Below are 57671 nucleotides of genomic sequence, written 5' to 3' on the forward strand. Positions count from 1 at the left end.
TTGCAGCAGCTATTCAAGCGTTTGGAGAGTCGGAAATTAGTCAATTGGAAACATCTGGATCCTTTACCTTAACGGAGGCTCCTTATACAGTTACCTTAGCGGATGTAGAAATAATCGCAGAAGATGTAGCTGGCTGGCAAGTTGCCAACTTAGACAAGCTCACGGTAGCTTTAGATGTTCATATTACACCGACACTAAAAAATGAAGGCCTGGCACGTGAACTTGTGAATCGCATACAAACACTTCGAAAGGAACTTAACTTTGAAGTAACTGATAAGATCAATGTGACGATAAGCAATAGTTCCTTAATTGCCGATGCTATTAAAGATAATTTATCTTATATTAGCACAGAGATCCTAGCCAACTCGTTTAAAGTTGAAAACAACTTAACCGGTGGAGAACGTGTTGAAATAGAAGAGACTGAGCTAAATGTATTAATTGAAAAAGTGTAGTTTTAGAATCTATAACCCGTATTATAGCAAGGTCTTTAGCAAAACCTTGGCAGATTTAGATTCTTGTTAAAAAATTTGAAAAATGGAAAACACAGAAAAGACACGTTACAGCGATGCCGAACTACAAGAGTTTAAAGAAATTATCTTGGAAAAACTTCGAGTAGCGAAAGAAGAATTAGCCTCTTTGACTAAATCTTTAAGTAACCCAAACAGCAATGGTACAGATGATACGGCGGGTACTTTCAAAACGTTGGAAGATGGTTCGGCTACGCTTGAAAAAGAGCAGATCAATCAATTAGCTGCTCGTCAGAAAAAGTTCATTGACAATTTAGAGGCTGCATTGGTAAGAATAGAAAATAAAACATATGGCGTGTGCAGAGAAACGGGTAAACTAATTCAAAAAGAGCGTTTACGCGCTGTTCCCCACACTACTCTAAGCATGGAAGCCAAATTAAAACAATATTAAAAACAAATCGGCCATTTCTCATTAACGGAGGATCTCATTCTTCTTTAGGGAAATGGCTGATTGATTTTGTGCGAACGAAATAATGAAAGGATATACTAGACCGCTCTTCCTCGTATTAGTTGTTTTATTTTTAGATCAAGTTATCAAATTTTGGGTCAAGCTCAACATGACCTTGGGACAGGAATTTAAAATTGTCGGAAACCGGGCACTCATTCATTTTACTGAAAACAACGGTATGGCTTTCGGTATGGAATTTGGTGGCGAGAGCGGAAAATTAGCATTATCTGTGTTCCGTATATTGGCTGTATTGGGCATTGGATATGGATTGGTTTACATGATTAAACGTAAATATCACCGCGGACTCATTCTTTGTGTATCGTTAATTTTTGCCGGTGCTGTAGGAAATATCATTGACTCTACTTTCTATGGTATGATTTTTAGTGAAAGCACGTGGTATGAAAAAGCGGTTCTGTTTCCTGCTGGAGGTGGATATAGTAGTATTTTCCACGGAAAAGTAGTAGATATGTTTTATTTCCCTCTGTTGCAAGGGACTTTCCCATCATGGTTTCCGTTATGGTCAAATGAAGAATTTATCTTCTTCAGACCGGTTTTTAATTTAGCAGACTCTGCCATTTCAGTAGGCGTAATTATCATACTAATCTTCCAGAAACGTTATTTTAAGGAGGAAGTTCAAGAATCTGCAAGCTATCACAGCGAAGTTATAGAAGAATAAAATTCTAAAAAAATAACCTATTGTAGCATTTTCTTTTACAGTATCGTTTCATACACAAATATAAAACTTATAGCATAAGCAACCTGTTTGGGCCATAGTAATACGTGCAAAGCTCATGCAGGATTCATCACTTTTAAGAAAAAATTATGCAGATGAAAAAAATATTAGCAGCAGTATTGTTAGGAACAATCGCATTATCCGCTTCAGCACAAAATGTTGATACAAGAAGGAAGATAGAAGTTTATGGATCTGCTGAGGAGGAAGTAACCCCGGATATTATTTATGTGTCCATATCCTTAAAAGAGTATTTTAAGGATAATAACAACAAAAATAAGGTAGCAATTGATGAATTGGAAAAGCAGTTGTCAACTGCTGTAAAAAAAGCCGGAATAAAGGAAGAGGATTTCACTATAGAAAACATCTCAAGCTATAATTATATAGATCCCAAGAAGAAGAAAGATCCCGGTTTTTTAGCAAGCAAGCAATACAAAGTGAAAGTAGCTAATTTAAATGCAATCAATTCCATTCTTTCAAGCGTAGATGAAAAAGGAATTCAATCTACCGCTATTGCTGGGTATGACCATAGCAGGATGACCGAAATACGGAATGAGCTACGCATAAAAGCGGTAAAAAATGCGCGGGAGAAAGCAACCGTGTTAGCTCAAGCGTTAGGCGACAGCTTAGGAAAGGCCTTGGAAGTAAACGATAATAATACAGACGCAGGCAGTCCGCAGCCAGCTATGTACAGTGCAATGGCCATGCGCGGAAAAGCGGCAGATTATGCACAGGAGGAATCACTAGATATCGATTTTAAGAAAATTAAGATTAACTATCAATTTCGTGTTGTATTTGAACTAAAGTAATAAACACCGAATTATATTGATGAGCCAAGAGATTTTAAATCATCTCTTGGCTTTTCTTTTTATAAGTCATTTAAAATTCAGGAATGATGTAGTTAAAAACATTTTTAAGGAAAATGAAGTATTATAATAGTACTAAAACTAAACTAAAATGGACAAAAAAATAGCTTCACTTAGTCAATTGAGAAAGGAGGGAAAGCCTATAGAAAAACTTCCATTTTCTATTCGAATCCTATTGGAGAATGTTATACGCAATCATGATGGATTTTCTATTACCGATGAGCATTTAGAAACACTTATTCAGTGGAACCCCGCCGGTACTGACAAAGAGATCCCATTCAAACCTGCACGTGTGTTAATGCAGGATTTTACCGGCGTACCTGCAGTCGTAGATATTGCTTCAATTAGGGCTGAAGTAATACGAAAGGGGAAAGACGGAGATAAAATTAACCCGGCAATCCCGGTCGACCTGGTAATTGATCATTCTGTTCAAGTGGATTATTTCGGTACCGACTATGCTTATGAAAAAAATGTTGACTTAGAATATGAACGAAATGCAGAGCGTTATCAATTACTGAAATGGGCGCAAAAAGGATTAAATAACTTTACAGTAGTTCCTCCAGGAATGGGAATCTGTCATCAGGTAAATCTTGAATACTTGGCCAAGGGCGTTATTGACCGAGACGGCTGGTATTTCCCGGATACCTTGGTAGGCACAGACTCACATACTCCGATGGTCAACGGCATCGGTGTGTTGGGATGGGGTGTCGGTGGTATAGAAGCAGAAGCTGCGATGCTGGGGCAACCGATATATTTCACCTGCCCTCAAGTCATCGGATTAAAACTTACGGGAAAAATACCGGAGGGATGTACAGCTACCGATATGGTATTAGCTATTACCAAGCTGCTCCGAGATTATGGAGTTGTGGGAAAATTCGTAGAAGTGTTTGGAGAAGGCCTCGATAACTTAACGGTTACCGATCGGGCAACCATTTCCAATATGTCGCCCGAGTTCGGTTGTACCGTCACTTATTTCCCCATTGATCACCAGACACTTGATTATATGCAGCGGACAAATCGATCAGAGGACCACATTCGTTTGGTAGCGGATTATTGCAAGGAAAATCTATTATGGCGTACGGGGGAAGAAAAAATTCATTATACCGATATCCTTCATTTGGACCTGAATACTTTAGAACCTACAGTTGCCGGTCCAAAACGACCTCAGGACAAGATTCTGATCAAAGATCTATATCACAAGTTCGGTGCCTTGTTAGAAAAGGAATATAGTCGTACCTACGTTTCTTTCAAAGACAGGGAGGTTAATACCTGGCTGTCGGAAGGTGGATCCAGAACACAGTTCACGCCTACGAAACCCCATCCATCGCCGCAAACTACGATCAAAAGTGACCAACTGAAAACAGTAAGAATAATCGACAATAACCAAGAATATGAACTGAGTGACGGTTCCATCGTAATTGCTGCAATCACTAGCTGCACAAACACCTCCAACCCTGCGGTCATGATTGGTGCCGGCTTAGTCGCTCGAAAGGCCGTTGCTCGCGGCTTACGGACCAAATCATGGGTTAAAACAAGCTTGGCCCCTGGTTCCAAAGTAGTAACGGCTTATTTGGAGCGCTCAGGTTTATTAGAAGATCTTGAAGCCCTGCGATTTCATCACGTAGGCTATGGATGCACATCTTGCATCGGCAACAGTGGTCCGCTACCGCCCCACATTGCAGAAGCAGTTGATCAAGCGGAACTAGTGGTAGCCTCCATTCTAAGTGGCAACCGAAATTTTGAAGCACGCGTTCATCCTCAGGTAAAAATGAATTTCCTTGCTTCACCAATGCTCGTTGTTGTGTATGCACTTATCGGCAGAATCGATGTTGATATTTTAAATGACCCCATCGACACGGACCCGAATGGAGAACCCGTCTATTTAAAAGATATTTGGCCGACGCAAGAGGAAATTAATCAAGTCATTCTATCGTCACTTCAGCAGAGCGATTTTAAGAAAGTGTATGACGTAATCTTCGACGGAAATGAACAATGGCAAAATTTAATTGCACCTACCGGAAGCGATTATCAGTGGGACGAGCATTCTACTTATATACAGGAAGCTCCCTTCTTTAAAAACATTAGTAGCGAGCTTACACCATCAAGCGATATTAAAGAAGCGCGTGTACTGCTATATTTAGGTGATTCTGTAACGACCGATCATATCTCGCCTGCCGGTTCCTTCAAATCAGATACGGCCGCCGGCCAATATCTGGAAAACAAAGGCGTCGAGGTTAAGGATTTCAATTCTTACGGCTCTAGACGTGGTAACCATGAAGTGATGATGCGAGGAACATTTGCCAACGTACGCATCAAAAATAAAATTTCCGATAAAGAAGGTGGCTATACAACCTACTTTGGAACCAATGAAACACTTAACATTTATGATGCTGCCTCGCTTTATCAACGGGATTCTACACCACTTATTATCCTTGCCGGCAAAGAATACGGCAGCGGGTCATCACGGGACTGGGCAGCAAAAGGTACGAACCTACTCGGCGTTAAAGCGGTTATAGCGGAAAGTTTCGAACGCATACACCGCAGTAATCTGGTAGGTATGGGAGTAGCGCCATTGGAGTTTTTACCTGGAGAAAGTGCCGATACGCTGGGTTTAACCGGTAGGGAAACTTTTAATATCACCGGGATAGCCGATGATTTAGTACCGCACAAGCTGCTCGACGTACAAGCAAAAGACGAACAGGGACGAAATTTATCATTTAAAGTTAAAGCTCGATTTGATTCGGCTATTGAAATAGCTTACTACAAAAACGGCGGCATACTCCACTATGTTTTAAGAGATTTTTTAAAAAAATAAAACGAAGAAAGACAAGCATACAAATCTATCTTTCAGACTGTTAGCACGTTTTTGTAAAAATTTTCTCCAATTAAGCACAAAATAATATTAAATTTCATTTTTTATATTATTTTTCTTATATTTATGTTTTATAATCAATAAAGGCCTAAAAATCACGTTACGTGTTTTTACTTTTTATTAAAATCAAGGAGGGACTAGGAAAATGAAGAAATTATTTTTAGTGTTGATGGCAGCGATTTATTCTAACTTAGCATTAGCGAACCAGGTAGGTACGGACGAAGAGTATAGTACACCCAAAACCGTAGCTTATCTTGTTATTGGCGTTATCTTGGTAACAATTATTGCAACCGTGCTTTATAAGCGTCCTAAACGCAAATTTAATGAATAAGTAGTACCCTTGTGCAAGGGTACTACTCTAAAATTGATAGCAATTCATTTTTCCAACTCGATTTCCCGGTTTAAATAGGCAGCTACAATTTCTAATAAGGTGGCACGTTCAGATTCAAAGTATAGTTTCTCTCCCAAAAAATGCACCCGATCCTAAAAAACACCATTCCTATTTAAGATTGTCCTAGAGAACTAGAATTTTTATTAACTTCGCATATGCAAAGGAATGATGCATTAAGCCGCATTGAAGCGCTAACAAAAGAACTGAACGATCACAATTACAAATATTATGTACTCGCACAACCGAGTATATCTGACTTCGATTTTGACCAAAAGTTAGCTGAATTAGCTGCCTTGGAAAAGGACTATCCCGAGTTTTTAGACCCTGATTCACCAACGCAGAAAGTTGGCGGGGATATTACTAAACAATTCAAGACAGTCCGTCATAAGTGGCCTATGCTCTCTTTGAGTAATACCTATAGCGAGAAAGAGCTAAAAGACTTTGATGAACGGATCCGTAAGGTGCTGGGTGACGATTTTGAATATGTATGCGAGCTGAAATTTGACGGCCTATCTATCAGTTTAACTTACGAACAGGGCGTACTTACCAGGGGTGTCACAAGAGGTGACGGTACGCAAGGCGACGAAGTAACCAGCAATATAAAAACGATAAAAAGTGTTCCCAATAAAATTAAATCAGGCCACTTTCCGGATCTTTTTGAGATCAGAGGAGAGGTTTTTATGCATAGAGCGGCCTTTGAACGACTGAATAAGGAACGTCTGGAAAACGACGAAATTCCTTATGCCAATCCGCGTAATTTCGCAGCAGGCACCATCAAGCTGCAGGACTCCTCAGAAGTAGCTAAGCGTCCACTGGATTGCTTTCTTTATTTCTTATATATGGATAACCGCGATCGGTTATTCAAAACACATTGGGAGAGCCTGGAAGCCGTTAAATCGTGGGGCTTTCATGTTAGCGAACATACAAAGCTTTGCCGCACGATCGACGAGGTCTTACAGTTTATTTCCTATTGGGATGATGCTAGGCATAAGCTTTCTTACGATATTGACGGGATAGTGATTAAAGTAAACAGTTATGCACAACAGCACGAGCTCGGCTTTACCGCAAAGTCGCCGCGCTGGGCAATTGCTTATAAATATAAAGCTGAGGAAGTGGAGACCATCCTCAAATCCGTAAGCTATCAAGTAGGACGAACCGGTGCAGTAACACCCGTTGCAAATCTAGAACCCGTACAACTGTCCGGAACAACAGTAAAAAGAGCCACACTTCATAATGCCAATGAAATAACGAGACTCGATCTTCATGAGTTGGATACCGTCATGGTAGAGAAGGGCGGCGAAATTATTCCAAAAATCATTGGTGTAAACAAGGACAAACGCGTTCCTGACACGAAACAGATAGCCTACCCCACACACTGCCCGGTATGCAACACAGTGTTGATCCGCAAAGAGGGCGAAGCCGTACATTATTGTCCCAACGAATTGGGATGCCCTCCTCAAATAGTCGGGAAGATTCAACATTTCATCAGCAGAAAAGCAATGGATATTGAAGGGATGGGAAATGAAACAGTTGAAGTATTGTACAAAAAGGGATTACTGAAACAGATAAGCGATCTTTATCAATTACATCATCATAAAGAAGAACTTGAACAGATTGAACGCTTTGGTGAAAAATCGATCAACAATATGCTTCTTGGTATTCAGAAGTCGAAAGAGCGACCTTTTCAGAAAGTGCTGTTCGGTCTCGGAATCCGTTATGTAGGCGAAACTATTGCCAAGAAATTAGCGAATAGCTTTAAAAACATCGACAACCTCATTCAGGCGAGTGTAGAAGAGATTGCCGCTGTTGACGAAATAGGAGAGCGAATTGCCCAAAGCGTTAAGGAGTATTTCAGCAACACGCTTCACTTACATCAAGTTGAAATCCTAAAAGGCGAGAATCTACAGTTCGCTATTATTGAAGAAGAATTTCAATTGAACAGCAATAAGCTAGCCGACAAGTCTTTCGTGATATCAGGCGTATTCGAACACTATAGTAGAGAAGACCTCGGTAAAATCATTGTTCAAAATGGAGGCAAACTACTAAGCGGTATTAGCGCCAAGCTAAATTACCTCGTAGCCGGAGAAAATATGGGCCCGTCGAAACTCGCCAAAGCACAGAAATTTAATATCCCAATCATTTCAGAAGTGGAGTTAATAAAAATGATTCAGTAGCTTTGCAAAACGTACTTCACATAATGAATATAGAAGAAAGAATAATAAATCAAAACATAAAAAGGAATGAATAGCCTACATGGTGCCGGAGTGGCATTAGTAACCCCATTCAACAGTGATGGGAGTATCGACTTTGAGGGATTAGCTAATTTGATCGAGTATCAAATAGAAGGAGGTATGGACTATCTGGTTAGTATGGGTACAACCGGAGAAGTCGCTACATTGACAAAAGAAGAGAAGAAAAGTATTTTAGACTTCACTGCCGAGAAAGTTGCGGGACGCGTACCTTTGGTAGCCGGTTTCGGAGGAAATAACACCGCTGAATTGGTTGCGCAAATAAAGGACTTCAAAAATCCGGCTTATCAAGCTATTTTATCCGTAAGCCCCTATTATAATAAACCAACTCAAGAAGGAATTTATCAGCATTATAAGGCAATCGCACAAGCTACGGATCTTCCTATTATACTATATAATGTACCCGGCAGAACGGGAAGTATGATAAATGTCGATACCATTATTCGCTTAGCCAATGATTTTGACAATATCATTGGTGTAAAAGAAGCCTCCGCCAACTTTGAGCATTTTACACGTATTATGGCAAACAAGCCGGATAGCTTCTTATTGATTTCAGGCGACGATGCCCTTACCCTTCCCATGATGTCTTTGGGAGCTGTTGGCGTAATCACGGTAGTCGGGAATGCCTTCCCAAAGCAAACTCAGCGGCTAGTGAAATATTGCAATGAGTGGCACTATGAAGAAGCTCGCAAGCTTCATTATGAGCTACTAAACATCGATGACTTATGTTTCATTGAAGGGAACCCTGCAGGTGTCAAAGAGATGCTCCAGGAGCTCGGCGTATGCAAAAATTATGTACGGTTACCTTTAGTAAGTGTAAGTGAAGAAACAAAACGGAAAATTGCGCTGGCCGTTAATGATCTACAAGCTAAAACAAAGCTAGCAGAAGCAAACTAAGCAGTAATAACAATAAAGCTAAAGCTAAGACAATAATAAGAAAGCCTCCTAATATTCGATTAGAAGGCTTTTTTATCATAAAAGCAAGGTCGCGCGATTAGGCCGGCACAACTTGTTGTTCTCTATAGTGACCGTTGTTCAATTTCTCAGCGATTTCCGAGAAAGCGAAAATTGTTCGATTCACATCTTCAAGAGTATGCATTGCCGTCGGAATCAAGCGCAGTTCAATTTGTCCCTTCGGAATTACCGGATAAACAACAATAGAACAAAAAATACCGTAATTTTCTCTTAAGTCCATCGTTAATGCAGTCGCTTCTGATAGGTCGCCTTTCAGAAATACAGGCGTAACCATGGTATTCGTATGGCCTATATCAAATCCGTTATCTCTTAGGCCTTTCTGCAAGGATAAAGCTACTTCCCAAAGTTTTTCCCGAAGCACAGGCTGCCCCTTCAACAATTCTAAACGCTTCTGAAGGCCCACAACCATAGGCATAGGTAAAGATTTCGCAAAGGTCTGAGAACGCATATTATAGCGCAAGAAGGTTACAATTTCCTCATTAGCTGCCACAAAAGCACCAATACCGGCCATTGACTTGGCAAAAGTGCCGAAATAAATATCTACACCATCTACGCAATCCTGAGCCTCATGCGTTCCAGCTCCAGTTGGTCCCATAGTGCCGAAGCCATGGGCATCGTCTACTAACAATCTAAAATTAAACTCACTCTTTAACTCGTTGATCTCCTTTAATTTGCCTTGGGCACCCGACATACCAAATACACCTTCAGTAATAAGAAGAATGGCTCCACCTGTTTGTTCAACTATTTTGGTTGCACGCTCTAATTGCTTTCTACAACTTTCTACATCATTGTGTTGATAGACATATCGCTTGCCCATATGCAATCGAACGCCGTCTATAATGCAAGCATGCGACTCAGCATCATATACAATCACGTCATTTCTATCAACCAAGGCATCGATGATCGACACCATACCCTGATAGCCATAATTCAAAAGAAAAGCATCCTCCTTTCCCACAAAAGCGGCTAGATCTTGTTCCAACACTTCATGTTGATTTGAATTACCGGACATCATCCTTGCGCCCATCGGATAAGCCATACCATATAACTTTGCGGCTTCAGCATCTGTTGCGCGCACTTCCGGATGATTGGCCAAACCGAGATAATTGTTTAGGCTCCAAACAAGATGATCCTTCCCTCTAAATTTCATGTGTGGACCAATCTCACCTTCCAATTTGGGAAAAGAAAAATAACCATGAGACCACTTGTGATGTTGTCCGATTGGACCTAAATTTTTTGATATTTTATCGAATAAATCCAAAGTAAATACGTTTAATTTAATTAATACCTCTCAAAACCACAAATCCAACTTAGGTCTTTCGTAGAAAACGAATTGAAATGTATCCCGTTTACTTGCCTACCCACGGGTTAATCACTACTGTTCAGATTTCCTAAAAGCCACAATACGTGGTTATTAAATTGTTTACAAAGATAAAGTTTCACCTCAGAATTATCAACTTTCTAGTGAACCATATTCGAAATGAGTATAAAAACTTCTCTTTTATGCATTTATTTAAACAAAAAGGCCAGAAGAGTATACCACTCTTTCCGGCCTTTTTTTGATATCGTTTATAACAATTTAATCGACATTGTCATGAAGAAAAGAGTTGTTAGGTCTTATTTCAGTGATTCCATCTTCTGAAGAAAGTGTAAATCTTGAAACCTGTGACTCAGAAGAGTGAGGCACCTGATCTAAAGACCGCTGCTTCCTTCTATAGGCTGGCTCATTCTCTATCTCCTGTAGGCCATTGGTAGAACGCAGCTTCATACTTAAGTCTTTTAGACGTAATATACGCTCCTTTGTTTTTCGAAGTTGCTCCTCAATACTTTCGTCAGATTTATATTCATCAACTTGCTTGCTTACCGGGGTGCTCTCTGCTTTTGGTGCTTCATTAAAATCAACAGATTCCGGCGTTGAGGTGGCCGCTGGATCAGACACCTGTTGATTAGTATTCGCTTCGTTCGTAAAGAGAAATTCACTTTCGGAAACCTTCAATTGATATTCGTCAGCGGGCTTATTTTGCTCCGATACCGGCTCTTCCTCTACCAACGTGTGTCTGATAATCTCCTCTTTCTTCGGTGTTGCCACCTTATTATCAACCGGGTTCTGGCCAGATGGTCGTCCAAAGCCGCTAAATAAATCGGCCTGCGGCATCGCCGTCGGCTGTACCTTTGCCTGCACAGGCTCAGCTGGAGCTTTTTCTACAACCTCTTCTTTAGGCTTGTTAATAATTTGATTTACAGGCCTTACCAAAGGCACTTTCTCCTCCTCTAATGGAATTGCAATCCGTCGGTTGCTTTCCTCCTGTTTACGCTCCTCGGTAGTTTGGAAACCGGTTGCAATAATAGTAACCGACAGATCCTTATCCAAGGACTCGTCTAAACAATTACCCCAGATAATTTCTGCCGTGAAACCGGCTCGCTCCTGGATATAATCCGTAATGACCGAAATTTCGTCCATCGTAACCTCTTGCGTTCCGGAAGAAATATTCAACAAAATATAACGAGCACCCTCAATTTCACTATCCTTTAACAGAGGTGATGCCAAAGCACCTTCCACAGCTTTTTGCGCGCGATCATCGCCACTAGCTTTCGCATTCCCCATAATAGCCACGCCGCTATCATTCATCACCGTCCGAACATCCTTGAAATCGACATTGATATAACCGGGAATGGTGATAATTTCCGCGATACCCTTTGCCGCCGTTGTTAAAATATCATCTGCTTTGGCAAAAGCTGAACTCATCGTGAGATTACCAAAGATTTCCCTTAATCTATCATTGGATATAACCAAATATGAGTCGACATATTTCCGCAACTCGCCAAGCCCCTCTTCCGCTTGACTCCTCCGCCTCTTTCCCTCGAATGCAAAAGGGGTGGTAACAATTGCTACGGTTAAGATACCTAGCTCTTTAGCCGCTTTCGCAATAACAGGACTTGCACCGGTTCCGGTTCCGCCACCCATACCGGCAGTGATGAACAACATTTTGGTATTCACCCCTAGCATGCGTTTTATATCTTCGATACTTTCAATCGCAGAATTTTCACCTACATCAGGATCCGAACCAGCTCCCATCCCCTCTGTTAAACTGGCACCTAATTGTACTTTATTAGGTATAGGACTTAACTCTAATGCTTGTGCATCGGTATTGCAAATTATAAAGTCCACACCGCTAATACCCTGTCTGTACATGTGGTTAACTGCATTGCCACCACCTCCGCCAACACCTATTACCTTTATAATAGATGATTGTTCTTTAAGCATTTCAAATTTCATACGTGTATAATTTGTTCCTTAAAGGCTCTATGAAATGTATTTATTCCCTGCTCCTTTTCAAATCTGTAAAAGTATGCCGCGCCCTTTTCTTCCTGTTCATCTGCAAGTACGCGTACCCATACTGTCTTAATTTACTCTAAATGAGTGGTATCCTGATTTAATATTTACGTAACTTTCGCATTGTAATATTAATACTTTTTCCACAATTGTTTTCCACAATTGTTTATAATGTGGAAAAAAAACCGAGTGTTGAAAACTATTTAATATAGTCTGTATCTTCAATTTTATTATCATCGCTGATATAGCGAATAATCTTATCTAAGAAGCCAAATGTCTTCTTTCCTTCTTCCGCTATACCTTTGACAGCTTGGCTCTTTACCGGGTGCTCCACCTCATTATACTCAGCGGCCTCAATTCCCTTAATTAACAAGCCAATACCCGTTGCATAGAGTGGACTTTTCAGTTCATCATAAGTGTTCTTCGGCAGCACTTCATTTTTCGACAAATGTTCATTTGGCATACCGATACGACATTCCAAACCAGTCACGTATTCCACCAATTGAACTAGGTGTTTTAATTGCGCCCCTCCTCCTGTAATAACGATTCCACCGATAAGTTTACGCTCATATCCGGATGACTTTATTTCATAATAAACATGCTCTATAATTTCTTCCATCCGGGCTTGAATGATATAGGCTAAATTTTTAACCGAAATCTCTTTGTGTTCCCTTCCACGCAACCCCGGCACACAAATTATTTCATTTTCCCGGTTTTCTTCCGCTAATGCGGAACCGAATCTAACTTTTAACAATTCTGCCTGATTACGCAGAACCGAGCATCCTTGTTTGATATCTTCGGTTACAATATTCCCTCCCAAAGGAATAACGGCCGTGTGTCTAATAATACCTTCATGGAAAATCGCTACATCCGTAGTTCCGCCACCAATATCGACTAAAACAACACCTGCGTCCTTCTCTTCAGGGCTAAGCACAGCTTCGGAAGAGGCTAGCGGTTCCAGAATAAGCTCTTGCGCCTCTAAACTAGCATATTCAACACAACGCTTAATATTTCTTACCGCGCTGACATGGCCCGAAATAATATGAAAATTAGCTTCCATACGTCGACCGGCCATACCAATCGGGTCTTTTATACCTGGCTCATTATCAATTGTAAACTCTTGCGGTAGCACATGGATGATCTCCTCCCCCGGAGGAAGCACCAATTTATACATATCCTCTACCAGCTTCTCTATATCTTTCCTACCAATCTCATTATCATCTTTTCTTGTTAGAATACCCCGATGTTGAAGACTTTTGATATGTTGACCAGCAATACCAACATTTACAACTTTGATATCGACATTGGACTGCGCACTTGCTTCTTCGACAGCTTTAACAATACTTGTAACTGTTTTTTGAATATTGGCAACTACTCCACGGCTCACGCCCAGCGATTCTGCTTTACCAATGCCCAATACCTCTATCTTATTATGCTCGCTCCTCCGACCTACTGTTACGCAGATCTTTGTTGTACCAATATCTAGACCAACAACTATAGGAGCGTCCTTCGGATTAGTAGTTCGTTTTTCCATGTCTAATGCGTGTTAATATGCTGTTTATTATTTTTTTCCTTCTGTATAATACTATCTGCCTTCTCGCAAACAATTTGATTTGCAAATTTTAAATTCACGGTCTTGTAAGTTCCCCATCCTGCCTTCGGAATAATTTGCTTATAAAAGACCATTAACCTGTTAAATTTATTCGGCAACGAATCAGCGTTACCCAAAACGATCTTTTGGTTTCCTACTCTAGGCACAATTTCGATATCTTGTTCTTCATTTACATATAGCTGCTCCACCTGACTGTTCCATAACGAGTCCTTTCCTAAAAAATCAGCCACCTTGCATAAATCCTTTACGAGTGTGGAACGAACGGTATCTCTTTTTCCATCAAAACGTTCTGATACATTCCCATTTGCAACTATGATATGCGGTGCGTACAATTTAGATGTGGGAAATTTGACACCTTCTTTATCAATATAAAAATCATTTCCAACATTATTAATGATACGCATGATGGCCTCCCGTTGCTCAATTTTAACATGCACCATGCCGTCCATCTCGGTAAAAACCTTTACACTTTGAATAAAAGGATTTTGCGCTAACTTATTTTCTAACTCGTGTATCGGCACGTTTTTCAAAAGGTGTCCTGTCAGCGGACCTTCGCTTTCTTCGATAATGCCGAATACATCTTCCTGCGAAACAAAAGCCTGCGATCCGGGAACAATAATTTTAACTCCTTTACAGGCTATCTCATTCTTTTTGGTATTAATAAACCCCATCAGCACAAAAAAACCGGCTAAGGCTAACACCCAGGTGAATAAATAAGTCACCCGACGCCAATTGATCTTTTTGATGCTATTAAACATTTGTCAAAACCTCCTTTATTGGATTTACTAACAGATCAATATCACCTGCCCCAACAGTAAGCAGCACTGGCGGCCGTTCCCTTTTTATATAAGCCAACACATCCGATGCCGATTGCTTATACTTATGTGTTAACTGCACTTTACTCAATAACCAATCTGAATTCACTCCCTCGATAGGCTGCTCTCTGGCAGGGTATATATCCATTAATAACAAAACGTCTGCCAAGCCCAGCACCTCCGCAAATTCGTCGACGAAATCACGTGTACGTGTAAATAAATGGGGCTGAAAAACGCAGGTAATTTCCTTGTCACCATACAGTTCTTTCATAGCAGACAAACAAGCCCTCAACTCTTCCGGATGATGCGCATAATCGTCCACGTAAACCTGGTCTTCGCGATTTACAATGTATTCGAAACGACGCTTAACTCCTTTAAAGGAAGCAAGTGATCCGCTAATCGCCTCGTCGTCAATACCCAACAGCTTGGCAACGGTGATTGCTGCAACGGCGTTCTCAATATTATGTTTGCCAGCAATACCTAGCTTAATATCAAAAATGGATTTATTGTAACCCAGATAATCAAAATAAAAGCATTTATTCCTTATTTGGATATTTGTTGCGTATACGTCCGCCCTTTTTTCAACTGCATAACGAATATCTGTTGGCAAGTGCAAACCTTCCTTAATAATACGTTTGCCATCTTTGGCTACTTGATTTACAAAAAGCCGGAAAGATTCTAACATATGTTCTGAATCGCCATATATATCAAGATGATCAGGATCAGTCGCCGTCACCACCGCAATATTGGGATGCAGCGTAAGGAATGACCTGTCAAATTCGTCCGCCTCTACTACGAATAAATCAGAATCCGCAAGCAGTAAATTTGTATTATAATTAGCTGCAATCCCACCCAAAAATGCAGAACAAGGGCGCCCGCTACTTGTTAAAATATGCGCAATCATACTACTTGTCGTCGTTTTTCCATGGGTGCCCGCCACAGCTATCGTAAAATGCGACTCACTTATCTTTCCCAAGATTTCAGATCGTTTATACAAGCGATAGCCCAGCCGTTGAAAAAAAGCTACCAAATCCAAATCTTTTGGAACAGCAGGTGTATAAATCACTAAACTGCCCTCTCGATCTTCAACAAACGGTGGCGCAATCAGGTCTATGTTATCGCTATAAAAAACATTGATTCCTTCACTTGTCAATTGCCTTGTCAAAGAAGTTTCGGTCTTGTCATAGCCATAAACACGCATTCCTTTATGATGGAAGTAACGGGCGAGCGCACTCATACCGATACCGCCTATACCTATCAGGAACACTTGTTTTATCGCTGTCAATACCGTATTTTCCATTTGTCAACCTTTACGTGCCCGTTATTTGTTAAGTTTAATAAGTTCTAAAACCTCTTTCGCGATTACTTCATCAGCATCCACTTTTGCCAAATTTTTTATATTTGCTGATAAAACTTTACATTCTTCCTTATCCTTTATTAACGCAATCACTTCGTCCATTAATGTTTCCTGTGCCTTCAAATCTTCCACCATAATCGCTGCATTTTTCTTGATCAATGCCAGCGCATTTTTTGTTTGGTGATCTTCAGCGACATTTGGCGACGGCACCAGGATTGCCGGTTTTCCAACAGCACATAATTCAGCAATTGTGCCGGCCCCCGCCCGCGCAACGATTACGTCAGCTGCCGCATAAGCTAAGTCCATGCGGTGGAGAAAGGGCTTCAAACAAACATCCTCCAACCCATCGTCTTTGAGCACATCTTGCATTTTTTCATAATAGTAGCTTCCACACTGCCATATAATCTGCAAATTAGCCTTACGCATTTTTTGCAGACCGTTCAGTATACTTTCGTTTAGCGTTCGAGCACCCAAACTGCCGCCTGTTAGTAAAATCGTCTTCTTATCGTGATCTAAGCCCAACAATTCTTTCGCCTCAAACTCCTTCCCTACAATATCAACGGCATCACGTCGAATGGGGTTTCCCGTAATCAGCAATTTATCTTTGGGGAAAAAGCGATCCATCCCGTCAAAAGCCACACATATCTTTGATGCTTTCGCTCCTAATTTCTTGTTTGTTATGCCCGCATATGAATTTTGCTCTTGTATTAGATATGGAATATTCAGTCGACCGGCAGCATGCAATAAAGGTCCCGAGGCATAACCGCCCACACCGACGACTACATCCGGGCGGAAATTTCGGATAATAGCTCTTGCCCGCTGTATACTTTTCCACAATTTAAAAGGTAGGAGTATATTTTTAAGCAGCGACTGCCTATTGATACCTTGGATATCCAAACCGATAATCTTATAGCCAGCGGCAGGCACCTTATCCATCTCCATTCTCCCATTAGCACCAACGAATAGAATTTCAATAGACGGCTCCAGACGTCGCAACGCATTAGCAATGGCGATGGCAGGGAAAATATGTCCTCCTGTTCCTCCTCCACTAATAATCACACGTTTTGTCTTGCTTTCCATACCTTTTAAGTTTATGCCATTGCCGGAATTTCACCAACAATCACTTTGTCATTTGCCTTTTTACCCCTAGTTTCCTTTTCCTTTCCTTTTGACTTAAGTTCTTCAATATTTCGGCTTACACTCAAAATAATTCCGAATGCCACACTGGTAAACAAAATCGACGTCCCCCCCATACTCACCAAGGGTAAAGGCACACCTGTTACCGGCCCAAGCCCCACGGCCACAGCCATATTTCCAAAGGCTTGGATCGTTAAACTAAAACCTAAGCCCGCAGCCAATAAGGCGCCGAAGGCTTTCGGGCTCTGCGTAACGATACGTATACATCTATACATAAATACTAGATATAAAGCTGCCAAAACGACGCCTCCTACGGCACCATATTCTTCTATGATTATAGCAAAAATGAAATCAGAATAAGGGTGAGGTAACATATTACGCTGTGTACTATTTCCGGGGCCTTTACCAAACAGGCCACCGGTCGCAATTGCAATCTTGGCCTGATTAGCCTGAAACTCCTTATCCGGATCGGGTTCACCTTTGCCTAAAAACGTTTCTACACGGGATATATAGGTTTGTCGACGAGGGCCTAAGAGCACAACTAATGTAAGCAAGAAAACACCCGCTACGCTTACATAAGCTATTTGCTTAATACTGATGCGTCCGATAATAAGTAATAAAATACTCACCGCAAAGAGCATAATGGCCGTAGACATGTTTGCAATAGCAATCAGAATGATAACAATGCAAACTGACCCCATTATAGGCATAAATGCTCTCTTTACGTCTTTTATATTTTCCTGCTTTCGAGTTAACATCCTAGCCAAAAAGGTTATAAGCGCCAATTTAGCCATGTCGGATGTTTGGAACGTTTGGTTAATAACCGGAATGGTAACCCACCTGTTGGCATCATTCACTGATTCGGTAAACAATAGGGTATACAAAAGAAGCGGGATGGTAATGATCATCAAAATTTTTGAGATTCCCGCATAATACCTATAATCCAAAAGATGGGAAAAATACATCAGGATAAGGCCCGCAAAAATAAGCGTAAAATGTTTGATCAAGTATGTTTCAGTTCCTCGCCCCTCTTTATAAGCCAAAGTTCCTGTAGAGCTATAAACGGCCAATAAAGACCAAACGGATAATAATATGACTATTATCCAAATCCATTTGTCTCCTTTCAGTTTATTGAATATACGCTCCATAATTCGTTATTATAAAATAAATCAATTTATTCAAAGCTCACGCACAGCCGCTTTAAACTGATCGCCCCGGTCCTCATAATTTTTGAACAGGTCGAAACTGGCGCAAGCAGGTGACAACAACACCGTATCCCCTTTTTGTGCAATATGATAAGCAATCTGAACGGCCTCACTCATTGTTTGGGTATTCACAATTACATCCGTATCAGCTTCGAAAGCGTTATGAATATTACGATTATCTTTACCTAGGCAAACAATACCGCGCACTTTACTTTGCACCAATTCACGAAGCATACTATAGTCATTGCCCTTATCTACCCCTCCCATAATCAATACAATTTTCCCTGGTAAGCTCTCCAATGCGTACCATACAGAGTTTACGTTCGTTGCTTTTGAGTCGTTTATAAATTCTATCCCGGAAATTTTGGTTACATGCTCCAAACGATGCGGAATATTCACAAAGTCGCCCATACTCTCCCGAATCGACTCGTTCCGTAACTCCCAAACCTTGGCAACAATTCCAGAAGCCATATTATTGTAAACATTGTGTTTTCCCTGTAATGCTAAATCGTTAATAGACATGATAAATCTTTCCTGGTTAGGTAATGTTATTACTATTTCTTTTTCTTCATTCAAATAAGCCCCATATTGCACCTCTTCTGTCAAGCTAAAAGGATACATTGTTGCGTTAATTTCTTTCGCGGTCAGCGCTTTATTTGTTTCCGGATCATCTTTACAATAGATAAAGATGTCGTTCCCGCGTTGATTTCTAGTAATTCTAAATTTAGAATTAACATAGTTTTCCATTTTGTAATCGTAGCGGTCCAAATGATCGGGCGTTATATTCAACAGCACTGCAATATCAGCTCGAAAATCGTACATATCATCCAACATGAAGCTGCTAATTTCGAGCACATATACCTCATATTGTTCCGTAGCGACCTGTAGGGCGAAACTTTTCCCGATATTTCCCGCTAAGCCAACGTTGATACCCGCTTTTTGGAGGATATGGTACGTAAGCATCGTGGTTGTCGATTTGCCATTTGAGCCAGTGATACAAACGGTCTTCGCATCCGTATAACGTGCCGCAAATTCGATTTCTCCTATCACAGGAATCCTTTGTTTCCTTAAGGCTTGTACAATCCCTGCTTTTTCGGGTATGCCCGGGCTTTTAATGACTAAATCAGCGACTAGAATTTTATCGATCGAATGCCCCTTTTCTTCAAATGGAATGCGATGATGTTTTAGCTGACTCTTATATATCTCTTTGATTTCGCCTCCATCCGACACAAACACGTCAAAGCTCTGTTTCATTCCTAAAACAGCTGCACCAAAACCACTTTCCCCTGCTCCCAGAATTACTAGCAGTGGTTTCTTTTGACGTGTATGATGACTCCTATGCTCCATCTCGTTATTATCTCACTTTTAACGTTACAATTGTAATAACAGCTAATATGATTCCGACAATCCAGAATCGAGTAACGATCTTCGATTCATGATAGCCCTTCTTTTGGTAGTGATGATGTAACGGAGACATTAAGAAGATTCTTCTTCCTTCTCCGAATTTCTTTTTTGTATATTTAAAATACGATACCTGCATAATGACTGATACAAGTTCAATGAGGAAGATGCCACATAATACAGGTATGAGTAATTCTTTACGAATCATGATGGCAAAAGCAGCGATAACGCCACCAATAGCCAAGCTCCCGGTATCACCCATGAAGACTTGAGCAGGATAGGAATTATACCATAAAAACCCGACACAAGCCCCAACAAAGGCGCCCGCAAACACTACTAGCTCACCGGAATTGGGGATATACATGATATTTAAATAATCGGCAAAAATGCTATTACCCGACACGTAGGCCAAAATGGCTAATGTTGCACCTATGATAGCGGATGTACCTGTTGCCAAACCATCAATGCCGTCCGTAATATTAGCACCATTTGACACAGCGGTAATGATAAATACGACGAAAGCTAAAAAAACAAAAAAGCATATTTTCCATCCGGAACGCCAAAAACGCTTAATACCTTTCCATAATCAAACTCGTTATTCTTATAAAAAGGAATATTTGTTTTTGTAGATTTAACTTCTACGTTGTAATAGCTTTTCGTACCATCAAAGTTTTGCTGCATTTCAATATTCTCACCTTTTATTGGGCCATTCACTTTCTGTCTTGTCACAATAGACGGATGATCATGCATTGTCCAGGCAATAATAATTCCCAATCCTACCTGTCCAACCACCTTAAATTTTCCGGCGAGTCCCTCTTTATTCTTTCTAAATACTTTGATATAATCATCTATGAAACCAACGGTTCCCATCCAGACCGTAGCAATGATCATTAGAATAATATAAACGTTCTCTAACTTAGCAAACAGCAGCGTAGGTAAAAGAATACCGGCGATGATAATTAGCCCACCCATTGTAGGCGTACCTTGCTTCTGCGTCTCGCCTTCCAACCCTAAGCTTCTCACCGTTTCACCAACCTGTTTTTTCCGTAGCAGACCGATAAGCCGACCACCATAAACAGTAGTAATAATAAGGGACAATATAACGGTCATACCAAAGCGAAAGGAGATATACTGGAATACCCCGGCACCAGGTAAATTAAAATGATCATGTAAATATGTAAATAAATAATACAGCATCCCCTTTGGTATATTGTTTATTATTAGTCGTTTACCTCTTTAAAAAGATCCTTTAATATTGCTTTATCGTCAAAAGGTCTTTTTTCCCCCATAACTTCCTGATATTTTTCATGTCCCTTGCCCGCTATGAGAACAATGTCACCTGGTTGTGCAAGATGAACAGCTGCTTTGATGGCTTCATAGCGATCCGTGATGGAAAACACATGTCTTTTCTTATCGGCAGGTATCCCAGCTTCCATTTCGCGAATAATCTGTTGCGGATCTTCGCTTCTTGGGTTATCTGAGGTTAAAATCACCTTATCACTTAGGTTTGCGGCTACCGCCGCCATTTCGGGTCGCTTCGTCTTATCCCTATCTCCGCCGCACCCTAATACAGCTATTATTTGTTCCTTATTTTTTCGCAAATCTACAATCGTTCGCAAGACATTTTCCACCGCGTCAGGCGTATGCGCATAATCCACGATACCAATAACACCGTTACCCGAAACCAGCGTATCGAATCTACCTTCTGCTCCGGTTAATCTGCTTAAAATCGTTAACACTCGGGTCGTATCCTGTTCCAAAAGAATGGCAACACTATACACTGCCAACAAATTATAAGCATTGAACGCACCAACTAAACGTATCCATACTTCACGTGTATCGATTTGCATTAGCATACCATTGAAATGGCTTTCCACAATCCTCCCTTTAAAGTCGGCAATATTCTTTAAACCGTATGTCTTTTTGTAAGCGTCGGTATTCTGGAGCATGACGCTTCCATTTTTATCATCTATATTCACCAAGGCAAAAGCCGACTTAGGCAGCATATCGAAAAAAGCCTTTTTCGCTTTTAGATAGGCATCAAAAGTTTTGTGAAAATCCAAATGGTCATGCGTTAAGTTGGTAAAAACACCACCAACAAAGGACAAACCTGTAATTCGATGCTGTGCAACCGCATGCGAGCTAACCTCCATGAAGCAATAATCACAACCACTGTTTACCATCTCACATAAAAGCTCATTTAAGCTTATCGGATCAGGTGTGGTATGGGTTGATTCAATGACGCGCTCGTTCACCTTATTTTGTACAGTCGAAATAAGGCCAACTCTAAATCCGAGTTCAATAAATAATTTATATAGTAACGTCGCAACCGTCGTTTTTCCGTTCGTGCCGGTTACGCCCACTAACTTCAATTTGGCGGATGGGTTATCATAAAAGTTAGCAGCTATCAACCCTAGTGCAAAGCCTGCATTCTCAACTTGTATATAGGTAATGTGCCCACTAAGGTCTTGAGGTAGCTGCTCGCATACCACTATCTTAGCTCCCAGGGCAACTGCTTTATCTATGAATACATGACCATCGGTAAGAGTTCCCCTGACAGCAACGAAAAGATCACCATCTACCACCTGGCGGGAATCAAAACGTACCGCATGAACAGTCACATCCATGCTACCTATAACCTGTTTTATAGATACACCATTCAATATTTTCGATAGCGAAATCATTCTAACTCAATTGTAATAAATCCACCTTTATTTACCAGCTCTCCGGGGTTAACAGATTGCTTAACTACTCTACCTTTTCCCTTTACAAAGGTCTTTACTCCTATATTGCCTAATAGATACATGGCATCTTTAAGCCCCATCCCTTTCAAATCAGGGATTTTATCTTCCGGTAGATGATCATCCGATAACAACACTTTCGCCGTATCTTGTTTCAGGTGTTGTGTCGACTTTAACCCTAAAGCACCGAATACATATTGACTATCCTTCTGAAAGCCATATTTAATCGGCGGAGCAGCTGGTACGGAAGCCATTTGCAATTTCTTAAAATCATGATACATCCGACTGTCTCCTGCGTATACCTTTTCTGCAATTTCCTTAAAAACAGGCGCGGCAATCGTGGTTGCGTAGTACCCTCCCTTCCTTGGATTTTGTACAACGACAATCATCGAATATTTTGGGTTATCTGCCGGGAAATATCCTGCAAAAGACCCTTGATACCTTCTTTTGGTTTTATATCCGGCGGCTCCATCTGCCATTTGGGCTGTTCCGGTTTTACCCGCCATCTTAAAAAGAGAATTTTTTAGCTGTTTAGCGGTTCCTTCTTCAACGACCCCTTCCAACATTCCCCTCATTTTAGCAATCGTTTGGTCTGAAGCAATCTTCTCATTGATCACTCTTGCCTCAAACTTCTCTACAGTATTGCCTAAGCGCCGAATCTCTTTTACAAAAAGTGGGGCGATCATTTTACCATTATTTGCGACCGCATTGTATAACGTAAGCATTTGTAATGGCGTTATCTTTAGTTCATATCCATAAGCCATTTGAGGGAGCGTTAACCCGCTCCACGATCTGCTTTTAGGCGTTTTTATCAAAGGTTGCCCTTCTCCCGGTATTTGTAACCCGAGCGGCTCATTTAGATGCATTGCATAGAGTCTATCTGTAAAAGCAGACGGATTATCTTTATAATATTTATAGATTAATTTGGTGACCGCGGTATTAGATGAAACTTCAAAGGCGCGCTTTACTGAAATCTTGCCATCTCCTTTATGCGAATCCCGAATCGTATGCCTATAGACTCTAAATGTTCCATCTTCCGTATCTACAATATCGCTGGTATCAATCTTACCATCTTCAATCGCCGCCATGTAAGAGGCCAATTTAAACGTTGATCCGGGCTCAGAACTTTGCGCAATGGCATAGTTGAACTTTTCCTTATAAACACCTTCTTCCACCCTTGTGAAATTCGCTACAGCGCGCACCTCCCCAGTTGCTACTTCCATTAAAATCACACAGCCATTATCTGCGTCGCTGGCAATCAACTGTTTTTCGAGCGCCTTTTGTGCAATATCTTGCATATTGATATCAATAGTAGATATGATATCAGCTCCATCGGTTGGAGCTACTTCCGTATCCTCGTTGATAGGCATCCAGCTTCCGCCGGCAATTCGTTGTACCAGCCTGCTCCCACTAACGCCGTCCATATACTCAGCGTAGGCCCCCTCTAAACCAACGGGCTGCACGTTATCATTTTTATAACCTATTGTTCGGGCCGCCAAGGTTTTGAAAGGCAAAATCCTTTTGTTTTTTTGCTCCGCGATAAGCCCTCCTTTGTATTTCCCCAATTTAAATATGGGAAAAGAACGCACGGCTTTCATTTCCTGAAAGCTCACGTTTCTCTTCACCAAAAAATAACGGTTCTTATCCTTTCTGGCTTTACGCAATAAACGTCGATACTGTTCAACCGATTTATCCTGAAAGAAAGATGCCAAACGCGCAGCTAATGAATCAACTTTAGAATAAAAGACATCGTCTTCCAGAATACCTGGCGCCATCATATCCATGCGTACATCATATTCCGGTACCGATGTGGCAAGCAGACTTCCATCTACTGAAAAAATATTCCCTCTAGTGGCTTCTATGGTTTGATAGCGGGTAGACAAACTATCTGCCATTGCCTGCCAATGCGCTCCCTGTACAACCTGAAGGCTGAACATTTTATATAGTACAGCCACCGCAAAGAGAACCATAGCCCCGAAGGAGAGGTACACCCGCAACAATATGTCTGTTCTAATATTCATTTATTTATTAACAATATCTTCTTGCCCTAAAACGATTTTCTTTGGTGGCTCAACCAAAGCCTTCAGTCCGATCGTATCAACCTTCCTCGCCACTTCACTCTGTGTACTCTTAAGCATGAGATCGGCCTTTAGCGACTTATATTCCCAGCTCAAATACTTTACTTCTTTTGACAAGGTGTCGATTTCACGTACACTGTCTTCTGCAAAATGCCGATTGGCTATATATATAATAGCTAAAAGTGCCAAATAACCAATAAAAGGAACCGCCGCAACCGCCCTTGCCGCGGAAAAGCCTTTAGGTGTTAACAGCGATTTCAGAAAGTCCTTTGATTCATCTGCTTTCGCTTCTACATCATTTTGCAAGGCCTCTTGTTGCTCTTCACTTAATCCTTCATTTTTGTACCTGTTCAACATACCTTTAACCATTTAACTTCTCCGCCACCCGTAATTTAGCACTTCTTGCTCGGTTGTTTTGTCTTATTTCATCCTCCGAAGCAATAATGGCTTTTCGACTCACCAGCATAAAAGGCTTTATTTCATTCCCATAAAAATCCTTTTCAACCTCCCCTTTAAATTTGCCTTTTGCCATAAAGTTCTTAACTAATCGATCTTCAAGTGAATGATACGACATCACGACTAACCTTCCTCCCGGCTTTAAAACCGCTTGCGCCTGTACCAAAAACTCTTGCAGGGCCTCCAATTCTTTATTTACTTCTATACGTAGGGCCTGAAAAAGTTGTGCATAGTACTTATTCTCCTTTCCCCTCGGAACCAATTTCGATACGATGGACTTCAAGTCAGACACCGTATTAATAGGCCTCGACAAACGACTTGTCACGATTACCTTGGCCAGGCTTTTTGCATTTTGAACTTCTCCGTACATCCCAAAAATGCGATGCAAATCCTCTTCGGAATACGAATTCAAAATACCTTTTGCATCTAATTCACCTACTCGATCCATTCGCATATCCAAGTCTGCATCAAAACGAATGGAAAACCCTCTTTCCGCTTCATCAAATTGATGCGAAGACACACCCAAATCTGCTAAAATCCCATCAACTTGTTTAAGTCCCTGTAAACGCAAATTATTCTTTAAATACCTAAAATTTTGATGAATCAGCGTAAACCGTTCATCCGGCAGGGCATTATTTAAAGCGTCCGGATCTTGGTCGAAAGCAATGAGTCTCCCTTCCTCACCTAAATGTTGGATAATAGCACTCGAATGCCCCCCGCCTCCAAATGTGACGTCTACATAAACGCCATTGGGCTTTATGGCAAGTGCCTCGATGCATTCTTGCAACATGACCGGTAAATGATAACCATTATCCATCCAGTCTTTTATTTAAATTCCCCATCACCTCCTCCGCCAAAGCAGCAAAATCATCTCCTTCATCATCCCATTGCGCGTCATAAGCATCTTTGGCCCACATTTCAATCTTGTTAAACTGACTCGCCAAGACCACCTCCCCGTCAATTCCCGCGTATTCTAACAAAGGCTTGGGTACTAATACCCGGTTAGCAGCATCCAAAGTAAGTTCAGTGGCTCCGCGCATAAATTTTCTCACAAATTCCCGAGTCTTACGCTCGAAGGTATTTAGCCTACTCAACTCCTCCATAATACGATCCCACTCCTTTCTTGGATAAATCACTAGATGAGCTTCCAACCCCCGGTTAATAACAAGCCCTTCCCGCTCCACCTCAGGCATTTGCTTCTTGAGGCCGGCAGGTAATACCATTCTTCCTTTGGTATCTAGCTTGCATTCAAATTCTCCGAGAAAATGAGCCATCTATACAGTTTATCCAAATAATCAAATGTAAAATTAGATAAATCTTCCACTTTCTCCCACTTTCTCCCACAAAAAAGTTTTCCACAGGTACTTCCTCCCACTCACCGCCATTTTTTCGCAATTTCCAACCATAAATTGACGATTGGAAAAAACCAGTCTCTTAAGCGCTTCAAGTCCTTTTTTACCTTCGACCATCAGCCCCTTCAAAACGAAAAAAGAAAAAATATCAGCTGAAAAAAACCGAATGAAATACTGAAAAATATTGTAACATTGATGGAATATCCCTAAATGCATAACAGATTAAACAACTGAGGAGCAACAGTTTAAAACATTATACAACCAAAATTGTATTAGAGAAAACCGCATCCATAAAACAAATAGCGGCCAATTATAATTTAGAATCAAATTTTAGCAGTCATGAACTCCAAACGGTTATTCGTACTACCTGTTATAGTAATGGGAGTATGTTTCTGGCTAATATCATGTAGCTCAAAATCATTGAAGGATCAGCGTGCCCAGCAGGAAATTGAATACGTATTAGAACCAGGAGCACAAGTTGTTGTGTCAGAAGGCATCGCAACATTTACCGGCACTTTTCCGGATGAAGAAAGCATGAGAGAAGCGGAACAGACGGCAAGAAGTATTAAAAGTGTCAAATCGGTAGTCAACAAGGCCACCGTCGCACACAAAGTGCAAACAGCGGTAGATTCAAATGAACCAACGCAATAATTTCTGTAAAAATAAACAGCAAAGGAGGGCAGTGTCCCTCCTTTGCTGTCTTATATCTTTAGGTAAAACTAATCGTTCACTGCTTTTACTCCTGGCAGCTCTTTACCTTCCATATACTCAAGCAGGGCACCTCCACCGGTACTTACGTAACTTACATCATCTGTCATATTAAACTTTGTAACAGCCGCAGCAGAGTCGCCACCACCTATTAAAGAAAAAGCCCCCTCCTTCGTCGCTTCCACCACCGCTTCCGCAACTGCTTTGGTTCCTTTTGCAAAAGTGTCCATCTCAAACACACCCATTGGTCCGTTCCACAAAATAGTTTTAGACGATTTAATAACTTCTGAAAACTTCTTCGCTGATTCGGACCCAATATCTAAGCCCATCTTATCGGCTGGTATTTGGTTGTTCGGACCATCATAGACAGCAGCATCATTTGCAAATTTGTCGGCAATCTGCGAGTCTGTAGGCAAAATCAACTGGACTCCTTTTGCTTTCGCCTTTTCCACTAAGCTATTTGCTAAGTCAAGTTTATCCAACTCAACAAGCGATTGTCCAATTTCTCCTCCTTTTGCTTTCACAAAAGTATAGGCCATTCCGCCACCGATAATCAGATTATCCACTTTAGAAAGTAATGCATCAATCAGTTCTAATTTATCAGAAACCTTTGCACCACCCATAATAGCTGTAAATGGTCTTTCTGGATTATTCAATACCTTTTCCGCGTTTTTTAATTCTGCGGCCATCAAATAACCGAAATATTTAGCCTGAGGGAAAAACTTCGCAATCACTGCTGTTGATGCATGAGCCCGGTGGGCAGTACCGAATGCATCATTTACATAAACATCACCCAATGCCGCTAATTTTTCGGCAAAAGTCTCATCACCTTTTTCCTCTTCTTTATAGAAGCGCAAATTCTCTAGCAACAATACCTCGCCATTTTTTAGATTCTTTGCTTTATCAATCGCCTCTTGACCAATGCAGTCATTTGCAAAAGCGACCTGAACACCCAGCTCTTTAGAGAGATGGTTTACAATATGTTTTAAGGAAAATTTGTCGGTAGGCCCATCTTTTGGTCGTCCAAGGTGCGACATCAAAATCACAGCTCCACCGTCCTTTAAAATCTTTTCGATTGTTGGTTTTGCTCCTTTTATACGATTATCGTCTGTGATATTAAAATTTTCATCCAATGGCACATTAAAATCCACCCGCACTAAAGCCTTCTTCCCGGAAAAGTTAAAATCTTCAATTGTCTTCATTTGAATAGTTATTAATAATATGTTGTTCGCGTTGCTAAGTCAGTAAAAAAGAACCTGCTGCTCAGTATGCCATTACGGGTTACTTCCGTCTCGCAAAAGCTCGAAAGCCCCCTGTTCATTAACCTTGCAGCTTGCACTGTTGCAGCAAACATATAGAAAAATGCTTGCTTCTGCAATAAAGCAATACCGCGGAAAGCGTGAATTAACATAGACTTAAACACATCACGCTCCGAAGTCCTATTCCCTAAACATCAAATCGATAACTAAAAAGCCTGATTAGCTTTTAACTTAAGCAATAGATCTACTAAGCGATTAGAATACCCAAATTCATTATCATACCAGCCCACAACCTTTACCAGTCCCCCTACAACTGACGTTAGTTGGGCATCGAAAATACAGGAAAAAGGTGAGTTGACAATATCGATCGAAACGATGGGATCTTCCGTATACTGTAAAATTCCTTTCAGATCGTTTTCAGCTGCTTTAGCAAACGCATTGTTAATTTCCGATACCGACGGCTTTCTCTCCAATATGCAGGTAAAATCAGTTAGCGAACCATTCAATACAGGTACACGGATGCCTGCACCACCTAATTTTCCATCCAAATGAGGAAAAACATTCGTTACTGCCTTCGCAGCCCCTGTTGTGGTCGGTATAATGGATGAAGAAGCAGCTCGCGCTCGTCTCAAATCTTTATGTGGCGCGTCGTGCAGATTCTGATCACCGGTCATGGAATGGACGGTCGTTATATAACCATCTATAACCTTCCAATGTGCATCCAATACTTTAATGAGTGGAGCTACATTATTTGTGGTACAGGAAGCATTAGACAAAATGGGACTACTCCAATCGACCGTTTCATCATTTACTCCTAATACGATTGTTGGCACTTCCTTATCAGGAGAGGGAGCCGAAATCAAAACCTTTTTCGCGCCCGCCTTCAAATGTTCCGCTGCCAGGTTCTTAGCCGTAAACTTTCCGGTACTTTCTACCACCACATCAATGTCGAGCGTATCCCAAGGTAAATCCTGTGGAGAACGGACGTTAACAATCCGAATGGATTTTCCATTTACAACCAAATCATCACCACTGATAGCGACTTGCCCTTCGAACGGACCATGTACCGAATCATATCTAAATAAATGTGCAAGCGTCGCTACATCAGCCAAGTCATTAATGGCAACTATTTCAATCGCATCATTTCTTCGTATTATATTTCGTAAAGTGTTTCGGCCGATACGACCAAAACCATTAATAGCTACCCTCATTCGTTTGATATATTAGGAATAGGCAAATTTACTTTACCTAACTGTGCAGTTAAAACAAAAAATGTGTTTTTGTGTTAAATCAACGTAAACATTCTACAAACAAATCGTTACACCATGAACAGGCAAAGCAAAAACAAGTTTGAACCCCACGACTCCGAGCAATCTACACCGGAGGATAATAAAGTCGTTAAAAAAAAGAAAGACACGCAATACAAAAAAGAGCCGGCCAATTTAAAAAGCCCTGCCAAAAAGAAAGAATTCAGCGAACAACCTCCCACAAAGCACAATACCCACAACTAAACAAGTTTGGCAAGATATTGCTCCAAGATCTGATTAAAAATTTCAGGGGCTTCTAAATTAGGCAGATGCCCACAGTGCTCAATCTCCACTAATTCTGCATATTTAATATGCTCTTTCAATACTTGGGCTTGCTCTCGGGTCATCAACTTATCTTCACTTCCCCTAATGATCAAACAAGGAAAAGGGATGGTATGCAGACTTTCTGTTGTATCCGTTCTTGAAGCCAAAGCCAAAAGAGTTGCACATATACTACGGATATCATTCCTTCTGATGCTACTACGAATCAAGTCGACCTCTTCCGTCCTTGTCTGCAAGCTCGTCTCCGAAAAAACATTCCTTACAAAACCTATAGCAAAAGTTCGTCTACCATATTTTAGTACCGACTGTATGGTATCGAAGCGTTTAATTTTAGCCTCATTTGAATCCGCTTGCGAGTTCGTATCGGCCAGCACCATTCCATGGAAGACTGAAGGAGCTAATTGATAAGCCCGTAAAGCGATATAACCTCCCATAGAAATTCCACACAACACCACTTTATCCAATCCCAATCTCTCTACAAACGCGATTAAATCCTGTGCAAAAACATCCACACTGAAGTAACCATGTCCACTTGTACTCCTCCCATGGCCACGCACATCCATAGCAATACCTCGAATGTCTTCCGGTAGTGCTTCTAACTGATATATCCACATATTTTTATTAAAGGGAAAGCCATGGATAAAAATGACGGTCTTCGTTGGACGGGCAGACTCTTTCAGCAAATAAGAGACGCTGATATCCCCCACTCGTATTTTTTTTCGTTGTACGGAAAACTGATAATTCATGTTCTTTATAAACTTCAAAGCTAAAAATAAGTTTTACCAATGCATGCATTTTACCACATATCTTGTACCAAGATGTACAAATATTCACTGAAATACATCCCATCAAAAAATCACTTCTTTTTTACCCACATAATCAATTATTTAACAAAGAGCACAAAATTTTTAAGCTATTTTTATTTAAATATTTTTGGAATTTTAACAATCGTTCATATCTTTGCATTCCAATTCGGAACGCACTTGTAGCTTAATTGGATAGAGCACCTGACTACGGATCAGGAGGTTAGGGGTTCGACTCCCTTCAAGTGCACATCAGAAAGCGAGATATATAATGAATATATTTCGCTTTTTTATTTTGCAAAAATCTTTATTCTTTTCTAGCCCAAATGTAACCTTGCGTACTTGGTATTTCACTTTTCATTCGGCTCCTTTCTATAGCATCCATTATAGAAACCCTGTTCCTTCGAATAATTTTATACTCTCAACTTTTTTTGCTCTTAATTTTCTACCACTTTAATTTGTCCGTTCTATTGCGTTCGTTTTTATATTTCTACGGTATCTTCCAGTCATTACTCATCAAAACCGGATTAAACTCAATCGAAGTAGTGGTTGCGGTAACTTTTGTCTTTCCATCGGAAGATTCCGTAGTACCGGGGTATGTGATGCCGTTTGTCTCCCTAAAATCTTTATAAATGGACATATTGGGATCAGCATGAATGGTATAGGCGTTTCCTTTCAAGGAATAATCACTGCCAATCAAATAAACAATTTTATGCTGATTTTTGTAGAAAGTAATGATATAATCGTCTCCGGATGGAGAGACAACTCCGCTTAAGAAATAGCTATTTAAATTTTTATGTAAACCCAGCACCCCTTGGTACAAGCTTAACATTAGCTCCTCTTTTTCGTCTTGCGACAGGGCTTTTTTTACTCCCTCTACCCACTGCCAGCCTTCATTTCCGTTCAGCTGTTTTACCAGCAGCAACTTACCGTTTCGTCGCAGCTCGGCGCGTATTTTATTGTTGACAATATCGGTTACAAGGGTAGCTTGTATATTACCTGTTATGGTGGCAATTTCTCTGACAGTTGTTATCTTATCTATACTTTCGCCACCATACTGCCTCCGGAGACCAATTAATAGATCGGCTGGTGTAGGAAGCCGGGTTGTCACAGATAGGTCGGCGGGGCCGCTATCCTCTGTTGTTCGTTGTGTAGTTATAGTCGCTTCCCCCTCTTCCTGTCGGAAATAGAATTCTCCATCCAGCAAAACCAGGTCTTCTTCGTTCGGTGGACTATAAAAGAAGCTATGTTTGGAAACTGTTCCATTGCCGAATGTAAACGTTATTTCTCCATCGCCAAGCTGATACGTTCCACTGCTTATACCCCTTTTTTCAAATTGGCCACCCACGGTACCCCCTGTTGCATCTCCTGCTACTCCTACCATGCCGGAACGGTCCATCGAAAAATTTCCCTTTCCATCAAAATACAGATAATTTGAAGAAAAAGCACCTACAGCCGGCGTACCTGTTCCCATACCCCCACTGGTAGAAGCATTCCTTTTTTCATATACGCCCGCGGGAAGAACCGCCACTTTCTTCACCTTATGTAAAGTATGCTTCACACCAGCGGTGCTTTCGAGATTACCATTGGTTGCCAACGTATACTTTTCGCTTTCATCCCCGTTTTGGAATGTCAGCTGTACGATATTATTTGTATTTGTATAATAACCGCTAACTTTCGTTTTCCAGTCAGTTTGGCTTAATGCGTTATTAAAGGTACCATCGTTTCTGAAATAGATCACGATATTATTGATCTGCATGCCTTGAAAGGGTGTGGTATATAGCTCTGCACCAATATATACACCGTTAATCCTTAACGACTGTGCATGCACAACAAATATCATTACAATGAACAGACAAAGGGATAGGAAGCGTTTTTTTGTCATAAAAATACATGTTAAACAATCTTTTCGGACAACTTATTTGTAAAAATTATTCCAATTAAATATCCGTATTGTTCGATTAAAAATCAATAAGGAGCTCAGTAAACTATTCCTTAAACTTGCGAACTGAATTTCCGGTATTTGGCGAAATGCCCAAACAAGCCGCAAATTTCAGGACTATACGCTATTCGTCTTTATAGAATTATTTTTAACTTGCGATTAACGCTAAATAATTCAACTGTTTAATAAAACCGTTAATCAGTCTACGATGAAAAACGAGAAACAGCTTACAAGGAGTGAAGAGATCACGGAACAATACTTTCGCTTATTAGATAAGCATCTACTGGATATCGTTGAGGCGCGAGCCACAGAAATGATGTCCCTTAAGCAAATCGCTGAAAAGCTTTTTGTATCGCACAATCATTTAACTGATACAATACAAAAGACGAGGGGCCACCATCCTTGTCATTTCTACGATCTAAAAATAATTGATTGGGCAAAAAGGCTTTTGTCTGATTCTGAACATCCTGTCAGGGAAATTGCGCTTCTCTTAACTTATGATCCTTCTAATTTTTCAAAATTCTTCAAGAAAATGACCGGTCAAACTCCCGGTCAATTCCGGGAATCCCGGACACCGAAGGTCTCTTAAATAAAAATCCGAAAAGTTCACCATAATAATAGTGAACCGAATCCGATTTTTGTCTAATTCATAAACTTAAAATTTAAATGCTATGGCACGAAATGATTTGAATGGAAAAGTAGTTCTTATTGCCGGTGGAGGTAAAAACCTTGGAGGTTTGCTGAGTAGAAATCTGGCAGCAAAAGGTGCAAAAGTCGCAATTCATTACAACAGTGAGCAGACCCGGCCAGATGCCGAGCAAACACTTGCAGCTATAAAACAATCGGGTGGTGATGCGTTTCTTTTTCAGGCTGATCTCACCCAGATTGCCAATATCAAAAAGCTTTTTGAAGAAACAAAAAGCAAATATGGAGGAATCGATATTGCGATTAATACGGTAGGACGTGTATTGAAAAAACCATTCGTAGATACTACAGAAGAAGAATATGACAACATGTTTGACATCAATTCAAAAGTAGCCTATTTCTTCCTTCAGGAGGCTGGAAAACAGCTTAACGATAACGGAAAAATATGTACCATTGTAACCTCCTTACTTGCTGCCTATACCGGTTATTATTCAACTTATGCCGGTGCAAAAGCACCGGTAGAAGACTTTACGCGATCGGCTTCGAAGGAATTCGGTGAACGTGGCATATCCGTTACAGCAGTAGCGCCCGGACCAATGGATACCCCCTTCTTTTATGGGCAAGAAAGCGACGATGCGGTGGCTTATCATAAATCTGCCTCCGCTTTGGGTGGCCTAACAGACATCAAAGATATCGCGCCGTTAGTTGAATTTTTGGTAACAGATGGTTGGTGGATCACCGGACAAACCATTTTTGCAAACGGTGGCTACACCACACGCTAAAGCATATCTAAGAAAGATGATGTTTTATCCATCATCTTTCTTTTCCTGTATATAGTCAGCACATTAGGTTCTTTTGACTTAAAACATATCATCCACCTATAAAACAAACCTTCCTTCTTACAAAGTATTCGGATACTTATCGTTTAGCGCCTGTTTGCACATATGAATCTTTCATGATTGAATGCAAAAAAATAAAAAAATAAGCCTTACCTTTGCGACCGCTCTTTTTTACTAAAGAGTCATTTATACGAATGTAACAAGGGCCGAATTCTTAAGTGGGCAAGGCTTTTGTTATCATTAACAACGTACAAAACTTCAAAGAAGTAAAGTTCCGAAGAAAGCTAGCGGCAAAGATGTAGATTGTGGAAACCGTTGGTTGTACAAGTTTAACCGTGTCTCGATGTAAAAACACATTGAGCAAAAAATTCATAACATGCTAAATTTAGTTTTATTTGGCCCTCCAGGCGCCGGAAAAGGTACACAATCCCAAAAACTTATTGAAAAGTATCAATTAGTCCATCTATCTACAGGAGACCTCCTTAGAAGTGAAATTGCGCAGGGAACTGCTTTAGGACTAGAAGCTAAAAAACTGATGGATGATGGTAAGCTGGTTCCTGATGAAGTTGTAATCGGTATGATCAGTAACAAGCTTGATAGTAATCAAGAGGCAAAGGGTTTTATTTTCGATGGTTTTCCACGTACCGTAGCGCAAGCTGAAGCTCTTGACAAACTCTTAGCATCAAAAGGAGCGCAAATATCCGGCATGATAGCACTTCAGGTTGATGAAGACGAGCTGGAAAAAAGACTATTACTACGTGGAAAAGATTCCGGTCGTGCCGACGATGCTAATCCCGAAATCATCCGCAAACGTATCGTAGAATATAATTCAAAAACAGCACCGGTTGCCGGTTATTACCAGCAACAAGGAAAACTACAGAATATTGATGGAATAGGATCCATTGATGAGATTTTTAAGGCAATATGCGCTGTTGTAGACCGCTATTAATTCCAGTAATTCAATAACAAAAAATGGCTCAAGGTTCAAACTTTGTCGATTATGTTAAAATTTGTTGTCGTTCCGGTCATGGAGGGGCTGGCTCTGCCCACCTCCATCGCGACAAACATACAGCAAAGGGTGGACCTGACGGGGGCGACGGGGGCAGAGGAGGCCATATTATACTGCGGGGCAATAGTCAATTATGGACGCTTTTGCACCTTAAATACAGAAAGCACATTATCGCTGAGCCCGGCGGGCCGGGCTCCAGCGCATTGCAACATGGCAAGAACGGAAAAGATGAAATCTTGGAAGTTCCGTTGGGCACTATCGCCAGGAATGCCGAAACAGGGGAAGTCCTATTTGATATTACCGAAGACGGTGAAACCAAGGTTCTCACACCCGGGGGGCGCGGCGGATTAGGCAACTGGCATTTCAAAACACCAACGCAACAAACACCACGCTTTGCTCAACCTGGTGAGCCTGGCATAGAAGAATGGATTGTTTTGGAGCTCAAAGTATTGGCTGATGTAGGCTTGGTCGGTTTTCCGAACGCAGGTAAATCCACGCTACTTTCCGTAGTTTCTGCAGCTAAGCCCGAAATAGCCGATTACCCCTTTACAACATTAGTTCCCAATTTGGGTATCGTATCTTATCGCGATAACAAATCTTTTGTGATGGCCGACATTCCTGGCATCATTGAAGGCGCCTCTGAGGGAAAGGGACTGGGTTATCGATTCTTAAGACATATCGAGCGTAATTCCGTATTGCTTTTTATGGTTCCTGCTGACACTCACCGCTCAATTGCAGAAGAGTTTAATATTCTCTTACACGAACTCACGGCTTACAATCCGGAGCTCTTGGATAAACCCCGTCTGTTAGCCATTACAAAATCCGATATGCTAGACGAGGAACTACAGCTGGAAATGGAGCAAGACCTTCCAGAGCAAATCCCTTACATCTTCATTTCCTCCGTCGCACAAAAAGGACTGCAGGAACTTAAAGATTTAATCTGGAAAGCGATAAACAGCTAAGCACTCTTTTTTGCAAAACAGAAAACCAATGTTAAGGCTAAATTCATATTGTCCAACTACTCACGCCTAAACATTTTCACCGAACCATCTAGGTTAAAGTCGATGGCAAAACGTTGCCTTGAACCGTTTATACTTCGAGGATACCAAATAAATTCACCATCCCAAACAATACCGTACACATGGTTGACCGGTTTTGCTCCCTCTATCGTTCCCGCCTTTTCGTTATAGTTATTCATAATAGTTGACACCGTTCTGAATTTAATTCTATCCAGATCAAACAGCTTACTTTGTAGATTAGTTCTAATAGAAATTTGAACAGGCTTTGGCTCACTCCATACCCCATCATCATATTCGTAAGCATCAATATACTCCGGATTCTCGGGATGTTGAAGATTAAGCATCACCCTTCCATCATCGTAAAAGTGAATATCGTCATATAGTCTGATTTTCTTTCCATTATATTGCGGAAGTTTCCTTAAGGATTGCTCTGCCTTTCCAAGGGCAAGGGTATCACTTAAAAAATCTTTTACCGGAGGTGGTGTAACTTCTTTATATATTTTTCTTTGTTGAACAGTTTCTTGCTTACTAGTATCCGGCATGAGGTTACTTGCTGAAGCCGCAGTATCTTTCTCAGCTTTTGAAGAGTCATCAAAAGTATCTCGAATGCTTTTGGTTATACTGTTACAAGCAACCATAATATTTAGGGAACCTATCAATAAGATAGTAAGTTTGTAAGTTTTCATGAAAATTTAAATACCCTATTGAAATTAATCATTCAGATCCTTGCTAAAAGCTATTGTTTGGGGATCTTCTTCTAAATAAAAAATGTCTACCGTCTGTTGCTGAGTTATACTCACCTCCAGCAGACTTACGATTTTCTTAAGACTTACCCTATGCGTCCGACCCCTCTCGTCCTTAAAATCCAACTCAAACCGCACCTGTGGCTGTTCATTAATGTAAGTACCGGTTTGTTTTGCGCTTAAAATCCTCGCAGTAGCTTGCTTTCCATAGAAGATCAATCGTAATACATCCTTGGGTAAGCCACTAAGTTGTCCCAGTAAAGCATCCAAGCCGAGGAAGCTGAGCAATAAAATTAAAGGACATAATAATAAGGGATGCCAGAAGATAAGGAATCGCCACCCGGTGCCTCTGCTTTCCAATTGATAGGAGAAAATATAATAGGCGATAACAAGCCCTAAAGCCAATAACCATCCTATGATAGAAAGAAACATTTGACTTTTCCTTAATTCTACTTGCACCCCATCCGGTATGAAGACGGGGCTGCTTTTTAAGGTTTTATCAATCCGTAGTTTTATACGTTTACCTGCTTCGTATCGATTCTGTTGCGGCTTACTATCATTAATAGGTATTGTCTGTAAAACCTTCGTGCCTGAAAAATTCTCAAACCGCACCGATACCTCCAAGGTTTCAACGTCTTTTGCGACAGGTTTGAGCGTTTTCACGTCCACAATTTCCCCATCCTTTAACACGCCATCACGAAGCAGCGACTCAATATTTGATTTGGTCTGTAAAGTGAGTGCGATCCATCGCTGATAAAGCTTATATAAAACGATCGTCCACAATACCAGCGAAATTAACAGATAGGTTAAAGCCAACCAAGGATTTGTACCGTCTCCCCTTATTTCAGAATTGTAATTGATACTATAGTACAATATCATCGGAAAGGGAACCGCGAAGAAGAACATGTAAGCTTTCCAAAAGTAACTCATTATATTTCATTTTAAGGTCAACATGTTTGCAATACACATCCCAAAAAACACAACGATTTCAAAAGCAACGTTTACAATAATAAAGAAAGATTCTTAAATTAGGCTGATTGAACCCGGAAAACCCCTGTTTTCAGCTAGATAAATTTTCATCTAAGGGGACAAAGAAAAAGTAAGCTCATGAAGGTAAAACGTATTGTAGCAAATATAGAAACAGATAACATTGAATTGGCAGCAACCTTTTATGGTGACGTATTAGGCTTACAAAACGTGATGAACCATGGATGGATCGCAACTTATGCGTCCTCTGAAGAAAGCGGAACGCAGGTAAGTTTCGCCTCTCAGGGAGGAGACGGCCTGCCTGTACCGTATTTGTCTATCGAAGTGGACGACTTAGACCAAGCATTAACGGAAATAACAAAACATGGCTTTGAGATCATTTATGGACCTTCCCATGAACCTTGGGGAGTAAGGCGTTTTTTTGTAAAGGATCCTTTCGACAATATTATCAATATTCTATCTCATGAATAAGCCCCACTTCATCAAAGCTATCCGCATAGAAGTAAAATTAGGTTAAGTGACTAAAAAACTTGTTTTATACTTTTTATCTTGAACTTAAATATTAGCAGCTCTTCCTTTCGTCGTACCAGCAACATGACTTCCTTTTTTGGCCGCTGCAGCGCCTTTTTATATTGGGCAAAATTCACACTGAAATCACCATTTACAGCGAGCAACAAATCGCCAACTTTTAACCCGGCCAATTCTGCGGGTGACCCTTTCGCCACGCCTCCGATTTCTATGTTTCCATCAATTAATTGCAAGTCCAAGCCCGAATAGGCGTAATCAAACCGATCCCGAAAACTGTTATTAGGTATGAGGTGAATATCTCCCTTTTCATAGTTATAGATCATGTTAAAACGCCTGAAAATATCGTTCCCGATCAAGCCGCCCAAGTAGGGATAGGAAGTCACATCATACACATCATCAAAAATCAAGGTAGGGACATGTTTAAATTTGTACGGACCAAAACGGAGCTCCTTAATAACCGTTAAATCCATCTGTATCTTACCCCCCAAACCATGTCCTTCTTTCGGCCATAGCTTTCGATTCCATGCTAACAGTGTACTATCTTCAACGAACTCTTTCGAAAGCATAACACATACACCCGCACCGATATCGTGCAAAAAGCGCGCATTCACTTGGTGCTTATCTTTTAATAAGGCCCGCTGCACCACTAAACTTTTTATGTTAGGCCTTAAAAGAAAACCTCCCTTTGGATAACGAATGGTGCCTTGCGAGCAGATATGCATCAGGCTATCATCATAATTTATTTTCACTATATATCGGCTAAATAATGAGTAGCCAATGATCCCATCAACTTTAACCCCGTACACACTTGAAAGAAAAGAATAGTCGTTGATATGAAAATTTAAGCTATCAACCGTATATCCCGGGAACTTAAGATGCTGATTATATAGATAGCTAACCTGTTTAATGCCTGCAACGCCTCGGATGCGGGTGGCGCTTGGCGTCGGTTTCAATCCAAGAGAAACAACCGTGGAAGAATCCAGGGAAATACCCCCGCTCCCGGTATCTAAAATAAAATTTAATGTATCTGGAAAACCATTCAACAAGGCGGGCAAAACAACCACTCCACCCATTAAGGTTTTAAAATGCACCTCGCTTAATACTTGAGAAGGCGAAGGAACAATTTCTTCTTGCGCAGCACTACGCATATAGCCCACCAGTAATAAGGCAAAAAAGACGAGACGCATGTTCTGTTTATAAATGGTTATTAAAGTATAAAAATACTAAATAATTTTAAAAAGTAACAGGCCAATAATCGGGGAGATTAGAGGCCTGTCAACCAATTATAAACCTAAATTATGAAAGCACAAAGCTAATACTTTTTTCCATAAACACAAAATTTTCTAAGCTGTTATAACTTTTTTAAAAAACAACAAAAAGATAAGTGTCTACAAAACAATTTATTGTTACCTAAAAAATCTTAAATCCGACAGCTAATGAGTATATGCCTGTCTTTTGGCCAAGACGCTTGTCCAGATCGGTAAAACTTCTACTATAGCGCGCATCCAAGGTAATATTTCCTATGTCCACCCCCACATTAAAAACGCCGCCTATGTTGAATTTTTTAAAGTCGCCGGATTTAAACACATCCGGCTCATTCAGATTGTAACTAAAATCAGGCCCTAAAGAAACTCTTAACGCAAGTGCTTCTTGGTCCAGCAGCTTATATCCCAACATCAAAGGCACATTTAACTGGCTCAGCTTTGGATTATGCCTTTGGCCGTTGTATTGAAATTCATTGGAAAAATGTACAAAATTGAGCTCCGGTTGAAAAAAAACTGTTTGGCCTATGCGAGCGAATGCACCCGCCGTAAAACCTACCTTTCCTTTTTTGTCATTTAGTCCTTGTGCATCCGAATGAAGATTAGCGTAGTTGGCTCCTGCCTTTAAGCCAATGGTCCAATCCCCTACTTGCGCTTTTGTACTTGATGCACTTGTTACGATAATAGCGATAATCGCCAATAATTTAAACAGCTTCATAGTTCTCATATTATTTTAAAACTATGACACCTTTGCCCTTTCATACCCCTATAGTTTTACCATTTTTTCTGCCAAATACAGGCTTTTTTTGCTATTTTCGCCAGTATGGCTAAAATAATTAACTTCAAATCCTTTCAAGAGTTCTTAAAATCCGGTACTGCGGGTGGGGTAATTCTGATTCTTTGTGTTGTCATCTCCCTTATCATTGCCAACACAACCTTCAGTGGTGCTTTTAATAATTTTTTAGAAATGAAAGTAGGTTACCATTCTGAAACCCTTCATTTGGAATATCCTATTATCATTGGATTAATGACGGATTAATGGCCATTTTCTTTCTCTTAGTAGGCTTGGAAATTAAGCGGGAATTGGTAGAAGGTGAATTGGCATCGATCAAAAAGGCAACCTTACCTGTATTTGCTGCACTCGGTGGTGTAATCGCACCGGCATTGATCTATACCTTTTTCAATAAAAACTCGGAATTCGCAGGAGGTTGGGGCATTCCAATGGCAACTGACATAGCCTTCGCCTTGGCTATCATCACGCTCTTAGGCAATAAAGTACCTTCCTCATTGAAAATATTCTTGGCGGCATTGGCTATTGTAGACGACTTAATGGCCATACTTGTTATTGCTATATTTACTCAACCTCCCTGCAATATCAATACCTCCTATATGCCGGTCTATTGTTCGCCCTACTTTTGATTTTCAATAAGTTAGGAGTCAAAAAAATTATTTTTTACCTAATCCCGGGAATATTCATGTGGTATTTCATTCACCATTCAGGTATTCATGCAACGATTGCCGGTGTTCTTACAGCTTTTACCTTACCTACCACGCCGGACGCTACAGAGTCTCCTTTAGAAAAATTAGAGCATCTATTAGTAAAGCCGGTGAATTTCCTGATCATGCCGATATTCGCTTTGGCAAACACGAACATCAAATATGAAGATGGCATGCTAGAAGGTTTATTTACACCTTTAGGATTAGGAATAGCGCTTGGTTTGTTTCTTGGAAAGCCAGTCGGGATTACTGCTTTTTCCTGGTTAGCTGTTAAATTAAGAATTAGTAATCGACCACACGGTGCTTCTTGGAAACACATTTTAGGAGTCGGTATGCTGGGAGGAATTGGCTTTACCATGTCGATTTTTATTGCCATCTTATCTTTCGCGAATGCTACGCATGTATTAGCCGAAGCTAAATTTTCCATTTTAGCCGGTTCCGTATTATCCGGCATCGCGGGCAGCGTCCTACTACTGTTGACAAATAAGAAGGCTAAGAAAGCGCTGTAATTTTTATTTACTGATAGTCAAGCTCTAACAAAATATTTAAAATTTGTCTTTTGAAATATAAAATCCTTGTCTATCTTTGCAGACCGAAAAACGGACACGCATTCCGGAATAAAAAAGGCCCGTTCGTCTAGGGGTTAGGACGCAAGATTTTCATTCTTGAAACAGGGGTTCGATTCCCCTACGGGCTACCTCAGGGGAAAGATTCAAATTAAACGAATCTTTCCCTTTTTTTATTGCGTCTAATTCGTTGTTGATCAGTAAATAAGCAATAAGTCGAACAGGATGGTTAAAAGGGGGGCTGGAAAAAAATATCTTCCGGAAATAGGCTCGGACGGTTTGAGGGAAGAGCCTTGAGGTCCTTTCTTCGTTACAAGCACTCTTAAATTATAATATTTAAGGCGACAATGAAAATCCCCGACACTTCTGGGTATCGGGAATCTTCTTTAGTGAAGCTTTTCAGAAAGCCTCTTATTTGAACAAAAGTTGTTTTCCTCCTATTGTACCAATTGAACCGAAAGCTCATTAAGCAATCCTTTTGCATCGTTGAGATCTTGATTCCAAGTCTGGTTAGGTTTCGTAATCTTCAATTTCTGGATGGCCGTTTCCAACCGATCTAAGTTAGCTTGGTCTCCCTTATTTTCCAGTGCTCGTTTCACAACTTGAATCTTCGCATAGTCTTGAAGCCCCTCCAACAGTCGCTCGTAACGAATCGAGCTTCTAGCATTTGGGTAGACGATATAGGTATCGCCCGCCGGCCAGGTACGGAAACGGGAATCTAACAATGGATTTTCTACCCAAGAATTGAATGCCCATCGTAACATACCGTCAAAATTCGCTGCTTCTGCAAACCACGCCACGAGGACAGATTCCGCTGGGTCAGAAAATGTAAACTGATTGGGAAACGCATTACCGCAATAGATATAAAACGTCGTGTTCAATCCCCGTGATTGACGGTCTTTTAGATCTTCTTCCGAAAATGGGTGTCCCATTGCAATACTAACATCGTCGCTATTCGGATAACGTCGATAAGTTCTTTGGTTATCAGCATAAGAAACACCTAATTCCGGTGACACTTTTTGTAATAAAGTCAAAGCACCGTCCACTTCTTCCCTCGTACGTTCATCAATGGCTATATTTGTTTTTTCCAACCACCCCTTCCCCCGAAGGTGTTCTACGAAATCTTCTAAGAACGGCGTCCATAATTGCTCAAATATAGGTGTACCCGGTTTAGCCTCGACATTTACCAATTCACCACTTGTTTCATCATTATAATGGATTTCATTATTCCAAGGGATGATGGAATAACAATTTATCATCTTGTTAACACCAAGATCCAGCATAAACTGCACCCATTTATCAAATACGCTGTAATCATACTTCCAGGAACCATCCTTTTGCTTTGTCCATATAATCATATCTGCATAAGGGTCAAATGTCTGCACATTCCAAGGATCTTTGTTAAGGGTCGCAGTGATCACTTTCTGCCCGACGTCTGCTAACATCTGCATCTGTGGTTTCAGCGCTTTGAAATGTTCCTCCGACCACATTTCGAGCCCTTCTACACGTGCTACTGCCGATGGATGTTGCCATTGATCTAATGGTAAGTCCATTCCGATGGCTTAGGCAGGAGCTTATCTATAACATGTAAAGAGAGATTCAGTTCTTGCGTGGGTACTTCAGCAGCTTTCACTTGTACCTTTGCCGTATAGTAACCTGGTTTTGCGTCTTCCGGAATACGTAATGTTACCCAAACTGGCCGTACCTTCTTTGCTTCGAGATCGAAAGAGTTCAGATTATCTAACATATCGGGCGACAGAGACGAGGCGAAATCTTCCGGCTTACGATGACCACATCCCCCGGCGTACTCATCTGTCATCACATAACGAACAAAATGGGTAGACGCTATATCCGATGGCAAATCGCTGCCGCTTTCTGCACGAAAACCTGATACGTCCACTTGCGCACCGGCAATTTCAGCATTTGTCCATAGTAATATTTGAGCAGAGACACGCTCTCCTCTCCACCCTGTCACAGACGCTTGCTTTTCGACGGCGAAGTCAGGAGCTATGGACTTCGGAAAACGTTTATCAATCGTCACAAAAGAAGCGTGTAATCCATTTTCTACTTTAGACCAATCAGACAATGTATCTGCCGTCGGGTCGGGTAATTCCTTAAAGTTGACCAAATCCAAAGGAGTTCTCCGCTCCTGTTCTTGTTGGTTTTGGCCGCATGCAGAAGTCACTCCAATGAGGATAGCACCACATAGCATACCTTTTAATTTTTGTGTTTTTAAGTTCATAATATGTCATTATTCATTGATGCCAACATGACTCCACCCAATACCGTTGACGGAGTTCTAAGAGATAACCTGACATAAACTTCGTCAAAAAGTCCAGCAGATGCAAATGTTGCTGAAACACAATCGATTGCATAAAGTTACTCGCTTGTTTTTAAGGAGCTTTACAAGGTAATGAAAGAGAAGGGCGCATACCATATCATTCCACAGCGCTTACCTGCCGATAGGCTGGCGTCTCAGAATTATTCGGGCAAGATTGGATCGATTTCCGAAATTTTTACCGACATGCGTATTACCCCCTTCGGGAACCTGCATTCTCGAAAAACACTCAATAACTTACTGGGCACCGGTCGAACACAGGTCGAAGAGACCGGCTCGTTTACGAAAGAACACCTTCCAAATGAACACGTTTTTATTAGAACAGGACATTCCTAAATGTGATGTCTGGATAAAACCTTTTCGTCTCAGAAAAAGCTAGCCTCTCTCCTCTCCCTGTCCTCTCCCCTGCGAGCCAACTTGAGCGGCACTGAAGGTGCACTCGATTGGGAATTTCCCCATGGAGCTCGCAACGAGTACCCATTAAGTTCCGACCAATATTAATCGAACCACCGAAGCCATCTTCAAGAGAGGTATAAGCGCGGGGCTCGACGGCATGTGTCGATTTATTATCTATATTGGAGGCCTGCGTATTTAGGGCCTCTTTTTGATTTTTAAAATTTTCTTCTTTTGGGAAGAGTCTTTGGCCGACTGCCTACCTACTGGGCAAAGCCCTCCTTAAACGCCTATATCTAGTTTTGTATAAGAAAATGAGTGTAGAAAAGTATATTTGACTTTGACAGAAATCTCTGAAAAATGGACGATGCTTATTCATAATTGAGACATCATCCTAAATCAGTCCTTAACTTTATTTGTTGGGATAAAGGAACCGTAAAAACTCCGGGAACCATTCTTCAAATGCGCCTTTCAGAAGCTCATCGTTTTTCTTTCTAGGTTTTTTGCTATTTGGATAAATATTTTTTGACACAAGGCAAATACAAGAGTTTCAGAATTTTATAATCTTTACAACCCAGCGATTGGATCATTATAAGCTGCAACGCATGAAGAAAATCTATTCTGTGCGTTCTAATAAAAATAAAGAAATGTGATAGGCGCCCTTGATAAACCCTTTACCGATGTTGCTATTCTTATAAATGAAGCTCGCCATAATTGCATATACTAAATATCCCCTGTTGCCTCGTGCAGTAGATTTAAAACCCAAACAAAAACACCTATCAAAACCATCGCGGATAAAAGGACAAAGGAAAGGATAGCGAATCCGGTCCAAAAGCAAATTGATAAGAAAATCGTCATCTTTTTAAAAAATTTCATTGCTGCGCATCAGCTAATGATAAGACAACATTAGAGCAGAAGACCCCTACCGGAAATCGATTTAACCTATGCACCGCTATTTTGAACATAGTTGTCGCGTTTTTTGAAGGGAAATCGTTGTATAGGCCTAACCTCATTAAAGCCTGTTATGAAACGAGGAATCATATTAATCTCTTTTTTCCTTTCAATTTTCGCTTGCGATAAAGAAGATAGGGAGGACAAAGAATGCATGCTACTTATGTATGTGCCATTACCTTCCCTTGAAGAAGTTTACGGGTGTACCGATACTCGCTATGCATTTCATATCGATCTAAAGGAAACACATGAATTAATCCGAACGAAGCATACTTATGATGAAAAGGTAACAGGGAGCTGTCATCCAGCCATCGATTTCGAGAAATATGACCTGTTAATAGGAAGAAAAGGACTAAAATCAGGCAATCATTCAATAACGTATGAGTTAAAAAAAAAGCTGTACGGGAGAGGAACGATTAGTTGTCACCTTTCATCAGGATATAAGTGCCGTAGCGGCTACTGTCACTTATCATGTCTTATTGCCAAAGGCAGACAGCAATCGAACAATTGCAGTCGAAACAAAAATAGTATATTGATAGGCTGTCCATCAAGTAAACGACCCCATGATTAGTCCCTAATTTCATTTTCGTTAATTTCTCGCTTGATACGTTCGTTTATATCAATATGGGTATTCCTGAAAATGAAGACAGTCGTCCCATATTCACGCGCGTAGGGGTTGGTTACGGAATCAGCCACAAAGGTATCGGCAAAAAAGGGACTGGTTTCCTTTAACTCCTCCTTTACCTCTCTGTAATTTTTTACACGTATCAAATGAACATACTTTTTATCCAAATTTATCCAATGAAGATAATCGGCATTGAAGGAAACGGCAGTCACCTCCTTTGTCTTCTTGTAATAATTGATGGCACCTGCTTGTCCGTAATTATCGCAAAGCACCAGTGTATGCTCTCCTTTCGGAAGCCTTGAAAAAGCAAGATCAACCTTGTTTGCCAATTCCTTCCATCCCAGCATATCAGCAAAATCCTGCGGTAGAAGGTGATCTTTACCATCCTCCCACCTAAGCAAGCCTAAAGCACGATAGGTCGCCTGATGCGCCAAGATATAGGCCGGAGTCTTATTCGGGAATGCAGTATGGTACATCGGTATAAAAAACAAAAAAGGGAGCAAAACGCAGGCAAAGCGTAAATTATTAACCTTAGTGCTTCCTCTTTTTAATAACTCTCCCAGATAAGCGGATCCAAAAGCCAAATAGATAGGATATAAGCCAATAGCATAATATCCTTTAGCTTTTAAAGCAATAAACACCATTAAGGTGATACAAAAAGACCAAAAGAAGACCCGATACTTTTTAAAAGGAGCATAGAAGACCAATGCATAAAAGGCAGCAAAGAGAACAAACAAAGAACCTAAAAAATAAATGACCTGTTCCTTCAAAAAGCCTACTCTACTGACATTAATCAATTGTGTATCCGTTAATTCTTTTAAATGATGATATACGGGAAAGTGGTGCTTATATTGCCACCAAAGATTTGGCGCGATAAGCAGTAAGGTTAATAAAGTGGATATATAAAAGGATGGTTTAAGGAAAATACTTCGTTGCGGGGTCAAAAGCAACGCAGGAAAAAGTCCAACCAGCAGGAAAATTATATTGTATTTATTCAGAAAGCCTAAAGCGAAGATAAGTGCGCCCGCATAAAGCCATTTGCTATCCGCCGAATTGATATATTTCAAAAAGATGAAGTAAAAAGCCGTCCAGCAAAGCACATCCAATGAATTGGGTTGATAAAGAATATTCAAGCGTAAAAGAACAGAAAAAAGTATGGCCGTAGCAGCCAATATCAAAGAAAAAAGATTTCCCTTAAGCTCTTCGACTGCTTTCCAAACAAATATCAAGGTGAGGGCTCCAAACAGAGCCGGAAAAAATCGAATCCAAAATAGGGTGTTACCCAGAAAATAAATTATTTTTGATATGATAGAGGTGACCGGTGGAACAGATAAAAATCCCCATGCTAAGTGGTTTCCCTGATCGAGGTGCAAAAATTCGTCACGATGCAATTCGTACGTTGAATTTACCAAAGCATATTGCAATATAAACTTCAGTAAAACAAAGACAAGCAATATGCCATTTTTTTATTCATCGATTGAGTTTAAGCGGATTAGAATTTATTACTCAAACTTAATCAATTTCCGGCATTAGTAATATTTCTCCAGTTGACTTTAATGAAATCCTTAACAAAAAATTAAAACTAAATTAATTAGTAATACTGCGTATTTTATTAGTATTTTTGCTCTGAAGCGATACGCAAATTACCCTTTATTTGTCGTGTTTTAGCGCATAGCTCCTTAAATACGATTATTTATTTTGTAAAGCGTTATTGGAAGGAAACGGGACCCTTTAATTGATACAGCCATGGATAAAATTGAAGCATTGAATATCGTGAAAAACATTTATACCGAAGCTGACCGGACCGGCAATATGCTGCCGATATTTAATAGTTTGGCAGAAGATGTAATCTTCCACTCCACCATTCCGGAAGGCACACCCATAAGCGGAATTTTCAAAGGCAAACAGAATGTCATTAATTTCTATAAGAATCTGCTGCCTTCAGTAGCTATTTTCCAAAAATTGACCCCTTCCGTTTTCGTTATGCGAGATGACAGGGTAATTGTCGTGGGAGAAAACATCTTCACGCTTGTCAAATCCGGTGAGACCTATCACAGGCCTTATGTCAATATTATTAGTTTGGTTGATCGCCTCATCACGTCGATTATCTTAATTCAAGATTTCTCGGGATTTAACAAGCTTTATCAGAAAGAGATAAAACGCTGTTAATTTTTATCGACCGGACGGACCCAAATAGCTTATTATAGATTTCTGGCGAGAAAGCGGTTTCTTCGTTTTGCTTTTTGTAGAAAATATTATTTCTTTACACTACGAAAAACACATGTCAGATTACCCTATACATAATCAAATGCTTCCCAGTCAAGATAACGTTCAGCTAGCGCATGCTGTAGCTGCAGCCATTGGCATTGATCCACAGGTTTATGCTTACTACGATGACAATAGAGAAAATAGTCTCCATATCCTAAACTGCATCGACCCAATGGATCCAAAAAGTAAGATTTACTGTACGATAGGCTTATCAGATTACCCCAATGAAATAGAAATGATCAAGGGCGTGTTAAAAAACATCCCAATTGAATTGATGATAGCAGGTAACGAAAGTAGCGATAAATGGGCAAATATATTATCGACGGCAGGCTTCTTCGTTACCAAGAACAAGTGGACTTGTCAACCCGGCACCGTGTTTAAGAACATGATTGATATGTACCATAAGGGCACCCATTTAAAACATTTGCTTTTTGTGGAGCCGGTGATGTGGCAAGAAAAGCTTGAGCAAATGAAACTCTCCAACAAAAAGGTTCATTTCTTATTGCTAATCCCCATTTCAGATGCCGAATGTAAATATCGGGAGAAACATGGTTTCGATGCGCTTGAAAGCATCTTTATGGAAAAAGAAATCGATATTACCAATCTCAATAGGCTATCCGTTTTATAATTATTTTACCGGGGATATGTTGGCAACAACGGCCTTCTATTTTCGAAAAGCCAGCCCTTTCTCTTCGAGCTTTTGTTTAAGTTTCGGGATCGATCCAGGTCCCATACCATGCAGGCTAAGAATTTCCTTTTCACTAAAGCTTGCCAATTTACGCAAGGTTGTAATGCCTTGGTTTTCCAAGGCCCTTCGGGCAGGTGCAGCAATTGCAGCAAGAAAATCTTCGGTTACCGCGCGTTGCTGTTCGCATAGGGGACATACGGGGCAATCGCTACTTTTATAATACTGATGTCCTTGGTCGCAGGTACGAAGTGTTTTGCTTTGTTTAACCATAATCTACTATTGATGAACAAACTACACTCTTTTCGAACGCATTGCTTTTACTATTTTTAATTGCTTATCCTTGCAGAAATAAGCATAGTCGTCCGAGTCGACACCATACAAAGTCACCTTTCCTTCTTCGTTACTATGAATGCCCCATCCATAGCGCTTTGCTAAAGGAGAAGATCGCAAGCAGGCCTGTCCCTTGGAAAAAAAATCCGCTCTCGCAGCAGTCAGATCGCCTTTTAAATCATTCTTCCAGACAAAACATTGGAACAAGATATCATCAGAGGTGTATTGATAAGGATGTTTCATAATCAGATCAAACTGCATGTTGGCAATCGTTTTGCCGGATTTTTTCTCCGGAGGAATTTCGCCCTTTTTTGCAGTACAATCATCCGCTACTTCAATGAATGTATTTTTGTAATTTGTGGTATGTGTTTTCATTTATTAATTACGATACCATTGCTTAGGAACGCCCAATATTAGCGGAAATAGACAATACCCCCACCTACCATCAGATGATTCTCTTTCTCCTTCCTGTTTGCATCACTAAGGTAGCAAAAAGGAAGGGAATTACAATGGATGGATGAACGCCTAAAGGTTCCCTTTCTTCAACTCTTCTACAGCAAAAGCAGCCGCTCTCGCCGTCATGGCCATATAAGTAAGCGAGGGATTAACGCAACCCGAGGAAGTCATGGCAGCGCCATCTGTTACAAAAACATTAGGTGCATCCCAAACTTGGTTATGAGCGTTTAACACGGAGGTCTTGGGATCTCGTCCCATACGGGCCGTACCCATTTCATGAATGCCTTGTCCCATGGCAAATACACTACGGTATCCCGTTACTTCTTTAACCCCCGCAGCTTCGAGCATCTCTTTTCCTTCTTTTATAATATCATCAATCATCAATTTTTCATTCTCTTTAATTTCTGCATCGATTGCCAAAACCGGTAAACCCCATTTATCTTTCCGATTTTTATCGATATATACCCTGTTCTCGTGATAAGGTAAAATCTCACCAAAACCGGTAAGGCCAATCGACCAAACTCCCGGTTCGCATAATTCTTCCTTCAGCCCCGCCCCAATACTCAATTCAGCTATAGATCGTTGCCATGCATCCCGACCTGCTCCACCTTGGTAACCATATCCTCTAATAAATGAACGTTTATCATCACCGATATTCTGAAAACGCGGTATGTACACGCCATTTGCTCGTCTGCCATAGACATATTTATCCTCATAGCCTTCTACAATCCCTCTAGCTCCGTTACCTAGTGTATGATCCATTACGTTATGCCCTAATTCCCCCGAACTGCTACCCAATCCGCCTTCCCAGATATCCGTCGCAGAGTTCATTAATACCCAAGCGGAGTTAAGTGCCGATGCATTTACGAAAATGACTTTAGCGAAATACTCATAAGTCTGTCCGTTTTCGGCATCTAGAATCCGAACACCTTTGGCTTTTTTCAATTCCTTATCATATAGGATCTCCATGACAATCGACCACGGCCGAACGGTTAAATTACCCGTCTTGACCGCCGCAGGTAAAGTAGACGACTGTGTACTAAAATAGCCTCCAAAATTACATCCGTTGCTACATTGGTTTTGGTATTGACAGTTAATCCTTCCGGGCAGCGGTTTCGTGATGTTGGCAACTCGACCGATAATCATCGCGCGCTTATCGCTATAGTGCTTTTTAATACGAGCTGCTACATCCTTCTCTACAACATTCAGTTCCATCGGTGGCAAAAATTCGCCATCGGGTAAAATAGAAATCCCATCACGATTACCGCTTATACCGGCAAAGCGTTCCACATAACTGTACCAAGGAGCGAGGTCTTTATAACGGATGGGCCAGTCGACCGCAATCCCATCGCGAAGATTAGCTGTAAAGTCTACATCGCTCAGACGATAGCTCTGCCGTCCCCATATCAATGATTTTCCTCCTACCTGATATCCCCTAACCCAATCAAAACGTTTGACTTCTACATAAGGATTATCAATTTCATTGACTAAAAAATTGACATTACCTTCCGTCATAGGCCAATAACGAGCCTGTATAGGATGCTCATGAAGCATTTTTTGACTTCTATTATTACGGTATGGGTAATCCCATATATCCTTTGCCGCAAAGCCATAATCCTTTACATGCTCTACATTCCGGCCACGTTCCAACATCAGCGTTTTTAATCCGCTCTCTGTAAGTTCTTTAGCGGCCCAACCACCGCTAATGCCTGACCCAATAACAATGGCATCATAATTTTTCTCTGTCATATATGTGTTTTTAGTATCCGACGATCATAACGAAATCTTTTACAAACAGCAGTGCCAACGTTGGCTTTACCGAACATCTCAATTAACTGATTGTTGTGTGAAAGACTCGCATAAATATTTTATATTGGTTTATTAAACAGACCTTGTCATTATCCAAACATAAATAATTCCTCGCTAAAGCGCAAATAGGAAGTAATTTATTTCATTCAGTATAAGCTTCATGATACTATTTACATGGAGAGAAAACAATTTAACGAAAACACCATATAACGACAAAATCCATCGTTTTTTCGTAAATTTGTGATACCCTTCTCCTCCTAAACATTCTCAGTAAATTTTTGGCCTTGCATTCCACGTCAAATCCACGTGAAATCCACCTTTAGTCCACGTTAGATCCACCTGTCATTCGGTATCCCTTTGGTGTATACCCGTGTTTCCTTGCTTTTCTATAGAGCGTACATAGCACGGATAGCGCACGAATATCACAGGAATGGAAAACGAATAGAACACGACTGGAAATAAATGAATGTAAGGCTAATTTCATTTATAGCTGTACTCATAAAAATTTCTTAACACATGCTACAACATTTTCCTACCTTGTACGTCTAATGCATTAAAAACTATAGGAATGTTCAGTAGAATATTATTTATTATACCAATTTGGTTGATTTTAGATTTTTACTTTTTTCAATCGCTAAAGTCAGTTACGCAAAATCTATCAAGTGCCACTCGAAATGGAGTTCATTGGGCTTATTGGCTGTTTGATCTTGTGTTGATTTTAATCGTACTCTTTTTAATATTTATAAACCCAAAACTGCTACCGGCCAAATACATCTTTGTACTCGTCGGTTTTGTTTTACTTAGCTTGGTTCCCAAGTTATTAGTACTTCCTTTCCTCCTCTTGGAGGATATCACTCGTTTAGGAAGCTATGCATGGAATTTCAAGAACAACATCCCTTATCCCGAAAGAAGAAAATTCATTGGTCAAATTATACTTGGCGTTAGCGCCGTCCCTTTCCTTGCCATCATTTACGGGATGTCTCGAGGTAAATATCAATATAAAGTGCATCATCATACCTTATATTTCGAAGATTTACCCGAGGCCTTTGATAACTTTACCATTACACAACTATCCGATATACATTGTGGCAGCTTCACGGATCACGCCTCGGTTAAAAGAGGAATAGAACTAGCAAATGAGCAGAAAAGCGACTTATTGGTTTTCACCGGTGATTTGGTAAACAATGAGTCCATCGAATTGGATGAATGGCAAAGTTTATTTGCCCGATTAAATGCTCCCTTTGGTGTCTATTCCATATTAGGTAATCACGACTACGGCGACTATACCGAATGGCCTTCTCCGGATGCAAAGGCAGCCAATTTGAACCGATTAAAGACCATGCAAAAAGAAATGGGTTTCCGTTTATTGCTTGATGAACATGTCAAATTGGAGAAAAATGGTCAATTCATCAACTTGGTTGGTGTACAAAACTGGGGTAAGAATTTCGCGCGCTATGGCAATCTCGAAAAAGCGATGTCTACCGTAGATCGTGATAGCTTCACGGTCGTATTATCACATGATCCTACTCATTGGGAAGCTGAAATTTTACGGCACCCCATGCCGGTTCATCTAACCTTAGCGGGCCATACACACGGCATGCAATTCGGCATCGAAATTCCCGGTTTCAGGTGGAGCGCTGTTAAATATATTTACAATCAATGGGCAGGCCTATATAATAAAGGAAAGCAATATATTAACGTAAATCGCGGATTTGGTTTTATAGGCTTTTCAGGAAGAGTAGGTATTTGGCCTGAAATCAGCGTCATTACCTTAAAGAAAAGAACAGTTTAAGCCGCTACACTTTCAAAGTGACCTCGATTACACAAATCCGCGCGCTAAGTTTCAAGTTAGGTGGTGGTGGATAACTACCGGTATAAAATGTAAGGTAAAAAATTCTTAAGAAAGCTAAAACGATTTAATTATATTTGAAACCGATAGAAATAGCTATAACCAAAAAAACCGTCATGAAACTAAAAACAGTTACCTTACTTCTTTTATGCTCTTCATCGGGCCTAGCAGCAGAAAAACAACTGGCTGACTATGTCAATACTTTACAAGGGACTAATTCCAAGCATGAGCTTACTCGAGGGAATACCTATCCAACAACAGCATTGCCATTTGGTATGCATACTTGGACGCCACAAACCGGAAAAAATGGAGACGGTTGGAAATACCAGTATTTTAAGAAAACCTTAAGAGGCTTTCAACAAGCGCACCAATGCAGTTCATGGACAAATGATTATGCTGTATTTTCTTTTTTTCCAACGATTGACAGTCTACAGGTAGACGAAGAAAAGCGAGCGACGGGATTTTCACATGAAAATGAAATTGCCAAGCCCTATTACTATCAGGTAAAAATGGATAATCATATCCAAACAGAAATGGCTCCAACCGAGAGAGGCGCGCATTTGCGCTTTTCGTTCCCAAAGGGACATAAGGCGTTTCTAGTGCTTGATGGTTATACGGGTTATAGCTTGGTTAAAATTCTACCCAAAGAAAGGAAAATCATTGGCTATGTACATAATGGTCGCGGATTTAAAGAGGGTTTTAAAAGCTTCTTTGTGGCCGAGTTTGATCAGCCGTTTCTTGATTATGGTACGTGGGAGAACAGGAAAAACACGACCGATGCACGGACTTTGGAAGCAGAAGGCGATGGAAAAGGTGCTTATTTGGTGTTCAAATCAGGTGCAACTGTACAAGTTAAAGTGGCCTCTTCTTATATCAGTCAAGAGCAGGCTGAACTTAATTTAGACAGAGAACTGGGAGATGATAAAAAGCTGGAAGTAACCAAAAATCGTGCGGCTACTGTCTGGAATAAACATTTGGGAAGAATTAAGGTGGAAGGAGGCAGTGAAGAAGACAAAGCTACCTTTTATAGCTGCTTCTTCAGAGCAAGTCTTTTTTCCCGTCAGTATTTTGAGTATGATAAGGATGGTAAACCTTATTATTTCAGTCCGTATGATGGAAAAGTGTATCCGGGCCATATGTTTACGGATACCGGTTTTTGGGACACGTTTAGGGCACAATTCCCTTTAAATGCGCTTCTCTATCCAACAATGCATGGCCAGTATATGCAGGCGCTACTTGCCGCTTACGAACAGTGTGGTTGGCTACCCTCCTGGTCTTTTCCCAGTGAAGCAGGAAGTATGATCGGCAATCATGCCATTTCGCTACTAGCCGATGCTTGGGCTAAGGGTATTCGTACATTTGACCCTAAAAAAGCACTGGAGGCTTATTTACATGAGGCTACTAACAAGGGACCATGGGGGCCAGCCAATGGCAGGGATGGCTGGAAGGAATATTACCAGTTGGGTTATGTCCCCTATCCGGAGGTAAGAGAAGCTACTGCCAAAACGTTGGAATACGCTTATGATGACTTCTGTGGTTACCAACTTGCAAAAATGACCAATCAACCCTTTTACGCGGACATTTTTAAACGGCAAATGTTTAACTATCGGAACGTCTACGACTCCAAAACCCGATTTATGCGCGGAAGAGATAAAAATGGTAACTGGAACAACAATTTTGATCCCGCCGAATGGGGTGGTCCTTTTACTGAAGGAAACGCCTGGCACTGGGTTTGGTCGGTTTTCCATGACACAGAAGGACTGATTAAACTCTTAGGTGGAGATGCCAACTTTATTGCTAAATTAGACTCCGTATTTACGGAACCGAACCGCGTGAATGTAGGCACTTATGGCGGCTTGATTCACGAGATGACCGAAATGGTAATGGCGAATATGGGACAATATGCTCACGGCAATCAACCGATTCAGCATATGGTATATCTATACAATTACGCGGGTCAGCCCTGGAAAGCGCAGTATCATGCACGGGAAGTTATGCGCAGGCTATATAACAGCACAGAAAACGGCTATCCTGGTGATGAGGATCAAGGACAGACCTCATCGTGGTATGTATTAAGCGCCCTCGGTTTCTACAGCGTTTGTCCCGGAACTGATCAATATGTCCTGGGAAGCCCGGCATTTAATAAAATCACCATTAGTTTAGAAAATGGGAAAGAATTCATTATTCAGGCGGATAAAAATAACGCAGACAACGTATACATACAAAAGGCCTCTTTAAACGGGCAGGACTATTCGAAAAATTACCTCACCTATTCAGCTATAAACAATGGAGGCATCTTAGTATTGGAAATGGGTGCAAATCCAGATAAGGAAAGAGGTGTTCGTGAAGAAGATAGACCGTTTTCTGTTAGCAACTCATTTATCGAAATGGAATAAAAAAGAGAGGTTTCACTGATTGTTAAATACCGTATATTTTGCTATTTTTGCGAAACGGAAATGATGCCTTCCGACTGAACCGCCTTAAAAAAGCTGATGGCGTCTACTAAAATAAAAGGAATGCGATAGACACTTATATGCGGTCTATTAGAGCCTATTTTGTAGACACATAGCTTTGTATACCATGATAGATAAAATTTTCTTGCTTGAACAGGTTCGCGTTTTGAAAAATCTACTGCGGTGGACCCTTATTATCCTCCCTGTGTCTATCGCGATAGGGAGCATGGTTGCCCTGTTTCTTTGGTTGCTTCATCTTTGCATCCATTTTCGTTTCGAGCATCCTTGGTTACTTTATTTCCTCCCCCTAGCAGGTTTGCTTATCCATTTTGCTTATAAACTGTACGGAAAAAATGCCGAACGGGGTAATAATTTAATTATCGACGAAATTCACGAACCGGGAGGAGGTATTCCGAAACGTATGGCACCTTTGGTTTTATTGAGCACAGTTGTTACCCACCTCTTCGGAGGGTCTGCCGGCAGAGAGGGTACGGCTGTACAAATTGGAGGAAGTATTGCGCAAGCCTTTAGCAAATGGTTTGGTTTAAACGACAAAGAAACTGGTATTCTATTGACCGCTGGTGTAGCTGCAGGTTTTGGTGCCGTATTTGGTACACCACTAACCGGTGCCATCTTTGCGCTCGAAGTGTTAACCATCGGACGCATTCAATACCAAGCCGTTTTTCCCTGCTTAGTGGCAAGCCTTATCGGCGACCTTACCGTTTCGGCATGGCAGGTCCATCATACGAGTTACCGGATCGATGCAATTGATATTCCAAATTATTTTGACGCCTATTTCTCGTTGAACCCTTTGCTGTTAATAAAAGTTGTAATCGCCTCAATTGCCTTTGGCTTAGCCAGTTTATTATTTGCGCAAATGGTCCATAGGATGAAGCATCTTTTCCTTAGCGTTTTTTCTAAAACATGGATTGTGCCTATGGTGGGTGGGCTAACGATCATTCTCTTAACATTTATTTTAGGTAAACCCGATTATTTGAGCTTAGGTGTTGATGCGGAATATAATGGCGCGATTACCATCCCATCCGCTTTCCAAGCTGGCGGGGCTGATACCTGGAGTTGGCTGTGGAAAACCATTTATACCAGCGTCACCCTAAGCAGCGGCTTTAAAGGTGGCGAAGTGACACCGCTATTCTATATTGGAGCAACCTTGGGAAATACCTTATCAACGTTATTAGATGCACCCGTCAGTCTTTTTGCTGCCTTAGGTTTTCTGGCCGTTTTTGCCGGTGCCACCAATACTCCCCTAGCTTGTACTATTATGGGCGTTGAGCTGTTCGGAGGAGAATATGTACTCTACTTCGCCATCGCTTGTTATACGGCTTATTTTTTCAGTGGACATAATGGAATCTATAGTGCACAAAAAATTGGCATAAAGAAATTAGACGCTTAAGAGACTAGGGCTGATAGTTATCCTGATAAAGGAAGCGTAAACCATAAAATAGTGCGGGTAACACTACACTCCCATGGTTCTCTTCATCAAAACGCCTATAATGCCATCGTAAGGTTGGTTGTGTCGTTTCTTTGAGCATATCAGGCAATGACAAGCGT

General features: G+C 40.8%; 50 protein-coding genes, 2 tRNA genes, 3 pseudogenes and 1 riboswitch (2 of these 56 cut by a window edge). Of the genes and pseudogenes, 26 read left to right on the top strand and 29 right to left on the bottom strand.

Annotation, left to right across the window (positions count from 1 at the left end):
• From ileS to dapA, 8 genes and pseudogenes are all read left to right on the top strand, one after another.
• Window positions 1-452: pseudogene (gene ileS, locus QT327_RS06505) on the top strand (isoleucine--tRNA ligase) (it extends 2961 nt beyond the left edge of the window).
• A gap of 82 nt (window positions 453-534) precedes the next feature.
• A complete protein-coding gene (locus QT327_RS06510) occupies window positions 535-918 on the top strand; it encodes a TraR/DksA family transcriptional regulator (protein ID WP_013663370.1) in 384 nt (127 codons plus the stop codon).
• Window positions 919-1000: 82 nt separating this feature from the next.
• Window positions 1001-1651 carry a lipoprotein signal peptidase gene (locus tag QT327_RS06515; protein ID WP_130858337.1) on the top strand — a complete coding sequence of 217 codons (651 nt, stop codon included), beginning with the start codon at window positions 1001-1003 and terminating at the stop codon, window positions 1649-1651.
• A gap of 152 nt (window positions 1652-1803) precedes the next feature.
• Window positions 1804-2514: an SIMPL domain-containing protein gene (locus QT327_RS06520; protein ID WP_013663372.1), complete on the top strand. Its 711-nt coding sequence runs from the start codon at window positions 1804-1806 to the stop codon at window positions 2512-2514.
• A gap of 148 nt (window positions 2515-2662) precedes the next feature.
• Window positions 2663-5386, top strand: coding sequence for an aconitate hydratase AcnA (gene acnA, locus QT327_RS06525; RefSeq protein ID WP_013663374.1), 2724 nt, complete (start codon window positions 2663-2665; stop codon window positions 5384-5386).
• A gap of 226 nt (window positions 5387-5612) precedes the next feature.
• Window positions 5613-5774 carry a hypothetical protein gene (locus QT327_RS06530; protein WP_289552380.1) on the top strand — a complete coding sequence of 54 codons (162 nt, stop codon included), beginning with the start codon at window positions 5613-5615 and terminating at the stop codon, window positions 5772-5774.
• Between the two features lie 215 nt (window positions 5775-5989).
• Window positions 5990-8008: an NAD-dependent DNA ligase LigA gene (ligA, locus tag QT327_RS06535; RefSeq protein WP_130858336.1), complete on the top strand. Its 2019-nt coding sequence runs from the start codon at window positions 5990-5992 to the stop codon at window positions 8006-8008.
• A 66-nt stretch (window positions 8009-8074) separates the two neighbouring features.
• Window positions 8075-8980, top strand: coding sequence for a 4-hydroxy-tetrahydrodipicolinate synthase (gene dapA / locus QT327_RS06540; protein ID WP_130858335.1), 906 nt, complete (start codon window positions 8075-8077; stop codon window positions 8978-8980).
• A gap of 97 nt (window positions 8981-9077) precedes the next feature.
• Here dapA and QT327_RS06545 read toward each other — a convergent pair whose 3' ends face one another.
• From QT327_RS06545 to mraZ, 14 genes and pseudogenes are all read right to left on the bottom strand, one after another.
• Complete coding sequence (locus QT327_RS06545) at window positions 9078-10319, bottom strand: aminotransferase class I/II-fold pyridoxal phosphate-dependent enzyme (protein WP_149106254.1); 1242 nt, start codon at window positions 10317-10319, stop codon at window positions 9078-9080.
• 318 nt (window positions 10320-10637) lie between these two features.
• Window positions 10638-12335, bottom strand: coding sequence for a cell division protein FtsZ (gene ftsZ, locus QT327_RS06550; RefSeq protein ID WP_130858333.1), 1698 nt, complete (start codon window positions 12333-12335; stop codon window positions 10638-10640).
• A gap of 256 nt (window positions 12336-12591) precedes the next feature.
• Window positions 12592-13926 carry a cell division protein FtsA gene (ftsA, locus tag QT327_RS06555; protein WP_013663381.1) on the bottom strand — a complete coding sequence of 445 codons (1335 nt, stop codon included), beginning with the start codon at window positions 13924-13926 and terminating at the stop codon, window positions 12592-12594.
• 2 nt (window positions 13927-13928) lie between these two features.
• Window positions 13929-14762 (bottom strand): cell division protein FtsQ/DivIB, encoded by an 834-nt coding sequence (locus QT327_RS06560; RefSeq protein ID WP_130858332.1) that lies wholly within the window; start codon window positions 14760-14762, stop codon window positions 13929-13931.
• Window positions 14755-16119: a UDP-N-acetylmuramate--L-alanine ligase gene (gene murC, locus QT327_RS06565; protein ID WP_130858331.1), complete on the bottom strand. Its 1365-nt coding sequence runs from the start codon at window positions 16117-16119 to the stop codon at window positions 14755-14757. Before murC ends, QT327_RS06560 begins: the two co-directional genes overlap by 8 nt.
• A 21-nt stretch (window positions 16120-16140) precedes the next feature.
• Window positions 16141-17256 (bottom strand): undecaprenyldiphospho-muramoylpentapeptide beta-N-acetylglucosaminyltransferase, encoded by a 1116-nt coding sequence (murG, locus tag QT327_RS06570; protein WP_130858330.1) that lies wholly within the window; start codon window positions 17254-17256, stop codon window positions 16141-16143.
• Between the two features lie 11 nt (window positions 17257-17267).
• Window positions 17268-18461 carry an FtsW/RodA/SpoVE family cell cycle protein gene (locus QT327_RS06575; RefSeq protein ID WP_130858329.1) on the bottom strand — a complete coding sequence of 398 codons (1194 nt, stop codon included), beginning with the start codon at window positions 18459-18461 and terminating at the stop codon, window positions 17268-17270.
• 30 nt (window positions 18462-18491) lie between these two features.
• Window positions 18492-19865: a UDP-N-acetylmuramoyl-L-alanine--D-glutamate ligase gene (murD, locus tag QT327_RS06580; RefSeq protein ID WP_289552384.1), complete on the bottom strand. Its 1374-nt coding sequence runs from the start codon at window positions 19863-19865 to the stop codon at window positions 18492-18494.
• A 7-nt stretch (window positions 19866-19872) separates the two neighbouring features.
• A pseudogene (gene mraY, locus QT327_RS06585) lies at window positions 19873-21116 on the bottom strand (phospho-N-acetylmuramoyl-pentapeptide-transferase).
• Between the two features lie 23 nt (window positions 21117-21139).
• Window positions 21140-22603, bottom strand: coding sequence for a UDP-N-acetylmuramoyl-L-alanyl-D-glutamate--2,6-diaminopimelate ligase (locus QT327_RS06590; RefSeq protein WP_149106255.1), 1464 nt, complete (start codon window positions 22601-22603; stop codon window positions 21140-21142).
• The gene (locus QT327_RS06595; RefSeq protein ID WP_013663389.1) at window positions 22600-24681 is read right to left on the bottom strand and encodes a PASTA domain-containing penicillin-binding protein; all 2082 of its coding nucleotides are present in this window, start codon (window positions 24679-24681) and stop codon (window positions 22600-22602) included. Before QT327_RS06595 ends, QT327_RS06590 begins: the two co-directional genes overlap by 4 nt.
• Window positions 24682-25095 carry an FtsL-like putative cell division protein gene (locus QT327_RS06600; RefSeq protein WP_013663390.1) on the bottom strand — a complete coding sequence of 138 codons (414 nt, stop codon included), beginning with the start codon at window positions 25093-25095 and terminating at the stop codon, window positions 24682-24684.
• A 4-nt stretch (window positions 25096-25099) separates the two neighbouring features.
• A complete protein-coding gene (gene rsmH / locus QT327_RS06605; RefSeq protein ID WP_013663391.1) occupies window positions 25100-26011 on the bottom strand; it encodes a 16S rRNA (cytosine(1402)-N(4))-methyltransferase RsmH in 912 nt (303 codons plus the stop codon).
• Entirely contained in the window at window positions 26004-26468 is a 465-nt protein-coding gene (gene mraZ / locus QT327_RS06610) for a division/cell wall cluster transcriptional repressor MraZ (protein ID WP_013663392.1), read from the bottom strand. Before mraZ ends, rsmH begins: the two co-directional genes overlap by 8 nt.
• 498 nt (window positions 26469-26966) lie before the next feature.
• Between mraZ and QT327_RS06615 the strand changes: the two genes are divergently transcribed.
• Window positions 26967-27197 carry a BON domain-containing protein gene (locus QT327_RS06615; RefSeq protein WP_041386995.1) on the top strand — a complete coding sequence of 77 codons (231 nt, stop codon included), beginning with the start codon at window positions 26967-26969 and terminating at the stop codon, window positions 27195-27197.
• Between the two features lie 68 nt (window positions 27198-27265).
• On the opposite strand, the gene QT327_RS06620 is transcribed toward QT327_RS06615, so the two are convergent.
• Together QT327_RS06620 and gap are read right to left on the bottom strand one after the other, a co-directional pair.
• Window positions 27266-28456, bottom strand: a complete 1191-nt coding sequence (locus QT327_RS06620) for a phosphoglycerate kinase (protein WP_130858326.1) — start codon at window positions 28454-28456, stop codon at window positions 27266-27268.
• A gap of 263 nt (window positions 28457-28719) precedes the next feature.
• Complete coding sequence (gap, locus tag QT327_RS06625; RefSeq protein ID WP_130858325.1) at window positions 28720-29724, bottom strand: type I glyceraldehyde-3-phosphate dehydrogenase; 1005 nt, start codon at window positions 29722-29724, stop codon at window positions 28720-28722.
• 114 nt (window positions 29725-29838) lie between these two features.
• Between gap and QT327_RS06630 the strand changes: the two genes are divergently transcribed.
• Window positions 29839-30024, top strand: coding sequence for a hypothetical protein (locus QT327_RS06630; protein ID WP_013663396.1), 186 nt, complete (start codon window positions 29839-29841; stop codon window positions 30022-30024).
• On the opposite strand, the gene QT327_RS06635 is transcribed toward QT327_RS06630, so the two are convergent.
• Window positions 30021-30848: an alpha/beta fold hydrolase gene (locus tag QT327_RS06635; protein WP_130858324.1), complete on the bottom strand. Its 828-nt coding sequence runs from the start codon at window positions 30846-30848 to the stop codon at window positions 30021-30023. The two genes, QT327_RS06630 and QT327_RS06635, sit on opposite strands and share 4 nt — an antisense overlap.
• Before the next feature lie 233 nt (window positions 30849-31081).
• On the opposite strand from QT327_RS06635, the gene QT327_RS06640 reads away from it, so the two are divergent.
• Window positions 31082-31155: transfer RNA gene (locus tag QT327_RS06640), tRNA-Arg, on the top strand.
• Between the two features lie 240 nt (window positions 31156-31395).
• On the opposite strand, the gene QT327_RS06645 is transcribed toward QT327_RS06640, so the two are convergent.
• Window positions 31396-32790, bottom strand: a complete 1395-nt coding sequence (locus QT327_RS06645; protein WP_149106256.1) for a hypothetical protein — start codon at window positions 32788-32790, stop codon at window positions 31396-31398.
• A 265-nt stretch (window positions 32791-33055) separates the two neighbouring features.
• On the opposite strand from QT327_RS06645, the gene QT327_RS06650 reads away from it, so the two are divergent.
• From QT327_RS06650 to obgE, 4 genes are all read left to right on the top strand, one after another.
• Window positions 33056-33436, top strand: a complete 381-nt coding sequence (locus tag QT327_RS06650; RefSeq protein ID WP_130858322.1) for a helix-turn-helix domain-containing protein — start codon at window positions 33056-33058, stop codon at window positions 33434-33436.
• Between the two features lie 82 nt (window positions 33437-33518).
• Window positions 33519-34274: an SDR family oxidoreductase gene (locus QT327_RS06655; protein ID WP_013663401.1), complete on the top strand. Its 756-nt coding sequence runs from the start codon at window positions 33519-33521 to the stop codon at window positions 34272-34274.
• A gap of 433 nt (window positions 34275-34707) precedes the next feature.
• Entirely contained in the window at window positions 34708-35280 is a 573-nt protein-coding gene (locus tag QT327_RS06660) for an adenylate kinase (protein ID WP_130858321.1), read from the top strand.
• A 23-nt stretch (window positions 35281-35303) separates the two neighbouring features.
• Window positions 35304-36302, top strand: a complete 999-nt coding sequence (gene obgE / locus QT327_RS06665) for a GTPase ObgE (protein WP_013663403.1) — start codon at window positions 35304-35306, stop codon at window positions 36300-36302.
• 56 nt (window positions 36303-36358) lie between these two features.
• On the opposite strand, the gene QT327_RS06670 is transcribed toward obgE, so the two are convergent.
• Window positions 36359-37045, bottom strand: coding sequence for a hypothetical protein (locus QT327_RS06670; RefSeq protein ID WP_130858320.1), 687 nt, complete (start codon window positions 37043-37045; stop codon window positions 36359-36361).
• A gap of 24 nt (window positions 37046-37069) precedes the next feature.
• Entirely contained in the window at window positions 37070-38032 is a 963-nt protein-coding gene (locus QT327_RS06675) for a hypothetical protein (RefSeq protein WP_130858319.1), read from the bottom strand.
• Window positions 38033-38209: 177 nt separating this feature from the next.
• Between QT327_RS06675 and QT327_RS06680 the strand changes: the two genes are divergently transcribed.
• A complete protein-coding gene (locus QT327_RS06680; RefSeq protein ID WP_013663406.1) occupies window positions 38210-38560 on the top strand; it encodes a VOC family protein in 351 nt (116 codons plus the stop codon).
• A 50-nt stretch (window positions 38561-38610) separates the two neighbouring features.
• Here QT327_RS06680 and QT327_RS06685 read toward each other — a convergent pair whose 3' ends face one another.
• Both QT327_RS06685 and QT327_RS06690 read right to left on the bottom strand, forming a co-directional pair.
• A complete protein-coding gene (locus tag QT327_RS06685) occupies window positions 38611-39804 on the bottom strand; it encodes a pepsin/retropepsin-like aspartic protease family protein (RefSeq protein ID WP_013663407.1) in 1194 nt (397 codons plus the stop codon).
• A 223-nt stretch (window positions 39805-40027) separates the two neighbouring features.
• Window positions 40028-40597, bottom strand: a complete 570-nt coding sequence (locus tag QT327_RS06690; protein ID WP_165447083.1) for a porin family protein — start codon at window positions 40595-40597, stop codon at window positions 40028-40030.
• Window positions 40598-40702: 105 nt separating this feature from the next.
• Between QT327_RS06690 and QT327_RS28510 the strand changes: the two genes are divergently transcribed.
• The 3 genes and pseudogenes from QT327_RS28510 (at window position 40703) to QT327_RS06700 (ending at window position 42073) form a co-directional block, all read left to right on the top strand.
• On the top strand, window positions 40703-40918 hold the full coding sequence (locus tag QT327_RS28510) for a Na+/H+ antiporter NhaA (protein WP_502910526.1): 216 nt from the start codon (window positions 40703-40705) through the stop codon (window positions 40916-40918).
• Window positions 40918-41885, top strand: a pseudogene (nhaA, locus tag QT327_RS06695) (Na+/H+ antiporter NhaA). The gene QT327_RS28510 and the pseudogene nhaA overlap by 1 nt, the downstream one beginning before the upstream one ends.
• 116 nt (window positions 41886-42001) lie before the next feature.
• A tRNA-Glu gene (locus tag QT327_RS06700) sits at window positions 42002-42073 on the top strand.
• Window positions 42074-42379: 306 nt separating this feature from the next.
• On the opposite strand, the gene QT327_RS06705 is transcribed toward QT327_RS06700, so the two are convergent.
• Window positions 42380-43495 carry a DUF4091 domain-containing protein gene (locus QT327_RS06705; protein WP_289552387.1) on the bottom strand — a complete coding sequence of 372 codons (1116 nt, stop codon included), beginning with the start codon at window positions 43493-43495 and terminating at the stop codon, window positions 42380-42382.
• Window positions 43480-44184, bottom strand: coding sequence for a glycoside hydrolase domain-containing protein (locus QT327_RS06710; protein WP_289552388.1), 705 nt, complete (start codon window positions 44182-44184; stop codon window positions 43480-43482). Before QT327_RS06710 ends, QT327_RS06705 begins: the two co-directional genes overlap by 16 nt.
• Window positions 44185-44355: 171 nt before the next feature.
• On the opposite strand from QT327_RS06710, the gene QT327_RS06715 reads away from it, so the two are divergent.
• Window positions 44356-44616, top strand: a complete 261-nt coding sequence (locus QT327_RS06715; RefSeq protein WP_130858022.1) for a hypothetical protein — start codon at window positions 44356-44358, stop codon at window positions 44614-44616.
• Between the two features lie 1081 nt (window positions 44617-45697).
• Entirely contained in the window at window positions 45698-46195 is a 498-nt protein-coding gene (locus QT327_RS06720) for a hypothetical protein (RefSeq protein WP_289552390.1), read from the top strand.
• On the opposite strand, the gene QT327_RS06725 is transcribed toward QT327_RS06720, so the two are convergent.
• The gene (locus tag QT327_RS06725; protein ID WP_289552392.1) at window positions 46192-47703 is read right to left on the bottom strand and encodes a glycosyltransferase family 39 protein; all 1512 of its coding nucleotides are present in this window, start codon (window positions 47701-47703) and stop codon (window positions 46192-46194) included. The genes QT327_RS06720 and QT327_RS06725 overlap by 4 nt on opposite strands.
• Before the next feature lie 292 nt (window positions 47704-47995).
• On the opposite strand from QT327_RS06725, the gene QT327_RS06730 reads away from it, so the two are divergent.
• Both QT327_RS06730 and QT327_RS06735 read left to right on the top strand, forming a co-directional pair.
• Window positions 47996-48418, top strand: coding sequence for a nuclear transport factor 2 family protein (locus QT327_RS06730; RefSeq protein ID WP_130858019.1), 423 nt, complete (start codon window positions 47996-47998; stop codon window positions 48416-48418).
• 112 nt (window positions 48419-48530) lie between these two features.
• A complete protein-coding gene (locus tag QT327_RS06735; RefSeq protein ID WP_130858018.1) occupies window positions 48531-49145 on the top strand; it encodes a suppressor of fused domain protein in 615 nt (204 codons plus the stop codon).
• Window positions 49146-49181: 36 nt separating this feature from the next.
• On the opposite strand, the gene QT327_RS06740 is transcribed toward QT327_RS06735, so the two are convergent.
• The 3 genes from QT327_RS06740 to QT327_RS06750 all read right to left on the bottom strand — a co-directional run bounded on the left by QT327_RS06740 (window position 49182) and on the right by QT327_RS06750 (window position 51740).
• On the bottom strand, window positions 49182-49475 hold the full coding sequence (locus QT327_RS06740) for a DNA-directed RNA polymerase subunit alpha C-terminal domain-containing protein (RefSeq protein ID WP_130858017.1): 294 nt from the start codon (window positions 49473-49475) through the stop codon (window positions 49182-49184).
• Window positions 49476-49496: 21 nt separating this feature from the next.
• Window positions 49497-49910: a DUF6157 family protein gene (locus tag QT327_RS06745; protein WP_130858016.1), complete on the bottom strand. Its 414-nt coding sequence runs from the start codon at window positions 49908-49910 to the stop codon at window positions 49497-49499.
• A 150-nt stretch (window positions 49911-50060) separates the two neighbouring features.
• Window positions 50061-51740 carry a GMC oxidoreductase gene (locus QT327_RS06750; RefSeq protein ID WP_130858015.1) on the bottom strand — a complete coding sequence of 560 codons (1680 nt, stop codon included), beginning with the start codon at window positions 51738-51740 and terminating at the stop codon, window positions 50061-50063.
• A 628-nt stretch (window positions 51741-52368) separates the two neighbouring features.
• On the opposite strand from QT327_RS06750, the gene QT327_RS06755 reads away from it, so the two are divergent.
• The 3 genes from QT327_RS06755 (at window position 52369) to QT327_RS06765 (ending at window position 57513) form a co-directional block, all read left to right on the top strand.
• Window positions 52369-53592: a metallophosphoesterase gene (locus QT327_RS06755; protein ID WP_130858014.1), complete on the top strand. Its 1224-nt coding sequence runs from the start codon at window positions 52369-52371 to the stop codon at window positions 53590-53592.
• A gap of 173 nt (window positions 53593-53765) precedes the next feature.
• Window positions 53766-56045: a GH92 family glycosyl hydrolase gene (locus QT327_RS06760; protein WP_130858013.1), complete on the top strand. Its 2280-nt coding sequence runs from the start codon at window positions 53766-53768 to the stop codon at window positions 56043-56045.
• 47 nt (window positions 56046-56092) lie between these two features.
• Window positions 56093-56158: riboswitch (Fluoride riboswitch) on the top strand.
• A 71-nt stretch (window positions 56159-56229) separates the two neighbouring features.
• Window positions 56230-57513, top strand: a complete 1284-nt coding sequence (locus QT327_RS06765; RefSeq protein WP_149106258.1) for a voltage-gated chloride channel family protein — start codon at window positions 56230-56232, stop codon at window positions 57511-57513.
• Window positions 57514-57517: 4 nt separating this feature from the next.
• Here the strand turns inward: QT327_RS06765 and QT327_RS06770 are convergent, their stop codons facing one another.
• Window positions 57518-57671 carry the end of an alpha/beta hydrolase gene (locus QT327_RS06770; RefSeq protein WP_013663496.1) on the bottom strand. It continues 692 nt past the right edge of the window, so only the last 154 of its 846 coding nucleotides appear in the window; its start codon lies off the right edge, out of view — the gene reads right to left on this strand; its stop codon occupies window positions 57518-57520.

The sequence above is a fragment of the Olivibacter sp. 47 genome (assembly GCF_030372825.1).
Lineage (GTDB): Bacteria > Bacteroidota > Bacteroidia > Sphingobacteriales > Sphingobacteriaceae > Olivibacter > Olivibacter oleidegradans.

What these genes read in the sequence shown, in the direction of transcription:
- mraZ (WP_013663392.1), bottom strand. Translation starts at nt 26,468, where the DNA reads ATGGCTCATTTTCTCGGAGAATTTGAATGCAAGCTAGATACCAAAGGA.
- dapA (WP_130858335.1), top strand. Translation starts at nt 8,075, where the DNA reads ATGAATAGCCTACATGGTGCCGGAGTGGCATTAGTAACCCCATTCAAC.
- QT327_RS06660 (WP_130858321.1), top strand. Translation starts at nt 34,708, where the DNA reads ATGCTAAATTTAGTTTTATTTGGCCCTCCAGGCGCCGGAAAAGGTACA.
- QT327_RS06600 (WP_013663390.1), bottom strand. Translation starts at nt 25,095, where the DNA reads ATGTTGAACAGGTACAAAAATGAAGGATTAAGTGAAGAGCAACAAGAG.
- acnA (WP_013663374.1), top strand. Translation starts at nt 2,663, where the DNA reads ATGGACAAAAAAATAGCTTCACTTAGTCAATTGAGAAAGGAGGGAAAG.
- QT327_RS06590 (WP_149106255.1), bottom strand. Translation starts at nt 22,603, where the DNA reads ATGATTTCGCTATCGAAAATATTGAATGGTGTATCTATAAAACAGGTT.
- QT327_RS06765 (WP_149106258.1), top strand. Translation starts at nt 56,230, where the DNA reads ATGATAGATAAAATTTTCTTGCTTGAACAGGTTCGCGTTTTGAAAAAT.
- QT327_RS28510 (WP_502910526.1), top strand. Translation starts at nt 40,703, where the DNA reads ATGGCTAAAATAATTAACTTCAAATCCTTTCAAGAGTTCTTAAAATCC.
- rsmH (WP_013663391.1), bottom strand. Translation starts at nt 26,011, where the DNA reads ATGGATAATGGTTATCATTTACCGGTCATGTTGCAAGAATGCATCGAG.
- ligA (WP_130858336.1), top strand. Translation starts at nt 5,990, where the DNA reads ATGCAAAGGAATGATGCATTAAGCCGCATTGAAGCGCTAACAAAAGAA.
- QT327_RS06510 (WP_013663370.1), top strand. Translation starts at nt 535, where the DNA reads ATGGAAAACACAGAAAAGACACGTTACAGCGATGCCGAACTACAAGAG.
- QT327_RS06530 (WP_289552380.1), top strand. Translation starts at nt 5,613, where the DNA reads ATGGCAGCGATTTATTCTAACTTAGCATTAGCGAACCAGGTAGGTACG.
- QT327_RS06520 (WP_013663372.1), top strand. Translation starts at nt 1,804, where the DNA reads ATGAAAAAAATATTAGCAGCAGTATTGTTAGGAACAATCGCATTATCC.
- QT327_RS06705 (WP_289552387.1), bottom strand. Translation starts at nt 43,495, where the DNA reads ATGGACTTACCATTAGATCAATGGCAACATCCATCGGCAGTAGCACGT.
- obgE (WP_013663403.1), top strand. Translation starts at nt 35,304, where the DNA reads ATGGCTCAAGGTTCAAACTTTGTCGATTATGTTAAAATTTGTTGTCGT.
- murD (WP_289552384.1), bottom strand. Translation starts at nt 19,865, where the DNA reads ATGGAGCATAGGAGTCATCATACACGTCAAAAGAAACCACTGCTAGTA.
- QT327_RS06645 (WP_149106256.1), bottom strand. Translation starts at nt 32,790, where the DNA reads ATGACAAAAAAACGCTTCCTATCCCTTTGTCTGTTCATTGTAATGATA.
- QT327_RS06515 (WP_130858337.1), top strand. Translation starts at nt 1,001, where the DNA reads ATGAAAGGATATACTAGACCGCTCTTCCTCGTATTAGTTGTTTTATTT.
- QT327_RS06690 (WP_165447083.1), bottom strand. Translation starts at nt 40,597, where the DNA reads ATGAAGCTGTTTAAATTATTGGCGATTATCGCTATTATCGTAACAAGT.
- murG (WP_130858330.1), bottom strand. Translation starts at nt 17,256, where the DNA reads ATGGAAAGCAAGACAAAACGTGTGATTATTAGTGGAGGAGGAACAGGA.
- QT327_RS06575 (WP_130858329.1), bottom strand. Translation starts at nt 18,461, where the DNA reads ATGGAGCGTATATTCAATAAACTGAAAGGAGACAAATGGATTTGGATA.
- QT327_RS06650 (WP_130858322.1), top strand. Translation starts at nt 33,056, where the DNA reads ATGAAAAACGAGAAACAGCTTACAAGGAGTGAAGAGATCACGGAACAA.
- QT327_RS06745 (WP_130858016.1), bottom strand. Translation starts at nt 49,910, where the DNA reads ATGAAAACACATACCACAAATTACAAAAATACATTCATTGAAGTAGCG.
- QT327_RS06735 (WP_130858018.1), top strand. Translation starts at nt 48,531, where the DNA reads ATGTCAGATTACCCTATACATAATCAAATGCTTCCCAGTCAAGATAAC.
- QT327_RS06740 (WP_130858017.1), bottom strand. Translation starts at nt 49,475, where the DNA reads ATGGTTAAACAAAGCAAAACACTTCGTACCTGCGACCAAGGACATCAG.
- QT327_RS06715 (WP_130858022.1), top strand. Translation starts at nt 44,356, where the DNA reads ATGAAAGAGAAGGGCGCATACCATATCATTCCACAGCGCTTACCTGCC.
- QT327_RS06560 (WP_130858332.1), bottom strand. Translation starts at nt 14,762, where the DNA reads ATGTTTAATAGCATCAAAAAGATCAATTGGCGTCGGGTGACTTATTTA.
- QT327_RS06595 (WP_013663389.1), bottom strand. Translation starts at nt 24,681, where the DNA reads ATGAATATTAGAACAGACATATTGTTGCGGGTGTACCTCTCCTTCGGG.
- QT327_RS06755 (WP_130858014.1), top strand. Translation starts at nt 52,369, where the DNA reads ATGTTCAGTAGAATATTATTTATTATACCAATTTGGTTGATTTTAGAT.
- QT327_RS06655 (WP_013663401.1), top strand. Translation starts at nt 33,519, where the DNA reads ATGGCACGAAATGATTTGAATGGAAAAGTAGTTCTTATTGCCGGTGGA.
- QT327_RS06750 (WP_130858015.1), bottom strand. Translation starts at nt 51,740, where the DNA reads ATGACAGAGAAAAATTATGATGCCATTGTTATTGGGTCAGGCATTAGC.
- QT327_RS06720 (WP_289552390.1), top strand. Translation starts at nt 45,698, where the DNA reads ATGAAACGAGGAATCATATTAATCTCTTTTTTCCTTTCAATTTTCGCT.
- QT327_RS06680 (WP_013663406.1), top strand. Translation starts at nt 38,210, where the DNA reads ATGAAGGTAAAACGTATTGTAGCAAATATAGAAACAGATAACATTGAA.
- ftsZ (WP_130858333.1), bottom strand. Translation starts at nt 12,335, where the DNA reads ATGAAATTTGAAATGCTTAAAGAACAATCATCTATTATAAAGGTAATA.
- QT327_RS06730 (WP_130858019.1), top strand. Translation starts at nt 47,996, where the DNA reads ATGGATAAAATTGAAGCATTGAATATCGTGAAAAACATTTATACCGAA.
- gap (WP_130858325.1), bottom strand. Translation starts at nt 29,724, where the DNA reads ATGAGGGTAGCTATTAATGGTTTTGGTCGTATCGGCCGAAACACTTTA.
- QT327_RS06710 (WP_289552388.1), bottom strand. Translation starts at nt 44,184, where the DNA reads ATGAACTTAAAAACACAAAAATTAAAAGGTATGCTATGTGGTGCTATC.
- QT327_RS06685 (WP_013663407.1), bottom strand. Translation starts at nt 39,804, where the DNA reads ATGCGTCTCGTCTTTTTTGCCTTATTACTGGTGGGCTATATGCGTAGT.
- QT327_RS06670 (WP_130858320.1), bottom strand. Translation starts at nt 37,045, where the DNA reads ATGAAAACTTACAAACTTACTATCTTATTGATAGGTTCCCTAAATATT.
- QT327_RS06620 (WP_130858326.1), bottom strand. Translation starts at nt 28,456, where the DNA reads ATGAAGACAATTGAAGATTTTAACTTTTCCGGGAAGAAGGCTTTAGTG.
- murC (WP_130858331.1), bottom strand. Translation starts at nt 16,119, where the DNA reads ATGGAAAATACGGTATTGACAGCGATAAAACAAGTGTTCCTGATAGGT.
- QT327_RS06675 (WP_130858319.1), bottom strand. Translation starts at nt 38,032, where the DNA reads ATGAGTTACTTTTGGAAAGCTTACATGTTCTTCTTCGCGGTTCCCTTT.
- QT327_RS06635 (WP_130858324.1), bottom strand. Translation starts at nt 30,848, where the DNA reads ATGAATTATCAGTTTTCCGTACAACGAAAAAAAATACGAGTGGGGGAT.
- QT327_RS06630 (WP_013663396.1), top strand. Translation starts at nt 29,839, where the DNA reads ATGAACAGGCAAAGCAAAAACAAGTTTGAACCCCACGACTCCGAGCAA.
- ftsA (WP_013663381.1), bottom strand. Translation starts at nt 13,926, where the DNA reads ATGGAAAAACGAACTACTAATCCGAAGGACGCTCCTATAGTTGTTGGT.
- QT327_RS06760 (WP_130858013.1), top strand. Translation starts at nt 53,766, where the DNA reads ATGAAACTAAAAACAGTTACCTTACTTCTTTTATGCTCTTCATCGGGC.